Origin of the sequence: Streptomyces sp. D2-8, from assembly GCF_023184515.1 — a bacterium.
Lineage (GTDB): Bacteria > Actinomycetota > Actinomycetes > Streptomycetales > Streptomycetaceae > Streptomyces.
Window position 1 is genome coordinate 55,684 of sequence record NZ_JAAHBP010000009.1, and the last position, 57,203, is coordinate 112,886.

49 protein-coding genes and 2 pseudogenes (2 of these 51 only partly in view) are annotated in these 57,203 nt (G+C 72.3%); 30 read left to right on the forward strand and 21 right to left on the reverse strand.

Annotated elements, in window-relative coordinates:
• The 8 genes from G3I77_RS18285 to G3I77_RS18320 all read left to right on the forward strand — a co-directional run.
• Positions 1–204: the 3' portion of an MlaD family protein gene (locus G3I77_RS18285; RefSeq protein ID WP_248505076.1), read on the forward strand. It extends 1,074 nt beyond the left edge of the window; the window shows 204 of its 1,278 coding nt (coding positions 1,075–1,278); the start codon falls outside the window, past its left edge; its stop codon occupies positions 202–204.
• A gap of 155 nt (positions 205–359) precedes the next feature.
• The gene (locus G3I77_RS18290) at positions 360–794 is read left to right on the forward strand and encodes a hypothetical protein (RefSeq protein WP_248505591.1); all 435 of its coding nucleotides are present in this window, start codon (positions 360–362) and stop codon (positions 792–794) included.
• 42 nt (positions 795–836) lie between these two features.
• The gene (locus tag G3I77_RS18295; RefSeq protein ID WP_248505078.1) at positions 837–1,631 is read left to right on the forward strand and encodes a hypothetical protein; all 795 of its coding nucleotides are present in this window, start codon (positions 837–839) and stop codon (positions 1,629–1,631) included.
• A 150-nt stretch (positions 1,632–1,781) separates the two neighbouring features.
• Positions 1,782–2,603, forward strand: a complete 822-nt coding sequence (locus tag G3I77_RS18300) for a TIM barrel protein (protein WP_248505080.1) — start codon at positions 1,782–1,784, stop codon at positions 2,601–2,603.
• Between the two features lie 25 nt (positions 2,604–2,628).
• Positions 2,629–3,522 (forward strand): 2-hydroxy-3-oxopropionate reductase, encoded by an 894-nt coding sequence (locus G3I77_RS18305; protein ID WP_248505082.1) that lies wholly within the window; start codon positions 2,629–2,631, stop codon positions 3,520–3,522.
• A gap of 208 nt (positions 3,523–3,730) precedes the next feature.
• A complete protein-coding gene (locus G3I77_RS18310; RefSeq protein ID WP_248505084.1) occupies positions 3,731–5,188 on the forward strand; it encodes a catalase in 1,458 nt (485 codons plus the stop codon).
• A gap of 304 nt (positions 5,189–5,492) precedes the next feature.
• Positions 5,493–5,729, forward strand: coding sequence for a hypothetical protein (locus G3I77_RS18315; RefSeq protein ID WP_031134159.1), 237 nt, complete (start codon positions 5,493–5,495; stop codon positions 5,727–5,729).
• 158 nt (positions 5,730–5,887) lie between these two features.
• On the forward strand, positions 5,888–6,505 hold the full coding sequence (locus tag G3I77_RS18320; RefSeq protein ID WP_248505086.1) for a TIGR04222 domain-containing membrane protein: 618 nt from the start codon (positions 5,888–5,890) through the stop codon (positions 6,503–6,505).
• 86 nt (positions 6,506–6,591) lie between these two features.
• On the opposite strand, the gene gcl is transcribed toward G3I77_RS18320, so the two are convergent.
• Entirely contained in the window at positions 6,592–8,376 is a 1,785-nt protein-coding gene (gcl, locus tag G3I77_RS18325) for a glyoxylate carboligase (protein WP_248505088.1), read from the reverse strand.
• Between the two features lie 921 nt (positions 8,377–9,297).
• Between gcl and G3I77_RS18335 the strand changes: the two are divergent.
• Both G3I77_RS18335 and G3I77_RS18340 read left to right on the forward strand, forming a co-directional pair.
• Positions 9,298–9,750 (forward strand): annotated as a pseudogene (locus G3I77_RS18335) (hypothetical protein); the annotation flags it as partial.
• A 32-nt stretch (positions 9,751–9,782) separates the two neighbouring features.
• Positions 9,783–10,289 (forward strand): GNAT family N-acetyltransferase, encoded by a 507-nt coding sequence (locus G3I77_RS18340; RefSeq protein ID WP_248505090.1) that lies wholly within the window; start codon positions 9,783–9,785, stop codon positions 10,287–10,289.
• Positions 10,290–10,306: 17 nt separating this feature from the next.
• Here the strand turns inward: G3I77_RS18340 and G3I77_RS18345 are convergent, their stop codons facing one another.
• On the reverse strand, positions 10,307–11,893 hold the full coding sequence (locus tag G3I77_RS18345) for an AMP-binding protein (RefSeq protein ID WP_248505092.1): 1,587 nt from the start codon (positions 11,891–11,893) through the stop codon (positions 10,307–10,309).
• The gene (locus G3I77_RS18350) at positions 11,890–13,569 is read right to left on the reverse strand and encodes an AMP-binding protein (protein WP_248505094.1); all 1,680 of its coding nucleotides are present in this window, start codon (positions 13,567–13,569) and stop codon (positions 11,890–11,892) included. The genes G3I77_RS18345 and G3I77_RS18350 overlap by 4 nt, the downstream gene beginning before the upstream one ends.
• Before the next feature lie 125 nt (positions 13,570–13,694).
• Here G3I77_RS18350 and G3I77_RS18355 point away from each other — a divergent pair, with 125 nt between their 5' ends.
• From G3I77_RS18355 to G3I77_RS18365, 3 genes are all read left to right on the forward strand, one after another.
• Positions 13,695–14,510 (forward strand): helix-turn-helix transcriptional regulator, encoded by an 816-nt coding sequence (locus G3I77_RS18355; RefSeq protein ID WP_248505096.1) that lies wholly within the window; start codon positions 13,695–13,697, stop codon positions 14,508–14,510.
• 201 nt (positions 14,511–14,711) lie between these two features.
• Entirely contained in the window at positions 14,712–17,564 is a 2,853-nt protein-coding gene (locus tag G3I77_RS18360; RefSeq protein WP_248505098.1) for a LuxR family transcriptional regulator, read from the forward strand.
• Positions 17,565–17,766: 202 nt separating this feature from the next.
• Entirely contained in the window at positions 17,767–18,555 is a 789-nt protein-coding gene (locus G3I77_RS18365) for a trypsin-like serine protease (RefSeq protein WP_248505100.1), read from the forward strand.
• Between the two features lie 114 nt (positions 18,556–18,669).
• On the opposite strand, the gene G3I77_RS18370 is transcribed toward G3I77_RS18365, so the two are convergent.
• On the reverse strand, positions 18,670–19,785 hold the full coding sequence (locus tag G3I77_RS18370; RefSeq protein WP_248505102.1) for a winged helix DNA-binding domain-containing protein: 1,116 nt from the start codon (positions 19,783–19,785) through the stop codon (positions 18,670–18,672).
• A 232-nt stretch (positions 19,786–20,017) separates the two neighbouring features.
• Here G3I77_RS18370 and G3I77_RS18375 point away from each other — a divergent pair, with 232 nt between their 5' ends.
• Entirely contained in the window at positions 20,018–20,584 is a 567-nt protein-coding gene (locus G3I77_RS18375; protein WP_248505104.1) for a cysteine hydrolase family protein, read from the forward strand.
• Positions 20,585–20,636: 52 nt separating this feature from the next.
• Here the strand turns inward: G3I77_RS18375 and G3I77_RS18380 are convergent, their stop codons facing one another.
• Entirely contained in the window at positions 20,637–21,368 is a 732-nt protein-coding gene (locus tag G3I77_RS18380; RefSeq protein ID WP_248505107.1) for a flavodoxin family protein, read from the reverse strand.
• Between the two features lie 124 nt (positions 21,369–21,492).
• Between G3I77_RS18380 and G3I77_RS18385 the strand changes: the two genes are divergently transcribed.
• Complete coding sequence (locus tag G3I77_RS18385) at positions 21,493–22,494, forward strand: NAD(P)-dependent oxidoreductase (RefSeq protein WP_248505110.1); 1,002 nt, start codon at positions 21,493–21,495, stop codon at positions 22,492–22,494.
• Between the two features lie 55 nt (positions 22,495–22,549).
• Here G3I77_RS18385 and G3I77_RS18390 read toward each other — a convergent pair whose 3' ends face one another.
• Together G3I77_RS18390 and G3I77_RS18395 are read right to left on the reverse strand one after the other, a co-directional pair.
• The gene (locus tag G3I77_RS18390; protein ID WP_248505112.1) at positions 22,550–23,662 is read right to left on the reverse strand and encodes a HAMP domain-containing sensor histidine kinase; all 1,113 of its coding nucleotides are present in this window, start codon (positions 23,660–23,662) and stop codon (positions 22,550–22,552) included.
• Entirely contained in the window at positions 23,659–24,390 is a 732-nt protein-coding gene (locus G3I77_RS18395; protein ID WP_248505114.1) for a response regulator transcription factor, read from the reverse strand. Before G3I77_RS18395 ends, G3I77_RS18390 begins: the two co-directional genes overlap by 4 nt.
• Positions 24,391–24,512: 122 nt before the next feature.
• Between G3I77_RS18395 and G3I77_RS18400 the strand changes: the two genes are divergently transcribed.
• Genes G3I77_RS18400 through G3I77_RS18410 form a run of 3 tightly spaced genes read left to right on the forward strand, consistent with a single transcriptional unit; the run spans position 24,513 to position 26,607 of the window.
• Positions 24,513–25,208: a glycosyltransferase family 2 protein gene (locus tag G3I77_RS18400; protein WP_248505116.1), complete on the forward strand. Its 696-nt coding sequence runs from the start codon at positions 24,513–24,515 to the stop codon at positions 25,206–25,208.
• Positions 25,205–25,858, forward strand: a complete 654-nt coding sequence (locus tag G3I77_RS18405) for a DUF2064 domain-containing protein (protein ID WP_248505118.1) — start codon at positions 25,205–25,207, stop codon at positions 25,856–25,858. Before G3I77_RS18400 ends, G3I77_RS18405 begins: the two co-directional genes overlap by 4 nt.
• Entirely contained in the window at positions 25,855–26,607 is a 753-nt protein-coding gene (locus G3I77_RS18410; protein WP_248505119.1) for a bifunctional 2-polyprenyl-6-hydroxyphenol methylase/3-demethylubiquinol 3-O-methyltransferase UbiG, read from the forward strand. The genes G3I77_RS18405 and G3I77_RS18410 overlap by 4 nt, the downstream gene beginning before the upstream one ends.
• Before the next feature lie 313 nt (positions 26,608–26,920).
• Here G3I77_RS18410 and G3I77_RS18415 read toward each other — a convergent pair whose 3' ends face one another.
• Positions 26,921–28,162: a molybdopterin-dependent oxidoreductase gene (locus G3I77_RS18415; RefSeq protein WP_248505120.1), complete on the reverse strand. Its 1,242-nt coding sequence runs from the start codon at positions 28,160–28,162 to the stop codon at positions 26,921–26,923.
• Positions 28,163–28,278: 116 nt separating this feature from the next.
• Here G3I77_RS18415 and G3I77_RS18420 point away from each other — a divergent pair, with 116 nt between their 5' ends.
• Positions 28,279–29,652: a hypothetical protein gene (locus G3I77_RS18420; RefSeq protein WP_248505593.1), complete on the forward strand. Its 1,374-nt coding sequence runs from the start codon at positions 28,279–28,281 to the stop codon at positions 29,650–29,652.
• 31 nt (positions 29,653–29,683) lie between these two features.
• Here G3I77_RS18420 and G3I77_RS18425 read toward each other — a convergent pair whose 3' ends face one another.
• The gene (locus tag G3I77_RS18425) at positions 29,684–30,139 is read right to left on the reverse strand and encodes an ATP-binding protein (RefSeq protein WP_248505121.1); all 456 of its coding nucleotides are present in this window, start codon (positions 30,137–30,139) and stop codon (positions 29,684–29,686) included.
• A 467-nt stretch (positions 30,140–30,606) separates the two neighbouring features.
• Positions 30,607–30,912 (reverse strand): annotated as a pseudogene (locus G3I77_RS18435) (hypothetical protein); the annotation flags it as partial.
• 141 nt (positions 30,913–31,053) lie between these two features.
• On the opposite strand from G3I77_RS18435, the gene G3I77_RS18440 reads away from it, so the two are divergent.
• The 4 genes from G3I77_RS18440 (at position 31,054) to argG (ending at position 37,575) form a co-directional block, all read left to right on the forward strand.
• Positions 31,054–32,862 carry a methylmalonyl-CoA mutase family protein gene (locus G3I77_RS18440; RefSeq protein ID WP_248505122.1) on the forward strand — a complete coding sequence of 603 codons (1,809 nt, stop codon included), beginning with the start codon at positions 31,054–31,056 and terminating at the stop codon, positions 32,860–32,862.
• Positions 32,862–35,054 carry a methylmalonyl-CoA mutase gene (gene scpA / locus G3I77_RS18445; protein ID WP_248505123.1) on the forward strand — a complete coding sequence of 731 codons (2,193 nt, stop codon included), beginning with the start codon at positions 32,862–32,864 and terminating at the stop codon, positions 35,052–35,054. Before G3I77_RS18440 ends, scpA begins: the two co-directional genes overlap by 1 nt.
• Positions 35,051–36,046 (forward strand): methylmalonyl Co-A mutase-associated GTPase MeaB, encoded by a 996-nt coding sequence (gene meaB, locus G3I77_RS18450; protein WP_248505124.1) that lies wholly within the window; start codon positions 35,051–35,053, stop codon positions 36,044–36,046. Before scpA ends, meaB begins: the two co-directional genes overlap by 4 nt.
• A 74-nt stretch (positions 36,047–36,120) precedes the next feature.
• Positions 36,121–37,575 (forward strand): argininosuccinate synthase, encoded by a 1,455-nt coding sequence (argG, locus tag G3I77_RS18455; RefSeq protein WP_248505125.1) that lies wholly within the window; start codon positions 36,121–36,123, stop codon positions 37,573–37,575.
• A gap of 90 nt (positions 37,576–37,665) precedes the next feature.
• Here the strand turns inward: argG and pntB are convergent, their stop codons facing one another.
• On the reverse strand, positions 37,666–39,099 hold the full coding sequence (gene pntB / locus G3I77_RS18460) for a Re/Si-specific NAD(P)(+) transhydrogenase subunit beta (RefSeq protein WP_248505127.1): 1,434 nt from the start codon (positions 39,097–39,099) through the stop codon (positions 37,666–37,668).
• A gap of 6 nt (positions 39,100–39,105) precedes the next feature.
• Positions 39,106–40,659, reverse strand: a complete 1,554-nt coding sequence (locus G3I77_RS18465; RefSeq protein ID WP_248505128.1) for a Re/Si-specific NAD(P)(+) transhydrogenase subunit alpha — start codon at positions 40,657–40,659, stop codon at positions 39,106–39,108.
• A 299-nt stretch (positions 40,660–40,958) separates the two neighbouring features.
• On the opposite strand from G3I77_RS18465, the gene G3I77_RS18470 reads away from it, so the two are divergent.
• Positions 40,959–42,488 (forward strand): MFS transporter, encoded by a 1,530-nt coding sequence (locus G3I77_RS18470; protein WP_248505595.1) that lies wholly within the window; start codon positions 40,959–40,961, stop codon positions 42,486–42,488.
• 9 nt (positions 42,489–42,497) lie between these two features.
• Here G3I77_RS18470 and G3I77_RS18475 read toward each other — a convergent pair whose 3' ends face one another.
• Entirely contained in the window at positions 42,498–42,950 is a 453-nt protein-coding gene (locus G3I77_RS18475; protein WP_248505131.1) for a VOC family protein, read from the reverse strand.
• A 64-nt stretch (positions 42,951–43,014) separates the two neighbouring features.
• Positions 43,015–43,860 carry an AraC family transcriptional regulator gene (locus tag G3I77_RS18480; protein WP_248505133.1) on the reverse strand — a complete coding sequence of 282 codons (846 nt, stop codon included), beginning with the start codon at positions 43,858–43,860 and terminating at the stop codon, positions 43,015–43,017.
• A gap of 204 nt (positions 43,861–44,064) precedes the next feature.
• Between G3I77_RS18480 and G3I77_RS18485 the strand changes: the two genes are divergently transcribed.
• The 3 genes from G3I77_RS18485 (at position 44,065) to G3I77_RS18495 (ending at position 46,923) form a co-directional block, all read left to right on the forward strand.
• Positions 44,065–45,507 (forward strand): family 43 glycosylhydrolase, encoded by a 1,443-nt coding sequence (locus G3I77_RS18485; RefSeq protein WP_248505135.1) that lies wholly within the window; start codon positions 44,065–44,067, stop codon positions 45,505–45,507.
• Between the two features lie 41 nt (positions 45,508–45,548).
• Positions 45,549–46,496: a polysaccharide pyruvyl transferase family protein gene (locus G3I77_RS18490; RefSeq protein WP_248505136.1), complete on the forward strand. Its 948-nt coding sequence runs from the start codon at positions 45,549–45,551 to the stop codon at positions 46,494–46,496.
• 106 nt (positions 46,497–46,602) lie between these two features.
• Positions 46,603–46,923 (forward strand): DUF3040 domain-containing protein, encoded by a 321-nt coding sequence (locus G3I77_RS18495; protein WP_248505137.1) that lies wholly within the window; start codon positions 46,603–46,605, stop codon positions 46,921–46,923.
• A gap of 15 nt (positions 46,924–46,938) precedes the next feature.
• On the opposite strand, the gene G3I77_RS18500 is transcribed toward G3I77_RS18495, so the two are convergent.
• Together G3I77_RS18500 and G3I77_RS18505 are read right to left on the reverse strand one after the other, a co-directional pair.
• On the reverse strand, positions 46,939–47,553 hold the full coding sequence (locus G3I77_RS18500; RefSeq protein ID WP_248505138.1) for an HAD-IIIA family hydrolase: 615 nt from the start codon (positions 47,551–47,553) through the stop codon (positions 46,939–46,941).
• Positions 47,550–48,551 carry a glycosyltransferase gene (locus tag G3I77_RS18505; RefSeq protein WP_248505139.1) on the reverse strand — a complete coding sequence of 334 codons (1,002 nt, stop codon included), beginning with the start codon at positions 48,549–48,551 and terminating at the stop codon, positions 47,550–47,552. The genes G3I77_RS18500 and G3I77_RS18505 overlap by 4 nt, the downstream gene beginning before the upstream one ends.
• A gap of 166 nt (positions 48,552–48,717) precedes the next feature.
• Between G3I77_RS18505 and G3I77_RS18510 the strand changes: the two genes are divergently transcribed.
• Positions 48,718–49,485, forward strand: coding sequence for a polysaccharide deacetylase family protein (locus tag G3I77_RS18510; protein WP_248505597.1), 768 nt, complete (start codon positions 48,718–48,720; stop codon positions 49,483–49,485).
• Positions 49,486–49,559: 74 nt separating this feature from the next.
• A complete protein-coding gene (locus G3I77_RS18515) occupies positions 49,560–50,000 on the forward strand; it encodes an SRPBCC family protein (RefSeq protein ID WP_248505140.1) in 441 nt (146 codons plus the stop codon).
• 200 nt (positions 50,001–50,200) lie between these two features.
• Here G3I77_RS18515 and G3I77_RS18520 read toward each other — a convergent pair whose 3' ends face one another.
• The 5 genes from G3I77_RS18520 to G3I77_RS18540 form a co-directional block, all read right to left on the reverse strand.
• Complete coding sequence (locus G3I77_RS18520; RefSeq protein WP_248505141.1) at positions 50,201–51,352, reverse strand: XdhC/CoxI family protein; 1,152 nt, start codon at positions 51,350–51,352, stop codon at positions 50,201–50,203.
• A 47-nt stretch (positions 51,353–51,399) separates the two neighbouring features.
• Positions 51,400–52,857: an NCS2 family permease gene (locus G3I77_RS18525; protein WP_248505142.1), complete on the reverse strand. Its 1,458-nt coding sequence runs from the start codon at positions 52,855–52,857 to the stop codon at positions 51,400–51,402.
• A gap of 111 nt (positions 52,858–52,968) precedes the next feature.
• Positions 52,969–55,368: a molybdopterin cofactor-binding domain-containing protein gene (locus G3I77_RS18530; RefSeq protein ID WP_248505144.1), complete on the reverse strand. Its 2,400-nt coding sequence runs from the start codon at positions 55,366–55,368 to the stop codon at positions 52,969–52,971.
• Positions 55,369–55,370: 2 nt separating this feature from the next.
• Positions 55,371–55,952: a (2Fe-2S)-binding protein gene (locus G3I77_RS18535; protein WP_248505146.1), complete on the reverse strand. Its 582-nt coding sequence runs from the start codon at positions 55,950–55,952 to the stop codon at positions 55,371–55,373.
• Positions 55,952–56,842: a xanthine dehydrogenase family protein subunit M gene (locus G3I77_RS18540; protein WP_248505148.1), complete on the reverse strand. Its 891-nt coding sequence runs from the start codon at positions 56,840–56,842 to the stop codon at positions 55,952–55,954. The genes G3I77_RS18535 and G3I77_RS18540 overlap by 1 nt, the downstream gene beginning before the upstream one ends.
• A 307-nt stretch (positions 56,843–57,149) precedes the next feature.
• On the opposite strand from G3I77_RS18540, the gene G3I77_RS18545 reads away from it, so the two are divergent.
• Positions 57,150–57,203, forward strand: the 5' portion of a protein-coding gene (locus G3I77_RS18545; RefSeq protein WP_248505151.1) for a PucR family transcriptional regulator ligand-binding domain-containing protein. It continues 1,617 nt past the right edge of the window; only the first 54 of its 1,671 coding nucleotides appear in the window; it begins with the start codon at positions 57,150–57,152; its stop codon lies off the right edge, out of view.

A 57,203-nucleotide genomic window follows, 5' to 3' on the forward strand; every position in this document is an offset into this window, starting at 1 on the left:
GTGCGCGGTGCGCAGAACGCCCCCGGCGCGTCCGGCCGTTCCGGCGGTGCCGGCCCGGCCGCGTTCGTCGCCCCGTACGACCCGGAGACCGGTACGGCAACCGGCCCGGACGGAACGCCCGTCGAGATCGGCTCGACGGGCGGCGAACAGAGCGTGTTCGGAAAGGACTCGTGGCAATGGCTGCTCGTCGGACCGATGGCATGAGCGGGGGCCTCCTCCCGCTGATAGGCGGCTCCCTCACCTCGGCGCTGCGACCGCTGCGGCGGCTGGCCGCCGGACGGGCGGACAGCGGCCGCCGCACCGGGCGGTCCGCCGGGCGCCGCAGGGCCCGGTCGGCGGGACTCGTCGCCGCGACGGCCCTGACGACGGTGCTCGCGGTCTGGCTCGGCTTCCAGACGATCGAGCAGCGCGCGGCGGAGCAGCGGCGCCAGGAGATCCTGGCGGCGGCCCGGCAGTCGGCGCTGAACTTCACCTCGCTCGACTACCGGCACTACGACCGGGACAGCGAGAACGTGCTGAAGGGCGCGACCGGCGACTTCAAGAAGCAGTTCGCCGCGCAGACCGCGCAGTTGACCAAGCTCGTCGCCGGGAACAAGTCGGTGTCCGAGGGGCAGGTCCTCGAAGCGGGCATCGTGCGGTCCGACGCGCGTTCGGCGCGGGTGCTGGTCGTCGCCGACAGCAAGGTGACCAACACCGCCGTGCCGGACGGGGAGGCGCGCACCTACCGGCTGCAACTCGACCTCGTGCACCAGGGCGGCCGCTGGCTGACCTCCGACGTCGAGTTCGTCGGCTGACCACCCGTACCACCCCCCGTACCGCCTGTGAGGAGAAAGACCGTGGCGAACCCGACCTCCCGCGTCCGCGGCGCCGGTTCCCCCGCCCGCCGCACCATGACCGCGGCGGCCCGCGCGGCGGCCAAGCGCGCCCGGCACCCGGAACATCCCGAGCACGGCGGGAGTGCCGTCTCGTCCCCGGCGGACGAGGCACCGCCGCTTCGGACGGAGGAGCCCGACTCCGGGCGCACGGTGCTCGTCGACGCGCCGGACGGCGCCTGGGACGACCCGCCGGAGCCGTCGCCCGAGGCCGCCGAGGAGGAGCCGCGGGAGAGCACGCGCGTGCGGCGGTTCCCGCGCGGGAGGCTGCTCACCGCCGTGTCGGCCGTCCTGCTCGTGGCGGGTCTGGTCGGCGCCGCCGTGCTCGGCTGGCAGTACCGGGAGGGGCAGCGCGCGGACCGGGCCCGGGGGGAGGCGCTCACCGCCGCTCGGAAGGCGGCGCCGGTCGTGCTGTCGTACGACTACCGGCGCCTGGACCGCGACTTCGCCCGGGCGCGCACGCATCTGACCGGCGACTTCCGCGACGAGTACGGCAGGACCACGAAGACGGTGGTCGGGCCGACGGCCCGTAAGTACCACGGGGTGGTGAAGGCGGCGGTCGTGGAGCCGGCGGGCGGTGGCGCCCCGGCGGCCTCCGTCGTGTCGGCCTCCCCGGACCGGGCGGTCGTGCTGCTCTTCGTCAACCAGGTCACCAGGAGTACCCAGGTCACGGGGTCCCGGGTGGACCTGAACCGGGTGCGGATGACGCTCACCCGTGCCTCCGGGGGCTGGAAGGTGAGCGGCGTCGACGCGCTCTGAACCTCCTCCGCCCCAGCGCCCCCGCGCCTCCGCGCGGGGGCGCTTTTTCGCGGTCGCTCTTGACAGTCCTTCCCGGCCACAGGCAATCTTCCAGTAAGCAGAAAGCAACTTCCGTATTACGGAAAATCCAGGAAGGGAGCGCCGAGCCCGATGGGATTCGCAGACCAGCGCTTCAACGTCAACCTGTCGATCCTCTTCACGGAGCTCCCGCTCCTGGAGCGCCCCGCGGCCGCCGCCTCGGCGGGCTTCACCGCGGTCGAGCTGTGGTGGCCCTGGGTCGACTCTCCCGCCCCTGAGCGGTCCGAGCTCGACGCCCTGAAGCGCGCGATCGAGGACGCCGGCGTCCGGCTCACCGGCCTGAACTTCTACGCCGGGCAGCTCCCGGGCCCGGACCGCGGCGCCCTGTCGATTCCCGGCGAGGAGTCGGAGCGGTTCCGCGCCAACATCGACGTGGCCGCCGACTTCGCCGCCTCGCTGGGCTGCACGGCGCTCAACGCGCTGTACGGCAACCGCGTCGAGGGCGTGGACCCGGCCGAGCAGGACGCGCTCGCCCTGGAGAACCTGACCCTCGCGGCCCGGGCCGCCGACCGGATCGGCGCGATCCTGCTGATCGAGGCGCTGAACCGGCCCGAGTCCCCGCTGTACCCGCTGGTGTCGGCCCCGGCGGCCGTGGCCGTCGTCGACCGGGTGAACGAGGCGACGGGGCTGGGCAACGCCCGCTTCCTCATGGACCTCTACCACCTGTCCATGAACGGCGAGGACCTCCCGTCGGTGATCGAACGGTTCGCCTCGAAGACGGGCCACGTGCAGATCGCCGACAACCCGGGCCGCGGCGCCCCCGGGACGGGCTCGCTGCCCCTCGAAGACCTCCTCGACCAGCTGAACAAGGCGGGTTACGACGGCTGGGTCGGCCTCGAGTACAAGCCGGGCGACCGCCCGAGCACCGAGGCCTTCGACTGGCTGCCCCGCTGACCCCCGCACCGAAAGGCACCCCATCATGAGCAACGCACTTCCCAAGGTCGCGTGGATCGGCCTCGGCATCATGGGCTCCCCCATGTCCGAGAACCTGATCAAGGCGGGTTACCCGGTCACCGGTTACACGCTGGAGCAGGACAAGCTGGACCGCCTGGCCGCCGCCGGTGGCACCGCGGCCGGTTCGATCGCCGAGGCCGTGAAGGACGCCGACGTCGTCATCACGATGGTCCCGGCCTCCCCGCAGGTCGAGGCCATCGCCTACGGCCCGGACGGCATCCTGGAGAACGCCAAGTCCGGCGCGCTGCTGATCGACATGTCCTCCATCACCCCGCAGACCTCCGTCGACCTGGCGAAGGCGGCGAAGGACAAGTGCATCCGCGTCCTGGACGCCCCGGTGTCCGGCGGCGAGGCCGGTGCCATCGAGGCCGTACTGTCGATCATGGTCGGCGGCGAGCAGGCCGACTTCGACACCGCGAAGCCGATCCTCGACGCGCTCGGCAAGACCATCGTGCTGTGCGGCCCGCACGGCTCGGGCCAGACCGTGAAGGCCGCCAACCAGCTGATCGTCGCCGTGAACATCCAGGCGTGCGCCGAGGCCGTGGTCTTCCTGGAGAAGTCCGGCGTCGACCTGAAGGCCGCCCTGGACGTCCTCAACGGCGGGCTCGCCGGCTCGACCGTGCTGACCCGCAAGAAGGACAACTTCCTCGGCCGGGACTTCAAGCCGGGCTTCCGGATCGACCTGCACCACAAGGACATGGGCATCGTCACGGACGCCGCCCGCAGTGTCGGCGCGGCCCTGCCCGTCGGTGCCGTGGTCGCCCAGCTGGTCGCGAGCCTGTGTGCGCAGGGTGACGGCGGCCTGGACCACTCGGCGCTGCTGCGGGCCGTGGAGCGGCTCTCCGGCGCGCGGCTCTGACGCCGTCCCGACCCTCGTAACCCCGGGGGTCCACAGACCCCGGGCGGCGCCGCCGCTGACACCTGTCCTGTCGCGCCCAAAGCGGCGGCGCCGCCCGGAACCAGTCATGCCCACCGCTTCAACAAACTGTTGACGCTTCGATCACCCCGACCCTAGGCTCCACAAAGCGGAAAGATATTTCCGCTGCCCTCTCGTACGGAAGGTCACGATGTCGCAGCGCGTGCTCACCACCGAGTCCGGCGCCCCCGTCGCCGACAACCAGAACTCCGCCACCGCCGGCGTCGGCGGCCCGCTCCTGCTCCAGGACCAGCATCTGCTGGAGAAGCTGGCGCGCTTCAACCGCGAGCGCATCCCGGAGCGGGTGGTGCACGCCCGCGGCTCGGGCGCGTACGGCCACTTCGAAGTGACCGACGACGTCACGGACTTCACCCACGCCGACTTCCTCAGCGCGGTCGGCAAGCGCACCGAGGTGTTCCTGCGCTTCTCGACCGTCGCCGACTCGCTCGGCGGCGCGGACGCGGTGCGCGACCCGCGCGGTTTCGCGGTGAAGTTCTACACCGAGGAGGGCAATTACGACCTCGTCGGGAACAACACCCCGGTGTTCTTCATCAAGGACCCGATCAAGTTCCCGGACTTCATCCACTCGCAGAAGCGCGACCCGTTCACCGGCCGTCAGGAGCCGGACAACGTCTGGGACTTCTGGGCGCACTCCCCCGAGGCCACGCACCAGGTGACCTGGCTGATGGGCGACCGCGGCATCCCGGCCTCCTACCGGCACATGAACGGCTACGGCTCGCACACCTACCAGTGGACGAACAGCCGGGGCGAGGCCTTCTTCGTCAAGTACCACTTCAAGACAAACCAGGGCGTCCGCTCCCTGAGCAGCGAGCAGGCCGCCGAGATCGCCGGCAAGGACCCCAACTCGCACCAGACGGACCTGCTCCAGGCCATCGAGCGGGGCGTGCACCCGTCCTGGACCCTCTACGTCCAGCTGATGCCGGCGGCCGAGGCGGCGGAGTACCGCTTCAACCCGTTCGACCTGACCAAGGTGTGGCCGCACCAGGACTACCCGCTCAAGCGCGTGGGCCGGCTGGTGCTGGACCGCAACCCGGACAACGTCTTCGCCGAGGTCGAGCAGGCCGCGTTCTCCCCGAACAACTTCGTGCCGGGCATCGGCCCCTCCCCGGACAAGATGCTCCAGGGCCGCCTGTTCGCCTACGCGGACGCCCACCGCTACCGCCTGGGCGTCAACCACACGCTGCTGGCCGTCAACGCGCCGAGGGCCACGACCGCGCGGAACTACGGCCGGGACGGTCTCATGGCGTCCAACGCCCAGGGCCGGCACGCGAAGAACTACGAGCCGAACTCCTACGACGGCCCGGCCGAGACCGGCCGCCCGCTGTCGGCGCCGCTGGCGGTGAACGGCCACACGGGCACCCACGAGGCGCCCCCGCACGCCAAGGACGACGACTTCTTCCAGGCCGGTGAGCTGTTCCGGCTGATGTCCGCCGAGGAGAAGTCCCGCCTGGTCGCGAACATCGCCGGGGGCCTGTCCCAGGTCTCCCGCGACGACGTGATCGAGAAGAACCTCGCGCACTTCCACGCCGCCGACCCCGAGTACGGGCGGCGCGTGGAGGAGGCGGTCCGCGCCCTGCGCGAGGACTGAACTCCCTGATCGTGTCCGACCGCCCGGGGCGACCCGGATGAGGGGTGGTCCCCCGGGCACGGACACGGTCAGGGCGCGGACCGCGGCGGCTGCGAGCCAGTGCGGTGGTGAAGGGCCCGGGCCGGTTTCTCGACCTGAGGGAAGCCCGCCCGGGGCCCGTCGCACCCGCCGCGGTCCCAGTACCACCTGCCCCGCAAGGACCCCGTCCGGCGGCGCGAACGTCCTGTCGCGCCCAGCCTCGCGCCGTCGGACGGCCAGCCCTTCTCAGGGTGCGGAACCGTCCCGTTCGCAGCAGCCTGAAGGCATGGCACCTCCCACCGAACATCCGCATGTCGTGGTCCACGCCCCCGCCCTGGACGGCTCCCGCCGGGTCACCCTGGGCGAGGAGCCGCTGGGCGTCGCCACCCACACCGACGACGTCGCCGAGATCCTGCGCCTGGCCGACCTGTACGTCACCGACGTCGCGGAGAGCGACCTGGTCGAGTGGCAGGGCGGCGGCCCGGACGACTGGCCGGGGCTGTCGGAGCACCACGAGGCGTGAGCGCGCCTACGGCACCGGTCGCACACCCCGTACGGAACCCTCAAATCGACCTCTGAACCCGGCCCCGGGGGCTTCAACCGCCCCCGGGGCCGGGCACATTCTCGGCACACGGGGCCCGTCGGCACGGGGGCGGCGGGCCCCGTCACGGGGGTGAAGCCATGGGCGACGGTACGGCGGTCCGGCTGGAGCCGCACGAGATCGCACTGCTGGGGGAAGGCCCGCGGGCCGCCGTCACCGTCGCCGTGGTGGATCTGCATCTGCGGGGCCTGGTGGAGGCGGACCGGCCCGGGACGATCCGGGCCGGTGTTCTGGACGCCGCACGGGCGGAGCAGCCGCCCTCCGGCCTCGCGTCCGCGGTGCTCGCCGCCCTGCGCGCGCCCGCCGCTCCCAGGGCCTTGGTGAAGGATCCGGACATCCGGCTCGCGGTGGCCGTCATGCGCATTCCGCTCGCGGAGGCGGGACTGCTGCGTTGCCCCCTGCTCGGCGCCACCCGCGCCGCCCGCCGCCACGTCCGCGACCTGCGGCACGTCCACCCTCTGCCGACGAGCAGGCACGGCCTGACCGACCAGGAACGGCTGCTGCTGGTCGCCCTGCACAGCGAGGCGGCCCTGCGGCTGCTGGTGCCGCGCTTCGCCCTGCGGGCGGGTCTGGTCCGCCGGGCCGAGGTGGGCGGCGCGGGCCTCCTCAAGCACTCGCCGCGCGGGACGGGCAGCGGCGGTGGCGGCGTCTTCTCCTGTGGTGGAGGCGGTGGAAGCGGTGGAGGCGGCGGGGAGTGAGGTGTTCAGGGCTCCATGGGGGCGCCGGAAACGCGACAGGGGCGGCCCGTCCTCCCGGACGGGCCGCCCCTGCTGCTGCGCGGGTGTCAGACCTTCAGCGTCTTGATCGAGGTCGGCGCGTGGCCGGGCTCGGTGGCGAGTTCCTCGAACTCCACGACGTTGCCGATGTCGTTGGTCGTCGACATGGAGATGTTGGTGACGCGCTCCAGGATCGCCTCGACGACGACCGGGACCCGGTACTCCGCGGCCAGCTTCTTGGCCTGCTCGAAGGCGTCACCCAGCTCGGCGGGGTCGGTGACGCGGATCGCCTTGCAGCCGAGCCCTTCGGCGACCTTGACGTGGTCGACGCCGTAGACACCGAGCTCCGGGGAGTTGAGGTTCTCGAACTCCAGGTTGACCTGGAAGTCGATCTCGAACGCCCGCTGCGCCTGGCGGATCAGGCCCAGGTAGGAGTTGTTCACCAGGACGTGGACGTACGGGATCCTGTGCTGCGCGCCGACGGCGAGTTCCTCCAGCATGAACTGGAAGTCGTAGTCGCCCGAGAGCGCGACGACGGACGCCTCCGGGTCGGCCTTGGCGACGCCGAGCGCGGCCGGGATGGTCCAGCCGAGCGGGCCGGCCTGGCCGCAGTTGATCCAGTGACGGGGCCGGTAGACGTGCAGCATCTGCGCGCCGGCGATCTGCGAGAGGCCGATGGTGGAGACGTACCGGGTCTCCGGGCCGAAGGCCTTGTTCATCTCCTCGTAGACGCGCTGCGGCTTGATCGGGATGTCGTCGAAGTGGGTACGGCGCTGGAGGGTCGCCTTGCGCTCCTGCGCCGCCTGGGCCCACTCGGAGCGGTCGGGCAGCCCGCCGGTCGCCTTCAGCTCACGGGCGACCTCGACGAGCAGCTCCAGGGCGGCCTTGGCGTCGGAGGCGATGCCGTAGTCCGGGGCGAAGATCTTGCCGATCTGGGTGGGCTCGACGTCGACGTGGACGAACGTCCGGCCGGCCGTGTAGACGTCGAGCTTGCCGGTGTGGCGGTTGGCCCAGCGGTTGCCGATGCCGAGGACGAAGTCGGACTCCAGGAACGTGGCGTTGCCGTAGCGGTGCGAGGTCTGGAGGCCGACCATGCCGGCGTTCAGCTCGTGGTCGTCGGGCAGCAGGCCCCAGCCCATCAGGGTCGGCACGACGGGGGTGCCGGTCAGTTCGGCGAACTCGACGAGGAGTTCGGCGGCGTCGGCGTTGATGACACCGCCGCCCGCGACGATCAGCGGCCGGTCGGCCGCGTTCAGCATCCCGATCGCCTTCTCGATCTGGGCGCGGGACGCGGCGGGCTTGTAGACCGGGAGCGGCTCGTACGTCTCCGGGTCGAACTCGATCTCCGTCAGCTGCACGTCGATCGGCAGGTCGATGAGGACCGGGCCGGGGCGGCCGGAGCGCATCAGGTGGAAGGCCTGCTGGAAGACGCCCGGGACCTGCGCGGCCTCCAGCACCGTGACGGCCATCTTCGTGACCGGCTTGGCTATGGAGGCGATGTCGACGGCCTGGAAGTCCTCCTTGTGGATCACGGCGGTCGGGGCCTGGCCGGTGATGCACAGGATCGGGATGGAGTCGCCGATCGCGGAGTACAGGCCCGTGATCATGTCGGTGCCGGCCGGACCCGAGGTGCCGATGCAGACACCGATGTTGCCCGGGTGGGTCCGGGTGTAGCCCTCGGCCATGTGCGAGGCGCCCTCGACGTGCCGGGCGAGGGTGTGGGCGATGCCGCCGGAAGCTTTGAGCGCCGCGTAGAACGGGTTGATCGCCGCGCCGGGGACACCGAACGCGTCGGCGACGCCCTCACGCTTGAGGATCTCAACTGCCGCGCGGGCAGCGGTCATTCGAGCCATCGAGTACTCCTGCTTCGGCTGTCGGATTCGCACTCCCGTCGCGCCCTGCGGTGAGTCTCTTCCGTATTGCGGAAATTATTTTCTACGATCTGGAATTAATGTAGGTGGGGTGGGCGAAGGGCGTCAAGAGACGGCAAGCGCCGGACAGGGCGGGGCCCGAGGGAGCACGATGGGCTCGCTGTCCCGATGCGACACGGTTCTGGAGTGGCCATGGCCGAGACCGTTCCGGTGCGCTGCCCGGCCTGCCGCCGCGAGCACCGCTACACGGCTCCGGCGTATCCCTGCGTGTGCGGCGCGCCGGTCGCCCCGCGCCTGGACCGCGACGGCCCGGCGACGCCCGTCTCGCACCGGGTCTGGCAGGACGACTGGGTGACGGTGCGGTGCGGGTCCTGCGGGCGACGCGGCGAGTGGCCACGCCCGGAGGTGGGGTGCACGTGCGGGGTGGTGCTGCGGGTGGCGGTGGTGGAGCGACAGGGCGCGACCGGGCGGACCGCCAGGGGTGACGGGGAGGCCGGGGGCGGCGTGGATGCCGAGACCGACCTGGGCGGCGGGACCGAACTGGACGGCGGGGCCGGACGGGGCTCGGCGCCCGGCGGGACGGCGGCCGGCCAAGGCCCGGAGGTCGGCTGGGAGTGTGCGGCCCACTCGGACCGCACAGCCGACCGGCACTCGGCGCCCGGCGAGAGGGCAGACGGCCAAGCCCCGGAAACCGACCAGAACGGCGCGGCCGAATCGGACCGCACAGCCGACCAGGGGTCGACAACCGGCGAGACGGCAACCGGCCAAGCCCCGGAAACCTGCCAGAACGGCGCGGCCGAATCGCGCCGCGCAGCCGACCAGGGGTCGACAACCGGCGAGAGGGCAGACGGCCAAGCCCCGGAGGCACACTCGCAGAGTGCGGCCGACCAGGACGGCGCGACCGGGACGCACGACAGGGTCCCCGGTCGGCGTGATGCTGTTGCCGCGGCCGGCGCCGCCCGGCCCCCCTTCCTCTCCGTCACGATCCGCACTGCGCGCGATGCCGTCACGGCCACCGCCCTGTATCTGCGCTGGCTCGGCTACCCGGGCGTACGCAGAGCGGACCAGCGTCCGCCCTCCGGCATAGGTCTCGCCGCCCGCGGCGTCGTCGCGCAGGTGGACCCGGCCGTACGCCCGGCGACGCTGCGGGACGTGGAGTGCCTGTGGCTGACGGCCATGACGGAGTCCGCGGACTGCCTCTACTTCTCCCTGGCCGGGTACGCGGACGACGCCCGGACCCGGGCCGACGCGCTGGGCGTCCCGCTGTTCGTCCTGGACCTCACCGGCACCCCCAGGCCGGTGAACGCCCCGGCCGAGACCCTGGCCGCCGGCGGCCTGGGACACCGGGCGCCCTGACCCCGGACGTCACCGCACCCCATACTCACCGCATGCGCATCCGACCCGCCGCACCCGCCGAACTCCCCGCCCTCCAGGACATCGAACGTGCCGCCGGCGCCCCCTTCCGCGACCTCGGCATGCCGGAGATCGCGGACGACGAACCGCCCGCGCTCGACGTACTCGAACGCTACCGCCGGGCGGGCCGCTGCTGGGTCGCGACGGACGAGGGGGACCGGCCGGACGCCTATCTCCTCGCCGAACCCGTGGACGGCGCCCTGCACATCGAGCAGGTCTCGGTCCACCCGCGCGCCGCACGCCGGGGTGTGGGCCGGGCTCTCCTGGCCCACGCCGCCGACCGCGCCCGCGAGGAGGGCCTGACGGCCCTGACCCTGACCACCTTCACGGACGTCCCCTGGAACGCCCCCTACTACGCCCGGCTCGGCTTCCGCCCGCTCCCCGAGGCGGACCTCACGCCCGGCCTCCGCGCCATCCGCGCGACGGAGGCCGCCCACGGCCTCGACCGCCGGCCTCGGGTGTGCATGCGCGCACCGCTGTGACTCGCCGAACCACACCCCTAACCGCCGGCGAACCTCTCCCGCAGCTCCACCTTGCGCACCTTCCCGGACACCGTCATCGGGAAGGAGTCGAGGATCCGCACCCGGCTCGGGACCTTGTAGTGCGCCAACCGCCCCTCACAGAAGGCCCGGAGCTCCTCCAGGGTCGGCGGGTCGGCGGGGTCGCGGGCGATGACGCAGGCCAGGACCTCCTCGCCGTAGCGCTCGTGCGGGACGCCGACGACCTGGACGTCCTGGATCTTCGGGTGGCCGTAGAGGAACTCCTCGATCTCGCGGGGGTAGATGTTCTCCCCGCCCCGGATGATCATGTCCTTGATGCGGCCGACGATCTCGACGTAGCCGTCCTCCCGCATCACGGCGAGGTCGCCCGTGTGCATCCAGCGGCCGGCGTCGATGGACTCGGCGGTCTTCTCCGGCTCGTTCCAGTAGCCGAGCATCACGCTGTAGCCGCGGGTGCACAACTCCCCTGCCGTGCCACGCGGTTGGGTGACACCCGTCGCCGGGTCGACGACCTTGACCTCGATGTGCGGCAGGACCCGGCCGACCGTGCCGGTGCGGTGCTCCAGGTCGTCGTCCCTCCGGGTCTGCAGGGACACCGGGGACGTCTCGGTCATGCCGTAGCAGATGGAGACCTCCGCCATGTGCATCTCGGCGACCACCCGCTTCATCACCTCCACCGGGCAGGGCGAGCCGGCCATGATGCCGGTGCGCAGGGAGGAGAGGTCGTAGGAGGCGAAGTCGGGGAGGTTCAGCTCCGCGATGAACATGGTCGGGACGCCGTAGAGCGAGGTGCAGCGCTCCTGCTGGACCGCGTCCAGGGTGGCCTTCGGGTCGAAGGACGGGGCGGGGATGACCATGCAGGCGCCGTGCGAGGTGGCGGCCAGATTCCCCATGACCATGCCGAAACAGTGATAGAAGGGGACGGGAATGCAGATTCTGTCCCGCTCGGTGTAGGCGATCGACTCACCCACGAAGTAGCCGTTGTTGAGGATGTTGTGGTGGGAGAGGGTCGCGCCCTTCGGGAAGCCCGTCGTGCCCGACGTGTACTGGATGTTGATCGGGTCGTCGCAGGAGAGTTCGTCGTACGTCGCGCCGGGGGCCGCCCGTCCCAGCAGTGACTCCCAGCTCGGGTCGCCGAAGTAGACCACTTCCCGCAACTCGCCGCAGCCGCCCCGCACTTGCTCGACCATCGCCCGGTAGTCGCTCGTCTTGTGGCTGAGGGAGGCGAACAGCAGGGACACGCCGGCCTGCTTCAGGACGTACTCCACCTCGTGGGTGCGGTACGCCGGGTTGATGTTCACCATGATCGCGCCGATGCGGGCGGTGGCGTACTGGACGAGCACCCACTCGGGGCAGTTGACCGCCCAGACGCCCACCCGGTCGCCCCTGGTGACGCCGGAGGCGTGCAGGGCGGCGGCGAGCTCGTCGACCGCCGCGCCGAACCGGGCGTACGTCCAGCGCCGGCCGGACGGGACGTCGACCAGTGCCTCGCGGTCCGGCCACGTGGCCACCGCCCGGTCCAGGTTGGCCCCGATGGTGTCGCCGAGCAGCGCCGTCCGGCCGGTGCCGTGGCTGTAGGAACTCACCGGAAGTCCTCCTCGCGGTACTCGGCGTCCGACCCGGCCGCCGTGGCCTCGCGCAGCTCGATGCGGCGGATCTTGCCGGAGACGGTCTTGGGCAGGTCGCCGAACTCCAGGCGGCGGATGCGCTTGTAGGGGGCCAGGGCCTCGCGGGAGTGCTCGAACAGGACCTTGGCGGTGTCGGGGCCGGGCTCCCAGCCCTCGGCCAGGACGACGTACGCCTTGGGGACGGCGAGCCGCAGCTCGTCCGGGGCGGGGACGACCGCCGCCTCGGCGACCGCCTCGTGCTCCAGCAGCGCGCTCTCCAGCTCGAACGGGCTGATCTTGTAGTCGGAGGCCTTGAAGACGTCGTCGCTCCGCCCGATGTACGTCAGATACTCCTCGTCGTCCCTGGAGGCGACGTCTCCCGTGCGGTAGTAGCCGCCCGCCATCGCCTCCGCCGTGCGGTCCGCGTCGCCGTGGTAGCCGGTCATCAGGCCGACGGGGCGGTGCGACAGGTCGAGCGCGATCTCGCCCTCCGTCGCGCCCGGTGCGCCGGAGACGGGGTCGAGGAGTTCGACGCGGTAGCCGGGGCTCGGCCGGCCCATCGAGCCGGTCTTGAGCGGCTGGCCGGGGCTGTTGGCGACCTGGACGGCCGTCTCGGTCTGGCCGAAGCCGTCCCGGATGGTGATGTTCCAGGCCCGGCGGACCTGCTCGATGACCTCCGGGTTGAGGGGCTCGCCGGCCGCGACGACCTCCCGGGGCGGCGTGCGCAGCTGCGTCAGGTCGGCCTGGATGAGCATGCGCCACACGGTCGGCGGGGCGCAGAAGGTGGTGACGCCCGCCCGGTCCATCTCGGTCATGAGCCGGGCGGCGTCGAAACGCGTGTAGTTGTGCAGGAAGACGGTCGCCTCGGCGTTCCACGGGGCGAAGAGATTGGACCAGGCGTGCTTGGCCCAGCCGGGAGAGGAGATGTTCAGGTGCACGTCGCCGGGTTGCAGGCCGATCCAGTACATGGTCGACAGATGGCCGATCGGGTACGACGTGTGGGTGTGCTCGACGAGCTTGGGCCGGGCGGTGGTGCCCGAGGTGAAGTAGAGCATCAGCGGGTCGTCGGCCCGGGTCGGGCTGTCGGGGGTGAAGTCGGCGGAGGCGCCGTAGGCGTCGTCCAGGGGCAGCCAGCCGTCGGGCACGGCACCGGCGGCGTCCGCGGCGATGCGCGTGTAGTCGCCGGGGACCTCGGCGAACTTGCCGGTGTCCGCCACGCGTGCGATGACGTGCCGGACCCGGCCGCGCTCGACGCGATCGCGCAGGTCGGCGGGGCCGAGCAGCGGGGTGGCCGGGATGACCACGGCGCGCAGTTTCATCGCGGCGAGGGCGGTGATCCACAGTTCGGCCTGGTTGCCGAGCATGACGAGGATCCGGTCCTCGGCGCGCACGCCCCGGGCGCGCAGCCAGGTGGCGAACTGGGCCGACCGTACCGACATCTCCGCGAAGGACAGCCGGGTCTCGCGGCCGTCCTCCTCGACGAGGTGCAGGGCGGTGCGGGCGTTGCCGTCGGCGATCTCGTCGAACCAGTCGAGCGCCCAGTTGAAGTACTCGGGACGGGGCCAGCGGAAGCCCTCGTAGGCCGTCGGGTAGTCCTCGCGGTGTTCCAGCAGGAAATCCCGCGCGTCGCGGAACAGCTCCGTCGCCGATGTCATCTGTCCTCCTGGGTGCCGGACCATTGCCGGGCGGCTCTGAGCCATCGTGTAATCCGTGATGCAGGTCTCACTACCCCCGAACGGGGGGTGCGCCCGCAGGGGAGCCGTAGTGAAGGGGCGATCAGGTGACGACAGACGCGTCCGACGCGGTCGAGATACGGAACGCGCTGCTGCGGATGCGGCGGGGCACCGGCCTTCCGATCGCCTTCGGCGGCCTGATGGAGGCCGGGCAGCAGATGCGCATCAGCGAACTGAGCGGCACGGCGACGCACGCCCTGCGTTCGCTGGTGGTGACGTCCGGCACCGGTCTCGGCGGCAAGACGGTGGCGCTGTCCCGGCCGTGCGTGGTGACGGACTACTCGGCGTCGCGGCAGATCAGCCACGAGTACGACGCCCCGGTGGCCGCGGAGGGGCTGCGCTCGGTGCTGGCCGTGCCGGTGGTGGTGCGGCACCGGGTGCGCGGGGTGCTGTACGGGGCGCTGCGCACGGCCCTGCCGCTGGGCGGGCGGATGCTGGACGTGGCCGTGGAGGCGGCGCGGGACGTGGAGCGGGCGCTGGTCGTCCGGGACGAGGCCCGCACGCTCGCCGTCGGGGCCGGTGCCGGGGCGGGCCAGGGGTGGGAGCAGGTGCGGGAGGCGCACGCGGCCCTGCGGGCGCTGGCCCCGCGGATCGCGGACCCGGAGCTGCGCGCGGAGCTGCTCGGGGCCTGTGCGCTGCTGACGGCCGGGTCCGCCGGGTCGCCCCGGGTGCGGCTCGCGCCGCGCGAGGTGGACGTGCTGGCGTGTGTGGCGGCGGGCGCGACGAACGCGGTCACGGCGGAGCGGCTGGGCGTGACGCCGGAGACCGTCAAGGGGTACCTGAGGTCGGCCATGCGGAAGCTGCGGGCCCGTACCCGTGGCGAGGCCGTGGTCGCCGCGCGCCGGGCGGGGTGGTTGCCGTAGTTTTGTGGTGCTTTCTGTGTTGCCCACTCGTTCGATCCGCCGAGTTCCCGACGGGGTGCCGGCCTCGCGTTCCGCCGCATTCGGGAGACCGATGAATTCGCCCGCCGGCACCCGTTGTTATTTCCCTCACGACGCCGTCCCTCCGAAATTCAAACTTCCGTTGCCTAATATTGGCCAGGACACGACACACGGAGGGGATCGGTGACCGTGCGACGGGACTACCAGGAGCCTCCCAGGAGCCGCCCCGACCTGGTCATCGGCCGGGATGACCTGTTCACGTCGGCGCGTGACCAGCTCGGCCGAGGGGGCAGTGTGCTGCTCCACGGCCCCGCGGGAATTGGAAAGTCGACGATCCTGCGGGCGCTGGCCGCGGATTACGGCGGTGCGGACCGGACGGTGTTGCGCTGCTCGGCGACCGAGTCCGAATCCCATCTGCCCTTCCTGGCGCTGGCCGACCTGTTCGGGCTGGTCCTCGACGACGTGTCCGGTGCGCTGCCCGGCGCCCAGCGCACCGCCCTGGAGTCGGCGCTCACCGGCCGCGGCGAGTCCACGCTCCAGCGGGACGGGCTCGCGCTGCGCCTGGCGGTGCTGTCGGCGCTGCGCGTCCTCGCCGCGAAGCGCCCGGTGCTCGTGGTCGCCGACGATCTCCAGTGGCTGGATGCCGCCAGTGCGGAACTGCTCGGCTTCGCGGCCCGCCGGCTGGGCGACACGCCCGTGCAGATGCTGTGCGCGGTGCGCACCGAGGGCCAGGAGTACGACCGCCACCTCCCCGCGTCTCCGCCCGACACGCTCGCCGTCCGGCTGGGCCCGCTGACCCGCACGCAGGTCTCGGCGCTGCTCGACCACCGCGGCTACACGACGCTGTCCCGCTCCACGGTCCGCGACATCCACCGCACCAGCGGCGGCAACCCGCTCTTCGCGCTGGAGCTGGGCCGGGCCCTGGCCGAGAGCCCGACCCGGCCCCGGCCGGGTGAGCCGCTGCCCGTGCCCACCTCGCTGCGGGCCCTGGTGCTGAGCCGGCTGGAGATGCTGTCGGACGAGGCGCGCCGCACCCTCCTCGTCGCCAGCGCCGGTGCCCGTCCCACGCTGGCGCTGCTGCACGCGGCCGGGCGGCAGCACGCCGAGGCCGAGACGGCCCAGGCGGCGGCGCTGGGCCTGCTGGCCACGGACCCCGAGGCGCCGGCCCTGCGGTTCGCGCATCCGCTGATCTCGGCCGCGCTCTATGCGGAGGCCCCGGCGCAGGAACGGCGGGCCGTGCACGCGGCGCTGTCCACGGCGGCCTCCGACCCGATCGAGCGGGCCCGGCACCTGGCCCTGGCGACCACCGGCACCGACCCGGACGTGGCGGCCCGGCTCGCCGAGGCCGGGGCGCTGGCCCGGGACCGCGGGGCCCCCTCGGTGGCCGCCTCGCTCGGGCTGCTCGCCGCCCGGCACACCCCGGCGGACAGCACCCCCGGTTCCGACGAGCGGCGCCTTCAGGCCGCGGAGGACGCGATCACCGCCGGCGAGGCCGATCTCGCCCGGGACATCGCACGCGACGTACTGACGCGTGCCACCGTGCCCGCCGAGCGGGTCCGGGCCTGGATGGTGGTCATCGAGGCGGCCGGGCAGGCGCTCGGCGAGGTCGACGCCGTCTTCCCGCAGGTGCTGGCCGACGCGGGCGACGACCCGCGCCTGCTCGCCCAGGTCCACTACCAGCTGGCCTGGCGCGGCCTGGTCGTCGAGGGCGACTTCGCCGAGGCCCGCCAGGAGGCCGCGCACGCGGCGGAGCTGGCCGCCCGGGGCGAGGACCGGCGCACCGAACTGATGGCGCTGTCCTTCCAGGCCTCCACCGAGACGCTGATGGGCCACCCGGACGCCCCGGTGACCGTCAAGCGGGCGCTGAAGGAACCCCAGGACCCCTACGTGGCCTGCCACCACAACGGCGCCGGGTCGGCCCGGTTCCGCTGGCTGATCATGAGCGACCAGCTGCCCGAGGCACGGGCGACCATCACCGCGCTGCTGCGCGAGGTGCGCCGGCGCGGCATGGTCGAGAGCGAGGTGCACTTCCTGCGCTTCCTCGCCGACACGGAACTGCGCTCCGGGCACTGCGGCCGGGCCCTGGACCTGGCCCGCGAGAGTCTGCGGCTGGCCCGGGACGCCGGGATCGGCGAGGGCGCCTCGGCCATGCTCGCCTCCCTCGCGGAGGCCTCGGCCGGGGACGTCGACCGGGCCCTGGCCCTCGCCCGGGAGGCGGCGGACCACGCCGAGGTCGACGGCGACCAGATGTACCTGTCCCGGGCCCTGGCGGCGCTGGGCTACGCCCAGTTGGTGGCCGGCGACCCGGCCGCCACCGTCCGTTCGCTGCGCCGGGTGCGGGAGCTGGAGCAGGGCCTCGGCATCAACGACCCCGGGCGCGGCCGCTGGCACGGCGACCTCGCCGAGGCCCTGGTCCGCATCGGCGAACCGGGCGAGGCCCAGGACGTCATCGACACGACCCGGGCGCACGCGCTGCGGCTGGGCCGGCAGAGCGTGCTGGCCGTCCTCGACCGGGCCGAGGCGCTGGTCCGGGCGGCACGCGGCGAACACGAGGCCGCCGTCGTCCGGTTGACGTCCGTGCAGGACCGGCTCGGGCGGCTCGGGTACGGCCTGGAGGAGGCCCGGGCCGCCTTCGCGCTGGCCCGCCTGCGCGCCCAGGCCGCCGCCGCGCCCCGCACCGGTGCCAGGCCCCTGCCGGGTGCGGCGTCGTACGACGAGGCCGCCCGGTTGTTCCGGCGCTGCCGGGCGCTGCCCTGGCTGCGGCAGGTCGACGCGGCCGCCACGGCCGGGCCCGCGGCGGTGGAACCGGCCGCCGCGGCGCCCGCCGTCGCCCTCGACGCGCTGGAGGGTCTGGCCGCGATGGAGCGTCAGGTCGCCTCGCTGGTGATGGAGGGCGCGACCAACCGGGAGATCGCGGCGCGCCTGTTCATCAGTGTCAAGACCGTCGAGGCGACCCTCACCCGGGTCTACCGCAAGCTGGGGATCCGTTCCCGGGTGGACATCGTCCGGCTGGCCGCGGGCCGCCGCACGACCTGACCCACCTGGGTTTACGGGGCCGGACCGAGGGTTTTCCCTGCCCAACTCCCTTAGGGGGTTCCCTCATTGGGGGCGGTCCCTGCCGGGCTCTAGCTTTGGGGCGTGCCGCTCGCCGGGCACACGGAGATCCGAACAACGGCGTCAGGGTCCCCGTGCACCACCACCCGCGCGACCCCCCACCGGCAACTCCCCAAGGAGACCCATGTTCGGGCTCAACGCTGCCAAGAAGGCCGCCGTCGTCGCCGCGGCGACCGCCGCCGCCACGACCGCGCTGCTCGCCGCCCCCACGGCCGTCGCCGCGCCCCAGCCGATCGTCGGCGGCACCACGACCACGACGTCCGCGTACCCGTTCGTCATGCAGATCACGGACGCCTCGCAGAACCAGTTTTGCGGCGGCACCCTGGTCTCGCCCACCAAGGTCGTCACCGCCGCGCACTGCATGGTCGGCGAGACCACCGGCAGTGTGCGCGTCGTCGGTGGCCGCACCTACCTCAACGGCACCAACGGCACGGTCAGCAGAGTCAGCAGGATATGGATCCACCCGAGCTACACCGACGTCTCCAACGGCGACGACGTGGCCGTGCTGACGCTGTCGACGTCGATGCCGTACACCCCGGCGAAGTACGTCTCCTCCTCCCAGACCTCGGTGTACGCGGCCGGCACCACCGCCCGCATCCTCGGCTGGGGCGACACCTCCGAGAACGGCAGCGCCTCCAACCAGCTGCGCACCGCGACCGTACCGACCATGTCCGACTCCGGTTGCGCGAGCTCCTACGGCTCCGACTTCGTCAAGAGCGACATGGTGTGCGCCGGAAAGACCTCCGGCGGCGTGGACACCTGCCAGGGCGACAGCGGCGGCCCCCTGCTCATCGGGGGCGTCCTGGCAGGCATCACTTCCTGGGGCGAAGGCTGCGCCCAGGCCGGCCACCCGGGTGTCTACACCCGGCTGACCACCTTCTCCAACCTGGTCACGACGCAGCTCAACTCGTGACCGCGCACTAGCTCCTGAGTACCCCTCAGGTGAAATACCAGGGGGCGTTGCGGGCCTCCACGAGCGGCCCGCAACGCCCCCTCTCCACTGCCCGGCCCCCGCACGCCGCCCTGGTCAGGTGCGTACGGCACCGAACCGGATGTCGTACGACGACCCCGGGTGCATGACGCGCAGCATCCGCTCCCCCTCGGCGGTGACCTCGTCCCGCCGGGCCCGGGTGAGGCGGTCGAAGGGCTCGATCACGAGCGCGTCCTCCCCGAGCCGCCACAGTCCCGCGAGGAAGCCGTCGACGAGGAGCGTGCGGTAGGCCACGTTCCCGTTCCACGAGCGGCCCCGGTGCTCGGGCGGGACGACGCGGGTGCGGTCGGCGTGCGAGAGCAGCAGGTTGTCGAACTCGGGGAGGAAGCGCGGCGGCGCCGGGGTCCCCGGGTCGGGGCGTGGGGCGTCCGGGAGGTCGAAGAGTTCGACGCCGCCGGCGTCCCGGAAGGTCACGAGCTGCGGGCGGAGGCGTTCGAAGGCGTCGCGCAGGCGGGTCATTCCGGCCCAGGTCTGCATGTCCTTCACGGAGGCCGGGCCGAAGGCGGCGAGGTAGCGCAGGACGACCGCGTCGGGTGTGGGGGCCGGCTGCGCCGGCCGGCCGAGCCAGTGCTCGGCGGTGGTGAGACTGACCTGCCCGCTCTGCCCCCACAGACCGCGCGGCGTCACCTGCACGAGCGGGAGCCGGCAGCGTGCGGCGACGGCCAGCGCCTGCGGATCGGCGTCGGGCCACTCCTGGAGCAGGGCCTCGCGCAGTTGCTTCATGGTGCGGGGCTCGGCCTCGACGAGGTCGCGGGCGAGCCCGGCGAGCCGGTCCAGGTCGACACCGGCGAGTCCCCTGCGGAAGGTGACGAGCTCCCGGTCCCGGGCGGGCTGCACCAGCGGCCGCAGGGTGAGGCAGTCGTCCGCGGTGTGGGTGTGGATGGTGGAGCGCATCGTGACGATCCGAACGGCCTCGCGGTCCGCCATCGGCCGGGACAGCGCCTCGGGGGTGAACCCGTCGAGCCGGGCGGCGAGCGCGTAGTACGGGGGCTTGACGTTCTGCGCCTGGAGCCCGAGCAGGTGCTCGACGGCCGCCGTGGCGGAGAGCCGGGCGGGGCGCAGGAGCAGCTGCCGGTCGAGGGTCGCGCGGCTGAGGGCACGCGTGCCGAGCAGGGGTGCCGTGCCGGTGACGCTCCGCTTGGTGTTCGTCATGTGCAGCACGGTATCCGGGCTTGCGGACAGGTTCTGGCCGCGACTCCGGGCGTGGTCGGCATGCGCGGCGTACGAGCAGGTTCGTTAGGCCTGCCGCGCCGCCGGGTACTCAGCGGACATTCCCGGAACCCGCACCACACGCCCCACTCGGGAGATCCGATGCTCCGACGTCCACCGCGACCAGATCCCGCCGCACCCGATGAGTGACAGCACCGGACGGACGGCTCAGGTCATGGAACGACGGGCAGACCCGTCGCGGTCGGCTCTGATCGTGATCGACATGATCAACACCTATGACCACGAGGACGCCGAGCTCCTCGTGCCGTCCGTCGAGCAGGTCGTACCCCACCTGACGGAGCTGCTCGGCCGGGCCCGCGAGGCGGACGCTCCCGTGATCTACGTGAACGACAACTTCGGGCTGTGGCGCTCGCACCACGGAGAGCTGCTGGACGCGGCGCTGAACCGGCCGCACGCCCGTCTGATCGAGCCGATCCGGCCCGACGAGCAGTCGCTCTTCGTGCTGAAGGCCCGCCATTCGGTCTTCTTCGAGACGCCGCTGTCCTACCTCCTGTGGAGTCTGGACGTCGGACACGTGGTCCTGACCGGCCAGGTCACCGAGCAGTGCGTCCTCTATTCCGCCCTGGACGCGCACATCCGCCACCTGGAGGTGACGGTGCCGAAGGACGCCGTCGCCTCCATTCATCCCCATCTGGCGTCCGCGGCTCTGGAAATGATGGAGCGCAACATGGGCGCCCGGATCGTCTCGGCGAAGGAGACCGACTTCGGCGCCATCACGTGACTCCGGCTATGTGAGCAGGCTGGCCACTGGCACGTCGCGTCGGCCCCGCCGGTCAGCGGTGCTCGGGGTTGTCCGCGCCCGGACGGCAGCCGGCGTCCCACTGCGAGCGCTGGTTGCCGTGGGCGGGGACCCCTCCGGCGCGCTTCAGCAGGGCTGCGAGATGCATCAGGTTCCAGGTCATGAAACTGGTGTTGCGGTTGGTGAAGTCGTTCTCCGGGCCGCCCGAGTCCGGGTCCAGATACGACGGTCCGGGGCCGGCCGCGCCGATCCAGCCGGCGTCGGCCTGGGGCGGGATCGTGTAGCCGAGGTGCTGGAGGCTGTAGAGGACGTTCATCGCGCAGTGCTTGACGCCGTCCTCGTTGCCGGTGATGAGACAGCCGCCGACGCGGCCGTAGTAGGCGTACTGCCCCTGGGAGTTGAGCAGCGAGGAGCAGGCGTAGAGGCGCTCGATGACCTGCTTGGTGACGGAGCTGTTGTCACCCAGCCAGATGGGGCCGGCCAGGACCAGGATGTCCGCCGCCATGACCTTCTCGTACAGCGCCGGCCAGGCGTCCGTGGCGAAGCCGTGCTCGGTCATGTCCGGGTAGACGCCGGGTGCGATGTCCTGGTCGACGGCGCGGATCAGCTCCGTCGTCACGCCGGCGGAGTCCATGATCGACCGGCTCTTGTCGATCAGGCCCTGGGTGTGGCTGCGCTGCGGGGACGGTTTGAGGGTGCAGTTGATGTAGAGGGCGGTCAGGTCGTCGAAGCGGTGGGCCGCGTCAGGTGCGGAGGGGGCTGTCATGGGGGCAGCATCTCGCGCCGGGCCCGGTCTGTTGCGGTTCGGCGCACCCGCGCCCGTCTTACGGAGTCATGACGTACGGCCGCGTCCCCGTGAGGCGGCGCCAGTGGGCGCCTAGCGTGGCCGTATGCGCGTACTGGTCACCGGCGGTGCCGGGTTCATCGGGTCCCATGTGGTCGCCGCCCTGCGGGAGCGGGGGCACGAGGCGATCGTGTTCGACGTGCGGGAGGATCCCGCGGATGACGTGCGGGACCCCGCGGCGGTAGGCCGTGCCCTGGCCGGTGCGGACGCCGTGTGCCATCAGGCCGCGATGGTCGGGCTCGGCAACGGGGTCGCCGACGCGGCGGACTACGTCGCGCACAACGACCTGGGGACGGCCGTGCTGCTCGCCGCCATGGCGGAGGCGGGTGTACGGCGTCTCGTGCTGGCCGGGTCGATGGTGGTCTACGGGGAGGGGCGGTACGGGTGCCCCCGGCACGGGGTCGTGCGGCCCGGGCCGCGTACCGTCACCGACCTCGACGCCGGCCGGTTCGAGCCGCCGTGTCCGGCGTGCGGGGCGGACCTCGTCCCCGATCTGGTCGGCGAGGACGCTCCGGCCGATCCACGGAACGTGTACGCGACGACCAAGCTGGCCCAGGAGCACCTGTCCGCCGCCTGGGCCCGCTGCACCGGCGGGTCGGCGGTGTCGCTGCGCTACCACAACGTGTACGGGCCGGGCATGCCCCGCGACACCCCCTACGCCGGTGTCGCCTCCTTCTTCCGCTCGGCGCTCGCCCGGGGCGAGGCACCGCGCGTGTTCGAGGACGGGCGGCAGCGCAGGGACTTCGTGCACGTCCGGGACGTGGCCGAGGCCAATGCGGTGGCGCTGGAGGCGGCGGCCGCACCGGGTGTGCTCACGGCGTACAACACCGGCAGCGGCGACCCGCACACCGTCGGGGAGATGGCCCGTGCGCTGGCCGCCGCGTACGGCGGGCCCGAGCCCGTCGTCACCGGCGAGTACCGGCTCGGGGACGTACGGCACATCACCGCCGACTCCGCGCGGCTGCGGGACGGGCTGGGCTGGAAGCCGGCCGTCGGGTTCCAGGAGGGCATGACGGAGTTCGCGCGAGCCGGGATGCGGGACGCGTAGGAGCTGTCCCCCCTGCCTGGGGTCCGCTCGCGAAAGACCGGTGGTGCTGCCCGTGTTACGAAGCGGCCGCGGGCAGCACCACCTCGAAACGGCAGCCGCCGGGGATGTTCCGCACGGTGGCCCGGCCCTGGTGCGCCTCCACGATCCCCCGGACGATGGCGAGGCCGAGACCCGCGCCGGCCGGGGGCGTCCGGGCGTGCGTGCCGCGCCAGCCGGTGTCGAAGACGCGCGGCAGGTCCTCGGCCGGGATGCCGCCGCAGCCGTCCGTCACCGACAGCACCACGCCCTCGGTGGAGCGTTCCGCGGTGACGGCGACCGTGCCGTCGGCCGGGGTCCGGCGGATGGCGTTGACCAGCAGGTTGCCCAGCACCCGGCTCATCTCCTTGCCGTCCACCTCCACCGGCACCGGCTCGATACGGCCGCCCACCAGCCGCACCCCGTGCTCCCGGGCGAGCGGGTCGGCTCCCGCCAGCGCGTCGCCGACCAGGTCGTACAGCGAGATCCGGCTGGGGGCGAGGGCGAGCGCTCCGGCGTGGATGCGGGAGAGCTCGAAGAGGTCGCCGACCATGTCGTTGAGGCGCTCGACCTCGGTGCGGATCTGCCTCAGATAGCGGCCGGGGTCGGCGGCGACACCGTCCTCCAGGGCCTCGGACATGGCGCGCAGACCGGCCAGCGGGGTGCGCAGGTCGTGGGAGATCCAGGCGACGAGTTCACGCCGGGAGGTCTCCAACGCGCGTTCCCGCTCCCGGGATTCGGCGAGTCTGGCGCTGGTGGCGGCCAGTTCGCGGCTCAGGTGGTCCAGTTCGGCGGTCGTCGGGCCGACGGGGGCGGCGAAATTGCCGCCGTCGCCGAAGGAGCGTGCGGCCACGGCGAGTTCGCGGCTGCGGGCGACGACCCAGCGGCCCAGCAGCAGCGCGGTGGCCAGGGAGACGACGGCCGCCATGGCGACGACGGTCGTGACGACGGTCAGGTCGTGCGGCGACAGGAACATCGCCCAGGCGACGGCGAGCGTGCCCGCGAGCATCGCGACGACGCCGACCGTCGCGACCACGGCGATCGAGGCGGTGAGCGAGCGGCGCCGGATCAGGCGCAGCGCGGCGGCTCCGGCCAGGCCGGTGGCCGCGGCACCCGCGAAGGCGTACAGGGCGATGAGGAGGGTGTCGTTCACGATCCGGCGTCCTCTCCCGTGGGTTCGAAGCGGTAGCCCACGCCCCACACGGTCTGGATCAGCCGGGGCCGGGCCGGGTCGTCCTCGACCTTGCCGCGCAGGCGGCGGACGTGGACCGTGACGGTGGACAGGTCACCGAAGTCCCATCCCCACACCTCGCGCATCAGGTCCTCGCGGTCGAAGGCCCGCCCCGGGTGCCGCAGGAAGAAGGACAGCAGGTCGAACTCGCGGAGAGTGAGGGCGAGTTCGGTGCCGTTCTTGGTGGCCCGGCGGGCTGCCGGGTCGACGGTCAGACCGGCCGCACCCAGTCGGCGCCCGGGGACGGCCGGCCGGCTGCGGCGCAACACCGACTCCACGCGCAGCACCAGCTCGCGGGGGCTGAAGGGCTTGGTGACGTAGTCGTCGGCGCCGACCTCCAGGCCCAGGATGCGGTCGTCCTCGTCGCCGCGCGCGGTGAGCATGATGACGGGCACGGGGCCGTCGCCGCGGATCCGGCGACACACCTCCAGACCGTCCATGCCGGGCAGCATCAGGTCGAGCACGACCAGGTCCGGCCGGCGCGCGGCGGCGCGGGTGAGGGCGGTCGGGCCGTCGTCGGCGCGGTCGACGGCGTAACCTGCGCGGTCCAGATATCCGGCGACGACCTCGGCGACGGTCGGATCGTCGTCGACGACCAGGATCCTGGGAGGCCCGTCCGCGGTCCTTGGGGGCTCGTACGGCTGCTGCATGCCTCCAGACTGGCACCGCGCCGCCACCGCCGGGGACCCGAGCACCACTCCGGCCTCCGACGTCCGCGTTTCGTAAGGAGCGATGGCCCGGTATGTCCGGTTCGCGTTCGTAGGGTGAGACCGTGACGACGACACCTTCGGACGTCGACGTGGTGCTGCCCTGCCTGAACGAGGCCGAGGCCCTTCCCTGGGTGCTCGAACGGATTCCGCCGGGCTGGCGCGCACTCGTCGTCGACAACGGTTCCACTGATGGCTCGGCTCAAGTCGCCCGCGCATGGGGCGCGACCGTGGTGCACGAGCCGCGACGGGGCTTCGGCGCGGCCTGCCACGCCGGGCTGACCGCGGCCACCGCCGACGTGGTGTGCTTCTGCGACTGCGACGCCTCCCTCGACCCGGGGCTCCTGATCCCCTTCGTGCACGAGGTGCGCGACGGGACGGCCGACCTGGTGCTCGGACGGCGGCGTCCGCAGGGACGAGGCGCCTGGCCGCCCCATGCACGGGCCGGCAATCTCGCGCTCGCGCGGATGCTGCGCCGCCGCACCGGGCTGCGCCTGCACGACCTCGGTCCGCTGCGCGCCGCGCGCCGGGAGCCACTGCTCGCCCTCGGCCTCAGCGACCGGCGCAGCGGCTATCCGCTCCAGATGGTCGTCCGCGCGGCCGACGCGGGGTGGCGGATCGCCGAGCACGACGTGCCGTATCTGCCGCGCACCGGGGCCTCGAAGGTGACCGGCACCTGGCGCGGTACCTGGCAGGCCGTACGGGACATGAGCCGCGTGCTGGCCGAAACGCCCGCACATGAAGGGGGAACCCTCCGTTGACCACACTCCTCGTCATCGCCAAGGAACCGCGACCGGGCCGGGTGAAGACGCGGCTCACGCCACCGTTCACGCCCGGGCAGGCGGCCGAACTGGCCGAAGCCGCCCTCGCGGACACGCTGCACGCCGTCGCCGCCACGCCCGCCACCCGGCGCGTCCTCGTGCTCGACGGCGCCCCCGGCCCCTGGTTGCCGCCCGGTTTCGACGTCGTGGCGCAGTGCGCGGGTGGTCTGGCCGAGCGGCTGGCGGAGGCCTTCGCGTGCTGCGCCGGCCCGGCCCTGCTCATCGGCATGGACACCCCGCAGGTGACCCCGGAGCTGCTCACCGTGGACTTCACCGACTGCGACGCCTGGTTCGGCCCGGCGGAGGACGGCGGTTTCTGGGCCCTCGGCCTGGCCTGTCCCGACCCCGCTCTGCTGCGGGGTGTACCCATGTCGACGCCGGTGACGGGTGCCGTGCAGCGGGAGCGGTTGGTCGCCGCGGGACTGCGCGTGCGCGACCTGCCGCTGCTGCGGGACGTCGACACCGCCGCCGACGCCCACGCGGTCGCCGCGCTCGCCCCGCGAGGGCGCTTCGCGGCCCGGCTGGCCCGCCGTACGGCGGCCGGGGGGCCGGTCGCCGAGCCGGTCTCGCGCCCGGCCGGTCCCCGATGAGCGCCCCGCCGGCCACCGCCCTGGCCTGGGCCGCCGCCGACCCCTACGACGCCGCCCTGCGCGCCGGCCGCGGCCCCCTGTTCCTGCGGCGCACCGACGGCTGGCTGCTGCCGCTGGAGGTGGAACGCTGGTGCGCCCGGGCCGACGCGGTCGACCGGGACGTGCTCGACCGGTGCGAGGGGACCGTGCTGGACGTGGGGTGCGGGCCCGGGCGGCTCGTGGCGGAACTGGCCGCCCGGGGACGGGCCGCCCTCGGGATCGACGTCAGCGAGGCCGCCGTGGAGCACACCGCCCGGCTCGGGGGCCAGGCACTGCGGCGGTCCGTCTTCGAGCAACTGCCCGGCGAGGGCCGCTGGGACACCGTCCTGCTCATGGACGGCAACATCGGCATCGGCGGCGACCCGCGTGCCCTGCTGGAGCGCGTCGCCGCGCTCCTGCACCCCGGCGGTCTGCTGATCACCGAGACCGCCCCCGGGGACGTCGACGAACGCGTGCGCGTCCACATCACCGATGCCCACGCCACCGCCGGTGCCCCCTTCCCCTGGGCCCGGCTCGGCACCCGCGCACTGTTCAGGTACGCACAGGACCACTGGGAGCAGGCCGGTCAGTGGACGGCCGGCGGACGGCGCTTCGCCGCCCTGCGCAGCCGCAGCGCCAGCAGCAGCGCCGAGCCTCCGAAGAGGACCGCGGTGATCAGCAGCCAGCGCGCGAGGAACACGTCCGCCGGCAGGCCGGTGGCGGACCGGTAGCGCTCCTCCACCATGCCGCTGATCAGCGGGAACCACACGAGGAGCAGCAGCCCGGAGAGGGCGGCCGGTACGCGCGCGTACATCGTCCACTCCCGGCGGCGGACCGCGCCGAGCCCCCGTACCAGCGCCCGGTCCGCCGCCGCGTACAGCGGCAGCAGCACGAGGTCGTGCAGCAGTGCCGCGCCCACGACCCACAGCGCCACGCCGAACCAGTCGCCGGCGAGCAGGCGCACCCCCGCGTAGGCCGCGAGGGCGAACGAGCACGACAGCAGCAGGAGTTGCAGAGGGCTGCCGATGGCGAAACGTCCTCGCATCACAGGTCTCCGAACGTCATCCGGGCCACCCACTTGGTGTTCAGCACACCGGGCGCCGCGGGCACGATGATCCGCGCCGGGTAGCCGTGGTCGGGGGAGAGCTCCTCGCCGTTGACGTACAGGGCGAGCAGGGAACGCGGGTCGGCCACCTGGTTGGCGCGCAGGGCGGCCTTCCGGAAGGCGCCCTGCCGCTGGAGGGACTCGACGAACACGTCCGGTGGATCGTCCTCGTACCCGACGAGGGCCGCGAGGTCACGCAGCCGCACCCCGCGCCACCACTGGTCCGGCGTGGACCAGCCCTCCACGCAGGCGATGGGCAACGCCGAGCTGTACAAGGGCAGTTCGGCGAGCTGGGTGCGGCTGAGACGGACCGTGCCCGTGCGCCCCGTCACGACGAGCCGCCACGCGTCCTCGGCCGCTTCCGCCGGGTCGATCCGCGCGTACGCGGCGGTCTTGTTGATCTGGAAGCCGTTCGGGCCGCTGCCGGGTTCCGCGCCGCCGTGCGGGGCGAGGAGGGCGGTGCGCCGCAGCGGGCCGCCGAAGTTCTGCCCCACGGTCGTCGCGAACAGCAGCAGCGAGCCGCCCCCGACGAACCACAGGGCGCCCCGTCGGGAGACGGTCGGCTCGGCGGGACGCGGGGACACCAGGTCGTTCTTCTCCTCCCGCAGCTGCCGCAGATTGCGCAGTGCCGTGGGCGTCTTCAGCAGCGCGTGGGCCACGAAGGCGGCGAAGAACACCCAGGCGCCGTAGAAGTGCAGGGGGTAGAACGAGCCCGGGAAGACGTAGTCGAGCTGGACGTTGAGGACGCCGGTCACGAACTCGAACAGCCCGCCGCCGACCAGCAGCAGCAGCGAGATCCGCTCCAGGGCGTGCGCGAGGGAGCGGGCCGGCGGCAGGGTGAACAGCCTCGGCACCACGGACCACAGCTTGGCGAGCAGGACGGGGATCAGGGTGATGCCGAGGGTGACGTGGACGCCCTGGTTCAGCCGGTACAGCCAGTGCGGGTTCGTCGGCCAGGCGAAGAGGTAGAAGCCGAGGATCCCCTTGTCCGGGGTCTTGTCGTTGACCGGCGACAGGTCCGGGTTGTAGGCGGCGTACGAGACCAGTCCCGTCACGAACAGCACGGTGATGCCGACGAGCAGGACGAGGCCCAGCACCGAGGTGAACCGGGGGCCGCGCAGGGGACTGCGCCAGAAGCCGGGGGACGTGGGGAGCCGCGGATCGCGTGGATGGTCTCGCATGAGCCGACGGTAGGCCGCGAGCACCCCGCGAAAGGGTGCGCGACCCATGACGAAACGCTGACATCGGGCCCGGTCGGCAGTCCACGACCGGCCGCGCGGCCTAGCGTGCCGGTGTGATCCGCACCCTGCCCTCCCCCGAACGGACCCGTGAGTCCGAGCCCTCCGGCCGTCGGCGCCGCGACCTCTACGCCGCCGGGGGCGCCGCGCTGCTCGTGACGGCGTCCGTCCTGGCCGGCCGCCACATCCAGGAGACCAGCCGCACCCTGTTCGTCGACTGGCCGCCGCTGCTGGCGTCCTGGGGACCGCATCTGGGCCCCGGCACCCCGGCCGCCGTCCTGGTGGCGATCGTCATCGTCACCCACGGCCCCGCCCTGGCGGCCCGGCTCCCGTGGCGTGCCCTGCTCACGGCCGCCTGGGGCGCGGCGATGGCGTGGATCTTCTCCCTCGCCCTGGTCGACGGCTGGGACCGGGGCATCGCGCGCAAACTCACCACCCGCTACGAGTACCTCCAGGTCATCGACCGCTTCCACGACATCCCGGCGGCGCTGCGGGGCTTCACCGGGCACATCCTGCTGGACTCCCCGGACAACTGGCCCGCCCACGTCGCCGGGCACCCGCCCGCCGCCACTCTCACGTTCGTGCTGCTCGACCGGATCGGGCTGCGCGGCGGGGGGTGGGCGGGAGTGTGGTGCATCATCGTCGGGGCAACCGCCTGTGTGGCGGTGCTGGTCACGATCCGTGCCCTGGCCGACGAGGCGCTCGCCCGCCGGGCGGCCCCCTTCCTGGTCCTGGCCCCGGCGGCCGTGTGGATGGGCACCTCGGCGGACGCGTACTTCGCTGCGGTGGCGGCGTGGGCGGTCGCACTGCTCGCTCTGGCGGTCACCCGGGGGTCCTTGGGGTGGGCGGGCGCGTCCGGGCTGCTGTTCGGCCTGACCTGCTATCTGTCGTACGGCCTCACGCTCGTCGCGCTGATCGCGGCGGCCGTCCTGGTGCTCGGCCGCCACGGGTTCCGGGAGCGCCCGGCCCTGTCGGCGGCGCTGCTCGCCGGACTGGTCGTGGTCCCCACGGCGTTCACGCTCGCGGGCTTCAACTGGTGGGAGGCCTATCACCTGCTGGTCACGCGCTACGCCCAGGGTGCGGGCGGTATCCGGCCCTACGGCTACTGGGTGTGGGCCAACCTGGCCTGCACGGTGCTCATCACGGGACTCGCGACGGCGGCGGGACTGCGGCGGACCGGAGCCGTACTGGTCCGGCGTCGCACCGAGCCCCGGGCCGGCGTCCGTCTCGCGTTCCTCGTGTCCGCCGCGCTCCTCGCCCTGCTGGTCGCCGACCTGTCCGGCATGAGCAAGGCGGAGACGGAACGCATCTGGCTCCCCTTCGCCCTGTGGCTGCTCCCGGCGTGCGCGTTCCTCGCCAGCCCCCGCGCCTGGCTCACCGCCCAGGCGCTGCTCGCGCTGCTCCTCAACCATCTGCTGTCCACCGGGTGGTGAACACTGCCGGGAGAAATCCGGGTCGTCGGTGTCAAGCGGCAGGGGTGGCCGTGAGCGCGGGGCGCAGATAGGCGGTGATCTGCTTGCCGTTGCCGAGGGACACGACGGCGACTTCGCTGCTGACCGTGTGCACCACGTGCATGCCGTGGCCGCCGAAGCGCCGCCCGTCGCGCTTCCTGACCACCGGCTGCGTGGTGGAGGTGTCCCACACGGTGATGGCCAGTCCGTCGCCGGACAGCCGCAGGATCATCCCGCAGGGGCCGGGTGCGTGCCGGATGGCGTTGGTGACGAGTTCGCTGACGACCAGTTCGGCGTCGATCGCCAGCGGGGCCGGCACGGGTGTGCGGCCGGTACACGGTACGTGCGCCAGGAGAGCGCGCAGCGCCCGGCGCGCCTCGACGGCACACGCTGCGCCATCGGCCCAGACCGCGCCGCAGTGCAGGGTGGCCTGCTCGTCCGCGCCCGGCTCATCTTCCGCCTGCTTCATAAGCGGGATGACCATATGTGGGGCTCTTCCGTTGTTGTTCGTGTTGCTCAGTGACCTTTCGGTCGTTCGTCTACCCAGGCACCGAGCACGCATACTGCCGGCGGCCGTCTGTCGTGGAGTGTTGTGCGCCGCACGGCCCGCGGTCGGGTCGACCACGGGCCGTCCGCGCATACGAACCGTCAAGCTCTGTTGATCCGGGCGGCGATTCCGTGACCGATCAGCACATAGATGACCACGGGAAGACCAGAGCCAGTCCGCCGTTCCGTGCACGAACTCGACGAAGGCATTTCCTTGATTGGCGTCGAGGAGATGGAGCACGATCCACAGCCCCAGAAGACCGGCCGCGATGTCGGCGACCGTGCAGATCGTGAGTGCCGTCCGCCGCGCGGTCGCCTGGTGGCGGGCGGTGCGGTCGGGCGCCGGGGGCTGGTCGTACGGCTGACATGCGGAGGCCGGGTCTGTGCTGTTCACGAGAGATCCCATCTGACGCATTCCTTCGCCGGCCTGTCGCCCACGCGCATGACATCGAGAGCGGGATTCGGTTTCGGCCGGCCTTTTCTGCCCCACTTTTCGGGCCGCCGAGCGGTGGCGACGGCCAAGGCCGACAGGAGCGTCGCGGTGGCGAGGGTGCCCCAGAGGGCGGCCGGGCCGAGGGGGGCGAGGGTGTGCCCCGGGGCGGGGGCGGGGGCGAGGTGGGTGACGAGCGCGGTGGCGCTGCCGGCGTAGACGATCTCGCCGAGGGCGCAGACCACGGACACCGCGGCGACGCCGGGCCCCCGCGGGCGGATCGATCGCTAGCATGGGCGGCGATCCCGGCCGAACGGGCGGGGAGAGCGAGGTCACAGCCAGGGCGAGGGCAAGGTCACAGCCGTTCCCTCTGCTGCTCGTTCGTGTCCGTGACCTAGCATCCGAGCATGACGGTCCTGCCTGACGACGGGCTTGAGCTGGCCGGCGAGTTCCCTGACGTGCCCCATGAGCAGTGGCAGCGCCTTGTGGCGGGTGTGCTGCGCAAATCGGGCAAGGACGTCGAGGGGGCCGAGGCCGAGGAAGCCCTGTCCACCGCGTTGGAGGACGGGTTGCGCACCCGCCCTCTCTACACCGCCCACGAGTCCGCGCCCGAGCCGGGTTTTCCCGGTTTCGCCCCCTTTGTACGCGGCGGCCGCGCCGAGGGGAACACGGTCGGCGGCTGGGACGTACGGCAACGGCACACGGCGGCCGACCGTGACGCGGTGCTCGGGGACCTGGAGAACGGCGTCACCTCCCTCTGGCTGACGGTGGGGGACGGCGGCATCGCGGTGCCGGACCTCGGCCGGGTCCTCGACGGCGTGTACCTCGACCTGGCGCCCGTCGTCCTCGACGCGGGGCGCGAGGCCGAGCCCGCCGCGCGGGAGTTGCTGCGGGTCTACGAGGAGCGGGGGGTCCCCCGGGACGCGGCGCGCGGCAACCTGGGCGCGGATCCGCTCGGGCACGAGGCCCGTACCGGGGAGCGGTGCGACACCGCACCGGCTGCGGAGCTCGCGCGGCTGTGCGCCGGGGAGTACCCGGGGCTGCGGGCGCTGACCGTGGACGCGCTGCCGTATCACGAGGCCGGTGGCTCGGCCGCCCAGGAGCTGGGCAGCTCGCTGGCCACCGGGGTGGCGTACCTGCGTGAGCTGACCGGGGCCGGGCTGGACGTCGACCAGGCCTGTGCGCAGCTGGAGTTCCGGTATGCGGCGACGGCCGACCAGTTCCTGACGATCGCCAAGCTGCGGGCGGCGCGCCGGCTGTGGGCCCGGGTGTCCGAGGTCTGCGGGGCGCCGCGCGCGGGGGCGCAGCTCCAGCACGTCGTGACGTCGCCGGTGATGATGACGCGCCGCGACCCGTGGGTGAACATGCTGCGCTCGACGATCGCCACGCTGGCCGCCGGAGCGGGCGGGGCCGACGCGGTCACCGTGCTGCCCTTCGACCACGCTCTCGGCCTGCCGGACGCGTTCGCGCGCCGCATCGCCCGCAACACCTCCACGATCCTCATCGAGGAGTCGCACCTGTCCCGGGTGATCGACCCGGCGGGCGGCTCCTGGTACGTGGAGCGGCTCACCGACGAACTCGCCCACGCGGGCTGGGAGTTCTTCCAGCGGATCGAGCGGCTCGGCGGCATGGCGGCCGCCCTGCGGTCGGGAGACCTCGAGCGGGATCTCGCCGAGACCTGGCAGGCCCGCACGAGCAGGCTGGCCAAGCGGCGCGAACCCATCACCGGTGTCAGCGAGTTCCCGTTCCTCGCGGAGAAGCCGGTGGTCCGCGAGAGCGCACCCGAGCCGCCCTCCGGCGGGCTGCCCCGCGTACGCCGTGACGAGGGGTACGAGGCGCTGCGCGCCCGCTCCGACCGCCACCTCGCCGCGACCGGCTCCCGGCCCCGGATCTACCTCGCCGCGCTGGGCCCGGCCGCCGCCCACACGGCCCGCCTCACCTTCGCCTCGAACCTCTTCCAGGCCGGCGGCATCGAGCCCGTCACCGAGGGCGCCTTCGAGGAGAGCGGTGCGACGGAGGCCGTGCTGTGCTCCAGCGACGCGCTGTACGCGGAGCAGGCCGAGGCCACCGTCCGGACGCTGAAGGCCGCCGGTGCACGGCATGTGTTCCTCGCGGGCCGCCCCGGGGAGTACCCCGGTGTCGACGCGTACGTCTTCGCGGGCTGCGACGCCGTGGCCGTGCTGTCCGCGACCCTCGACCGCATGGGAGTGTCCTGATGTCCGCCCCTTCCGGCCCGTCCGTTCCCGACTTCTCCGGGATCGAGCTGGGCACCCCGGCCCCCGACGGCGGCGCCGACGAGTGGCGTACGGCGGTCAAGAACGCGTCCGGCGGGGACGACCTGCTCTGGGAGACCCCGGAGGGCATCGCCGTCAAGCCGCTCTACACCGGCCGTGACCTGGAGGGCCTGGACTTCCTGGACACGTACCCGGGCGCGGCGCCGTTCCTGCGCGGCCCGTACCCGACGATGTACGCCAACCAGCCCTGGACCATCCGCCAGTACGCCGGCTTCTCGACGGCCGAGGAGTCCAACGCCTTCTACCGCCGCAACCTCGCGGCCGGCCAGAAGGGACTGTCGGTCGCCTTCGACCTGCCCACGCACCGCGGTTACGACAGCGACCACCCCCGGGTGACCGGTGACGTCGGCATGGCGGGCGTGGCGATCGACTCGATCTACGACATGCGGCAGCTGTTCGACGGGATCCCGCTGGACAGGATGACCGTGTCGATGACGATGAACGGTGCCGTGCTGCCGGTGCTGGCGCTGTACATCGTCGCCGCCGAGGAACAGGGTGTGCCGCCGGAGAAGCTGGCCGGGACCATCCAGAACGACATCCTCAAGGAGTTCATGGTCCGCAACACCTACATCTATCCGCCGAAGCCGTCGATGCGGATCATCTCCGACATCTTCGCCTTCACCTCGCAGCGGATGCCGCGCTACAACTCCATCTCCATCTCCGGCTACCACATCCAGGAGGCGGGTGCGACGGCCGACCTGGAGCTGGCGTACACGCTCGCGGACGGCGTGGAGTACATCCGGGCGGGTCGTGAAGCCGGCCTGGACGTGGACGCGTTCGCGCCGCGGCTGTCGTTCTTCTGGGCCATCGGCATGAACTTCTTCATGGAGGTCGCCAAGCTGCGGGCGGCGCGCCTGCTGTGGGCGAAGCTGGTGAGGCAGTTCGACCCGCAGAACGCCAAGTCCCTGTCCCTGCGCACCCATTCGCAGACCTCGGGCTGGTCGCTGACCGCGCAGGACGTGTTCAACAACGTGACGCGCACCTGCGTGGAGGCGATGGCGGCGACGCAGGGGCACACGCAGTCGCTGCACACCAACGCCCTCGACGAGGCGCTCGCGCTGCCCACCGACTTCTCGGCGCGCATCGCCCGCAACACGCAGCTGCTGCTCCAGCAGGAGTCCGGCACGACCCGCGTGATCGACCCGTGGGGCGGCAGCGCGTACGTGGAGAAGCTGACGTACGACCTGGCCCGGCGAGCCTGGCAGCACATCGAGGAGGTCGAGGCCGCGGGCGGCATGGCCAAGGCCATCGACGCGGGCATCCCGAAGCTGCGCATCGAGGAGGCCGCGGCCCGCACGCAGGCCAGGATCGACTCGGGCCGGCAGCCGGTCATCGGCGTGAACAAGTACCGGGTGGAGACCGACGAGCAGATCGACGTCCTGAAGGTCGACAACTCCTCCGTGCGGGCGCAGCAGATCGAGAAGCTGCGGCGGCTGCGCGCGGAGCGGGACGAGCGGGCCTGCCAGGACGCGCTGGACGCGCTGACCCGGGCCGCCGGCGGCGAGGGCAATCTGCTGGAGCTGGCCGTGCACGCGGCCCGCGCCAAGGCCACGGTCGGGGAGATCTCCGACGCCCTGGAGAAGGTGTACGGCCGGCACGCGGGGCAGATCCGTACGATCTCCGGCGTGTACCGCAACGAAACCGGAGAGTCCCCGAGCGTGGACCGCACCCGCACCCTGGTGTCCGCCTTCGAGGAGGCCGAGGGCCGCCGCCCGCGCATCCTGGTCGCGAAGATGGGCCAGGACGGCCACGACCGCGGCCAGAAGGTGATCGCCACCGCCTTCGCCGACCTCGGCTTCGACGTGGACGTCGGCCCGCTGTTCCAGACGCCCGCCGAGGTGGCCCGGCAGGCCGTCGAGGCGGATGTGCACATCGTCGGCGTCTCCTCGCTGGCGGCCGGTCACCTCACCCTCGTCCCGGCGCTGCGCGAGGCGCTGGCCGAGGAGGGGCGCGAGGACATCATGGTCGTGGTCGGCGGGGTGATCCCGCCGCAGGACGTTCCGACGCTGCTTCAGATGGGCGCGGCGGCCGTCTTCCCGCCCGGGACGGTGATCCCGGACGCGGCGTACGACCTGGTCAAGCGACTGTCGGACGGCCTCGGGCACGAGCTGTGATCGATGTTGACGCGTATGTGAAGGGCGTGCTCGACGGGAAGCGGGCGATCATCGCGCGCGCCATCACGCTCGTCGAGTCGACCCGGCCCCAGCACCGGGCGCTGGCGCAGGAGCTGCTGACCGCGTTGCTGCCGCACAGCGGCCGGGCCCGGCGGATCGGCGTCAGCGGGGTGCCGGGCGTGGGCAAGTCGACGTTCATCGACGCGTTCGGCACGCTGCTGACCTCGCTCGGGCACCGGGTGGCGGTCCTGGCCGTCGACCCGTCCTCCAGCCGCACGGGCGGTTCGATCCTGGGCGACAAGACCCGGATGGAGCGCCTGGCCGTGGACCCGGCGGCGTTCGTGCGCCCCTCCCCCACGGCGGGCACCCTGGGCGGGGTCGCCAAGGCCACCCGCGAGTCGATCGTGGTGATGGAGGCGGCCGGCTACGACGTGATCCTGGTGGAGACGGTCGGCGTCGGCCAGTCCGAGACGGCCGTCGCGAACATGGTCGACACATTCCTGCTGCTTACCCTGGCCCGCACGGGCGACCAGCTCCAGGGCATCAAGAAGGGCGTCCTGGAACTCGCCGACGTGATCGCCGTCAACAAGGCGGACGGCCCGCACGAGCGTGACGCCCGTGCCGCCGCGCGGGAACTGTCGGGCGCGCTGCGGCTGATGCACGGCAAGGACGCGTTCTGGACGCCGCCGGTGCTGCACTGCAGCGCCCGCGAGTCGACCGGTCTTGACACCGTGTGGGAGCGCCTCGAACAGCACCGCACCCTGCTGGACTCCACCGGCCGCCTCACCGCCAAGCGCCGCGACCAGCAGGTCGACTGGACCTGGACCATGGTCCGCGACGAACTCCTGGGCCGCCTCACCGCCGACCCCGCGGTACGGGCGCTGGCGCCGGTGCTCGAACAGCGCGTCAGGGAGGGCGAGCTGACCCCGACGCTGGCCGCCGAGCGGATCCTCGGCGCGCTCGGGGGCGGCTCCGAGGCGGCGGATTCCTGAACCGGAGGACAACCGGAACGGCGATTTCGCATACCCGGCTTGCATGACTATGCAAAGTGATACATACTCTTTCTATGTCCAAGGTCCTCACCTCCCTGCCCGCCGGCGAGCGCGTCGGCATCGCCTTCTCGGGCGGTCTCGACACCTCCGTCGCGGTCGCGTGGATGCGCGACAAGGGCGCCGTCCCCTGCACCTACACCGCCGACATCGGCCAGTACGACGAGCCCGACATCGCCTCGGTGCCCGGCCGTGCCAAGACGTACGGGGCCGAGATCGCGCGCCTGGTCGACTGCCGTGCGGCGCTCGTCGAGGAGGGCCTGGCCGCGCTGACCTGCGGCGCGTTCCACATCCGCTCGGGCGGGCGGGCGTACTTCAACACCACCCCGCTCGGCCGCGCCGTCACCGGCACGCTCCTGGTCCGGGCGATGCTCGAGGACGACGTCCAGATCTGGGGCGACGGCTCGACCTTCAAGGGCAACGACATCGAGCGGTTCTACCGCTACGGTCTGCTCGCCAACCCGCACCTCAGGATCTACAAGCCCTGGCTGGACGCGGCCTTCGTGACCGAGCTCGGCGGCCGCAAGGAAATGTCGGAGTGGCTGCTGGCCCACGGCCTGCCCTACCGCGACAGCACGGAGAAGGCGTACTCCACGGACGCCAACATCTGGGGCGCCACCCACGAGGCCAAGACCCTGGAGCACCTGGACACCGGCGTCGAGACCGTCGAGCCGATCATGGGCGTCCGGTTCTGGGACCCGTCGGTCGAGATCGCCGCCGAGGACGTCACGATCGGCTTCGCCGAGGGCCGCCCGGTGTCGGTCAACGGCAAGGAGTTCGCCTCCCCCGTCGACCTGGTGATGGAGGCCAACGCCATCGGCGGCCGGCACGGCCTGGGCATGTCGGACCAGATCGAGAACCGGATCATCGAGGCCAAGAGCCGCGGCATCTACGAGGCCCCGGGCATGGCCCTGCTGCACGCCGCCTACGAGCGGCTGGTCAACGCGATCCACAACGAGGACACCCTCGCCCAGTACCACGCCGAGGGCCGGCGCCTCGGCCGGCTGATGTACGAGGGCCGCTGGCTGGACCCGCAGGCGCTGATGATCCGCGAGTCGCTCCAGCGCTGGGTCGGCGCCGCCGTCACCGGCGAGGTGACGCTGCGGCTGCGGCGCGGTGAGGACTACTCGATCCTCGACACCACGGGCCCGGCGTTCAGCTACCACCCGGACAAGCTGTCCATGGAGCGCACCGAGGACTCCGCGTTCGGCCCGGTGGACCGGATCGGCCAGCTCACCATGCGCAACCTCGACATCGCCGACTCCCGCGCCAAGCTGGAGCAGTACGCCGGCATCGGCCTGATCGGCACCGGCAGCCCCACCATCGGCGCCTCCCAGGCCGCCGCGACCGGGCTGATCGGCTCCATGCCGGAGCTGCCGCAGGGCGGCGCCGAGGCCATCGCCTCCCGGGGCGCGGTCTCGGAGGAGGACGCCTGGCTGGACCGCGCGGCGATGGAGTCCGGCACGGACTGACCAGCCGCGACGGCACCACGAAAGGCCGGCTCGACATCGTCGAGCCGGCCTTCACACTGCCGGGGCCTGCCGCGTGGCAGCCGCCCGCTGTCAGCGGGACGTGCCGGCCATCTCCCGGACCGGTGCGTCGAGGGCGTCCAGTCCGCGCAGGATGTCCTCCACCCGCTGCCTGGCGTCACCGAAGAGCATCTGCGTGTTCTCCCGGAAGAACAGCGGGTTCTGCACGCCCGCATAGCCGGCCGCCATGGACCGCTTGAAGACGACCACGTTCGCCGCCTCCCACACGTGCAGCACCGGCATGCCGGCGATGGGGCTGGACGGGTTGTCGGTGGCGGCCGGGTTGACCGTGTCGTTGGCGCCGATGACCAGGACGACCGAGGTGGCGTCGAAGTCGTCGTTGATCTCGTCCATCTCCAGGACGATGTCGTACGGCACGTTGGCCTCGGCGAGCAGCACGTTCATGTGCCCGGGCAGCCGGCCGGCCACGGGGTGGATGCCGAACCGCACCTCCACGCCCCGGTCGCGCAGCTTGCGCGCCAGTTCGGCGACCGGGTACTGGGCCTGGGCGACGGCCATGCCGTAACCCGGCGTGATGATCACCGAGGTGGCGTCGCGGAGCAGCTCGGCGGTCTCCTCGGCGTTGATCTCCCGGTGCTCGCCCTGCTCGCCGTCGTCGGCGGCCGCCGCCGGGGTCCCGAAGCCGCCCGCGATCACCGAGATGAAGGAGCGGTTCATCGCCTTGCACATGATGTACGACAGGTAGGCACCGGAGGAGCCGACCAGCGCGCCGGTGACGATGAGCAGGTTGTTGGCGAGCAGGAAGCCCGAAGCGGCGGCGGCCCAGCCCGAGTAGCTGTTCAGCATGGAGACGACGACCGGCATGTCACCGCCGCCGATGGAGGCGACGAGGTGCGCGCCGAGGGCGAGCGCGATCACGGTGACGGCGATGAGCAGGCCCATGTTCGGGCGTACGACGAACGCCACCGTCAGCCCCACGAACGCGACGAGCGCCCCGACGTTGAGGACGTGCTTGCCCGGCAGCGTGAGCGGGCGGGAGTTGATGCGTGCCGAGAGCTTCAGGTACGCGACGACGGAACCCGTGAAGGTGACGGCGCCGATGAACACCCCGATGAACACCTCGGCGTGATGGATGGCCAGCAGCGAACCGGAGAGTGCGGCGTCGACGTCGAGGTAGCCGTTCCAGCCGACGAACGCGGCGGCGAGGCCGACGAGGCTGTGCATGATGGCGATCAGCTCCGGCATGCCGGTCATCTCGACCACCCGGGCCCGCCACAGGCCGATGCCCGCGCCGAGGGCCGTGGCGACGGCGATCAGCACGAGCCCGGTCGCGGTGATGCTGCGGGAGGCGAGCCCGACCGTGGCGGCCAGGGCGACGACCATGCCCGCGATGCCCCAGACGACTCCCGAACGGGACGTCTTGTGCTGGGAGAGGCCGGCGAGGCTGAGGATGAACAGCAGCGCGGCGACGACGTAGGCGGCCTGGGCGGCCGTGTCTGTGGTCATCCCTGATCAGCCCTTCGAGAACATGCCGAGCATGCGGCGGGTGACGGCGAATCCGCCGAAGATGTTGATGCTCGCCAGCAGGATCGCGGCGAACGACAGCACGGTGACGGCGGTGTCCCCGTGCCCGATCTGCAGCAGCGCGCCGACCACGACGATGCCGGAGATGGCGTTGGTGACCGACATCAGCGGGGTGTGGAGCGCGTGGTGCACATTGCCGATGACGTAGAAGCCGATGACGATCGCCAGGACGAACACCGTGAAGTGGCCGAGGAGTTCGCTCGGTGAGAAGGCCGTCCCGAGGAACAGCGCGAGGGCCCCGGCAGCGACCAGCGCGTACGAGGACCAGGCGGGGCGTGCGGGCTTCGCCGGGGCCTCGGACGGGGCCGCGGCTTCCGGGGCCGGTGGGGCGGCGGGCGCGGCGGACACCTGGACCGGGGGCGGCGGCCAGGTCTTCTCGCCCTCGCGGACCACGGTCATCGACCGCTGCACGACGTCGTCGAAGTCGAGGACGAGCCGCCCGTCCTTGCCGGGGGTGAGCAGCTTCAACAGGTTGACGATGTTTGTGCCGTACAGCTGCGAGGCCTGGGCGGGGAGCCGTCCGGGAAGGTCGGTGTAGCCGATGATCGTCACGTCGTTGTCGGTGACGACGGCCTTCCCGGCGACCGTGCCCTCGACGTTGCCGCCCTGGGCCGCGGCCATGTCGACGATCACGCTGCCGGGCTTCATGCGCGCGACGTCCTCGGCGGTGATCAGCCGCGGCGCCGGGCGGCCCGGGATGAGCGCGGTGGTGATGATGATGTCGACGTCGGCGGCCTGCTCGGCGTACAACTGCGCGGCGAGCCGGTTGTAGTCGTCCGAGGTGGCCTTGGCGTAGCCGTCGGTGCTGACCTCCTGCTGGGCGCTCACCGTGAGGAACTCCCCGCCCAGGGAGTGCACTTGCTCGGCGACCTCGGGCCGGGGGTCGGTGGCGCGGACCACGGCGCCGAGGCTGCGGGCCGCGCCGACCGCCGCGAGTCCGGCCACTCCGGCCCCGGCCACCAGCACCTTGGCGGGCGGCACCTTGCCGGCGGCGGTGACCTGGCCGGTGAAGAAGCGGCCGAAGGCGTGCGCGGCCTCGACCACCGCCCGGTAGCCGGCGATGTTCGCCATCGAGCTGAGGACGTCCAGGGACTGGGCGCGCGAGATGCGCGGCACGGCGTCCATGGCGAGCACGGTGATCGGACGCCGTGCCAGTTCCTCGACCAGTTCCGGGTTGAGGGCGGGGCTGATCAGCGCGATCAGTGTCGCCCCGTCGGGCAGCCGGCCGATCTCCTCGCTCGAGGGGGCGTTGACCTTCAGCAGGATCTCCGCCTGCCACGGGTCGCCGAGCCGGGCTCCCGCCTCCTCGTAGGCCGCGTCGGAGAAGCGGGACGAGGCTCCCGCTCCCGGTTCGACCACCACGTCGTACCCGAGCGCGACGAGTCTCCCCACGGTGGCCGGCGTGGCCGCCACCCTGGTCTCGCCCGCAGTGGATTCGGCCGGTATGCCGATCCGCTGGGGTTGCGGTTCCGCTGGGACCATCGTCTGCCTCTCCCGTCGTTCGACTGCCTGTCTGTACGGTCCCCGCATCCTGCACGTTCGACGCGGCATCCGTGGCGGACCGTGGTCACATGGCCGAGGAGGTCGTCCTCACACCGCCGAGGGGTTGCCGTGAGGCGGGTTCGGGGGTATCGGTGTGACGCCCGGGGCGGAAAGTGTCCTGTGATGCGACGCGACACGGCCGGGCGCAGACTGTTGGCGTGAGCAGCACGCGCCCGGGGCGCGGCGAGGCCGCGGCCCCCTCCCGTTCCGCACCGCAGCAGACTGTCGCGCTGGCGGCGATGATGTTCGCCGTCGCCATGACCTTCATCGACCAGACCATCGTGTCGATCGCGGCCCCCGACATCGTCCGCGAACTGGGTCTGTCGTCCTCCGGCATGCAGTGGGTGGTCAACGCCTATCTGCTGTCCCTCGCGGCGTTCTTCGCCCTCGGCGGCCGTCTCGCGGACCTCTACGGGCCGCGCCGGGTCGTGGTGATCGGCACGCTGGTGTTCGTCGTCTCGTCGGTGCTGTGCGGCTGCGTCCCCGAGGGCGGCGCCGCGCAGACCTGGCTGATCGTCTTCCGCGCCACCCAGGGACTCGGGGCGGCGCTGCTGTTCCCCGCGGCGCTGGCCGTGGTGGTGGCGGTGTTCCCGGTCGAGCGGCGCGGGCGCGCCCTCGCCCTGTTCTTCGGCGTCACCGGCGCGCTGACCGCCATCGGCCCGCTGCTGGGCGGCTGGCTCACGAACTGGACCTGGCGGGCCGTGTTCTGGGTCAACGTGCCCGTGGCGATCGTGGCGCTGGTCCTCACGGCGATGGCGCACATCTCCGACCGGCGGCGGTCCGGCACCCTGGACGTCCCGGGCGCCGCCCTGATCGCGGCCGGCATGGGACTGAGCGTCCTCGGCTTCCAGCAGGCCTGGTCCTGGGGCTGGGACAGCTGGGCGACCTGGGTGTGCATCGCGGGCGGCCTCGCCATCCTCGCCGGGTTCGTCCGCTACGAACAGCAGGTGGAGCATCCGCTGATCGACCTGCGGGTCTTCCGGGACAAGGCGTTCACCGTGGACGCGGCGGTGCTGTTCTTCTCGATGCTCGCCTTCGTCCCGCTGTTCTTCTTCACCTCCGTGTACGCCCAGGTGTCCCTGAGCGCCTCGCCGAACCAGGCGGCCCTGTTCCTGCTGTACTTCTTCGTCGGCTTCGCCATCGCCTCGCAGTGGGGCGGCCGGATCCTCGACAAGCAGGGCGCGCGCCCGGCGCTGAAGCTGGGCACGGCCGTGGGCTGTGTCGGCTTCGCCCTGTGGGCGGGCAAGCTCACCGACCTGTCCATGCACGACCAGTGGCCCTACGCGGCGCTGGCCGGGGCCGGCATCGGCTTCGTCCTGGCGCCGGCCTCCACGGACGCCGTCAACCGGGCCATCGGCGCCTCGTACGGCGAGGTCACCGGCATCACCCAGACCGTGCGCAACTACGCGGCGAGCGTGGGCCTGGCCGTCTACGGCACGATCCTGACCCACGTGACGACCGACAAGGTGGTGGGCACCCTGACGTCCAAGGGCATGTCCGCCGGGGACGCGAACACCGTGGCCCGCGACGTCACCGAGTCGATCACCGGCAGCGGCGACTCCCAGCCGCCCACCGGCACCGGCCCTGCCGCCGAGGCGACCCGGGAGTCGATGTCCGCGATCCGCATGGACTTCGCCGAAGCCAACCAGTGGGTGTTCTACGGCATGGCCATCGCCCTGGGCATCGGCTTCCTGTGCGCCCTGCGGCATCCGGGCGGCAAGGTGGACGCGAACGCGGCGGTGGAGGAACCGGCCACGCGGTCCCACTGACGCCGCCGGTCAGGTGAACAACTCATCGGTGCGCCGCTGGATCTCCTCGGGCGTCAGGTCCTCGATCGTCTGGGAGATCATCCACAGATGGCCGAACGGGTCGGCGAGGCGGCCGCCCCGCTGCCCGTAGTGCTGGTCGGCGACGGGGTGGATGACGGTCGCCCCGCCCCGCAACATGGCCTCGGCCACGGCGTCGGCGTCGGACACGTCGAGCGCCATGATCACCGGACTGCCGCCGAGGGACGTGGGCGCCGGGTCCCCGTCGTCGGCGTCCTTGACCGCGATCGCGGCGTCGCCGAGACGCAGCATCGCGTGCACGATCTTCCCGTCGGGGCCGGTGTACCGCTCGGTCTCCTCGGCGCCGAGCGCATCCCGGTAGAAGTCGATGGCCCTGGCTCCGTCAAAGACCACGAGCCGGGCGTAGAGGCGGGTGACGGCGGGTTCGCCGGTTGCGTTCGTCATGCCTTCACGATCGCGGGTTCCGGGGAGCGTGGATTGTAGAAAACGGCCGGCCGGGCGGAGCCCGTCACCCGCCGAGCGGAACGTGGTTGCGTTCGAGGGGCGAGCGCGGCGTATACGCGGTCGGGGTGATCCCGGCGAGCGCGCGGAACTCGTGGATCAGATGCGCCTGGTCGTGGTAGCCGCAGTCCGCGGCGAGGACCGCCCACTCCGGCGGCCCGTGCCCGGCGTTCACGCGGCGCAGCAGCCGCTGGAGGCGCCGGATCCGCGCATAGCGCTTGGGCGGGAGCCCCAGCTGTTCGGTGCAGCTGCGGGCCAGCCGCCTGGCGGTCCAGCCGAGCCGGTCGGCGACCTCGCCCACGGGTGCGCCGCGACCGAGCAGGGCTGCGGCGAGGCGGACCGCCGGGTCGGGCTCCAAGGGGTGTTCCGCCCGCCCCAGCAGGGCCGCCTCCAGTGCCCGCAGCACGGCCCGCGGGCCCCCGGCGGCCACGGCCTCCAGCAGCCGCTCGCGCAGCACCGCACCGTCCGTGCCCCACAGTTCGTCGAGGCCCACGAGTTCGTCGCGGACGGCGGAGACCGGGGCGGCGAGGAAGGGGCGGGCGCCCGCGGGCCGGAACGCCACCCACAGGACGGCCCGCTGCTGCGCCGGGTCGATCACGGCCGGCTCCGAGAACGGCCCGTGCACGGCCGCGCCCCGGGTCCGCCGGTCCGCGCCGCGCCTCAGCGGGGACGAGGACAGGGCGTCCACGTCGAGGTTGACCAGCAGTTGCGCCGCCCCCGTCGGCAGGGCCAGCTCGGCGGAGTGCGCGAACCGCCCCTCGGCGTAGCCCATCGCGCCGATCAGCGGCACGAGCGGGGGCGCCGACGGCCGGACCGTGAGCGCGACGGGTGACTCCTCCGCCGTACGAGCCATGTGTCCACCTTACGGCCGGGCACGGACACGGCACCGCGTCTGGCTCCGCCCGAGGGCTCATCTGCTGTCACGCCTGTCCGAACCGTTGACGAGGGTGAGAGCCCCACTTATCTTCTGACCGCATTCATGGCCGAATTCACGAACTGCGTTCGAAATGACGGACAGAGGGCTCGTACCCACCACCTGATCCCCCGGAGAACTCCCTTGAGACGTAGAGCCGTACGGCTGCTCCTGGCCGCCCTCGTCGCCCTCGCGACCTGTCTGGCGGGCGCGCCCGCGCGGGCCGCCGTGCCCGACTCCCCCGCCGTCACCTACACCAACCCGATCGCGGAGCGGCGGGCCGACCCGCACATCTTCAAACACACCGACGGCTTCTACTACTTCACCGCGACCGTCCCCGAGTACGACCGCATCGTGCTGCGCCGGGCGACCACCATCCAGGGCCTGAAGACGGCACCCGAGACCACGATCTGGACCAAGCACACCAGCGGTGTGATGGGCGCTCACATCTGGGCGCCGGAGATCCACTTCATCGACGGCAAGTGGTACGTGTACTTCGCCGCCGGCGCCACCCACGACGTGTGGGCGATCCGGATGTACGTCCTGGAGGGCACCGGCACCAATCCGCTCACCGCTTCCTGGACGGAGAAGGGCCAGATCAGGACCCAGTGGGAGAGCTTCTCGCTCGACGCCACGACGTTCGTCGTGGGCGGCGTGCGCTACCTGGCCTGGGCTCAGCGCGACCCGTCCGTGAACAACAACACCGACCTCTACCTCGCGAAGATGGCCAACCCCTGGACGATCACCGGCACTCCGGTGATGCTGTCGCGGCCCACCCACTCCTGGGAGACCGTCGGCTACAAGGTCAACGAGGGCCCGGCCGTGATCCAGCGCGGCGGCAAGGTCTTCATGACGTACTCCGCGAGCGCCACCGACGCCAACTACTGCCTGGGCATGCTCACCGCGTCCGCGAGCGCGAACCTGCTCAGCCGGGCGTCCTGGAGCAAGAGCCCCACCCCGGTGTTCGCGAGCAGCGCCGCGACCAGCCAGTACGGCCCGGGCCACAACTCGTTCACGGTCTCCGAGGACGGCAGGAGCGACGTCCTCGTCTACCACGACCGCAGCTACAAGGACATCAGCGGCGACCCCCTCGACGACCCCAACCGCCGCACCCGCGTGCAGAAGGTGTACTGGAACGCCGACGGCACGCCCGACTTCGGCATCCCCGTGGCCGACGGGGTCACCCCGCAGCGCTTCTCCTCGTACAACTTCCCGGACCGGTTCGTCCGGCACTACGACTACCGGGCCCGGATCGAGGCGAACGTCACCAAGCTCGCCGACTCGCAGTTCCGCGTCGTGCCGGGCCTCGCCGGCAGCGGCACGGTCTCGCTGGAATCGGCCAACTTCCCCGGCTACTACCTGCGGCACGAGAACTTCGAGGTGTGGCTGCGCAAGAACGACGGCAGTGCGCAGTTCGCGTCCGACGCGACCTTCCGGCAGCGCGCCGGACTTGCGGACCCGGCGGGTGTGTCGTACGAGTCCCATAACTACCCGGGGCGATACGTCCGCCACTGGGAGTACCTGCTGAACGTGCAGGCGGTGAGCACCGCCACCGACCGGGCGGACGCGACCTTCTACACCCAGTGACGGGCACGGTAAATGCGCGTAATGCCCTGAATGTCTTCCCGATGGACGGGCACTCAGGGCATGTGCACACACAACAGGGCAAACGACCGCGCAGGGTGCTGCTCACCGGCTGGTTCAGCTTCCGGGACAGTGAGGCGACCGCCGGGGACGTGCTGGCCCTGCGCCGGGTGGAGGACGTGCTGCGGGGGACGGGCATCCCCTACGACGTCGCCTGGAGTCCCCGCTTCCGTCCGGAGGCGCTGCATCTGGACCGGCTGTGGCCCGAGGACTACACCCACCTGGTCTTCGTGTCCGGCCCGCTGCACGGGCCGCAGGTAGAGGGGCTGCACCGGAGGTTCGCGCACTGCGTGCGGATCGCCGTCGGCACCTCGGTGATCGACCCCGCGAGCGCGGCCGTGACCGGCTTCGACCGGGTGCTGCCCCGGGACGGGCCGGACAGCGAGCCGGTGGAGGACCTCGCGGCCCGCGCCCCTGACGTGCCGGCACGGCCCGTCGTCGGGGTGATCCTCGCCCACGGACAGCACGAGTACGGGCAGCTGCGGCGGCACGGACAGGTCGCCGAGGAGGTGACCCGCTGGCTGACCGCGAAGGACTGCGGCAGGCTGGAACTGGAGACCCGGCTGGACACGCACGACTGGCATCTGAGCGCGACACCGGCGCAGCTGCAGTCCGTGCTGGCCCGGCTGGACCTCGTCGTCACCGACCGGCTGCACGGGCTGGTGATCGCGCTGCGGGTCGGCACGCCGGTGCTGGCCGTCGACCCGGTCGCGGGCGGCGCCAAGCTGACCGCGCAGGCCCGTGCCTGCGGCTGGCCCGCGCTGGTGCCCGCCGAGCGGCTGGACGTGCGGCAGTTGGACCGCTGGTGGGACTGGTGCCTGACCGGCGGCCGGGTGACCGCGCGGCAGATCCGCGACGGGTTCCGCGAAGGCACCGTGCCGGACAGCGCGGACCGGCTCGTGGAGGCGCTGGCACGGCCGGTGCCCGGTTAGCGCGGGCGCACCACGGGGCACCCGCTTGTACGTCCCCCCGCTGTACTTCCCCCGCCGCACGTCCCCCCGGGAGGAGAGACGGTCCGGCCGCCCGGAAGGAGAGAGCGTGTCCCTCGGCCGACTTCCCGAGAACGAGCAGCGCATCCTCGACGAGATGGAACGCGCCCTGCGCCGTGACCGTCGCCTCGACCGCAAGCTGCGCACGCACCGAGTGAGCCGTCGCCCCGGCCTCGGCCGCATCCTGGCCCGTCTGGCGTCCTACCGCCCCCGGGTCTGGACCGTGGCGGTCCTGGTCGCGGTGTCGGCCGGGCTGATGGTGGCCGGCATCGTCACATCCGATCCGGGGGTGATCTGGGCGTTCGCCGCGATATGGCCCCTGACGATGTTCGCCGCGTTCCGGCTGACGCACCGGTGGTGCGGGAGCTGACCACGACCCCTCCCGCTACGGCCGCGGGGCGCCGGGCGGTTCGCCGACGGCGGGGTCGGCCGTGAACGCCTCCTGGATAGGGCGTTCGTCGGCGAGGACACGGCCCTTCGGCGGTCCGTCCAGCACCGCGCGGACGGCGGTGAGGAGATCCGGGGCGACGTGGTCGGCCTCGGTGGTCTCCTCGGGGCGGGTCCGCCCGTTCGGGACGAGGATGCCGTGGGCTCCCGCCCGGCGCGCGGCCTCGGCGTCGGCGCCCAGGCCGCCGATGACGACGAGCTCGGTGGGCCTGGTGCAGATCCGCCCGGCCGCCCACAGCAGCATCCCGGGCTGCGGCTTGCGGCAGTGGCAGCCGTCGTCGGGGCCGTGCGGGCAGACGGCGAACACGTCGAAGGGGCCGAGGAGTTCGTCTATGCGGTGGTTGACGCGGCGGACGTCGGCGTCGGTGAGCAGTCCGCGGGCGACACCGGGCTGGTCGGTGACGACGCCGGTGCGGATGCCGTGCCGGCGCAGCAGGGCGAGCGCCTCGCGGGCGCCCTCGACCGGGCGTACGCGGTCGGGGTCGGCGTTGTTCGGGACGTCCTCGACGAGCGTGCCGTCGCGGTCGAACAGCACGGTCTTCACCGGGCTCACGGGGTGGCCTCCTCCTGCCAGGCGGGGGTGTGGCGGTGGCGCCAGGCACCTGCCAGCCGGTGCCAGGTCGCGGTGGGCGGGATGAGCACGCTGGTCGCCAGCACCGTCGTCACCTCGTGGCGGGTGCGCGGGCCGGGGACGATGCGGGCGCGGGCGAACTCCGCCGTGCCGGCCGCCCAGCCGAGCGCGCAGGCCGTAGCGGCCCGGCCGTGCCCGGTGGCGGCGAGGGCGCAGGCGGCGACCCCGGCGGTCGTGATGGCCGCGTGGGTGCGGATCCGGTCGCGCGGTGCGACGGCCTTGGCCCACCAGTCGGGGCCGTGCAGATGCCGCATGAGGGCGTCGTCGGCGTTGCCGCGCTGCTGGCGCACGGACGCCCATCGGGAGGCGGAGCGCACGGGGTGGCGGGTGGTGCGGCAGCCCTGCCGGATGCGCCAGCCCGAGTCGAGGACGCGCAGCGCGAGGTCGGCGTCCTCGCGGAAGGCGCGCTGGAAGCGTTCGTCGAAGCCGCCGACCTCCTCGAGGACCTCCGTGCGGTAGGCCATGTCGGCGGTGACCCAGTGGGCCCGGACGAGTCCCGCGGTGCCGCGTTCCCAGTCGGTGGGGCGGCGTTCGCCGGGCAGGGGCACGGCCAGGACGCCCTTGACGCCCGCGGTGTCGTGGGACGCCTCGGCGAGGTCCTCGGCCAGCTGGTCGCACCAGCGGGCCCCCACCTGGACGTCGTCGTCGAGGAACACGGTCCACGGGGTGTGCACGGCGCGCAGCCCGGTGTTGCGGGCGGCGGCGGGCCCACGACCGCCGCCGCCCAGCACGGTGGTCCGCTCCCGCAGGTCGCCGAGGACGCTCAACGGGTGGTGCAGCGGCCCGGGTTCGGGCTCGGTCCGGTCGTCGACGAGGACGATCTCCTCGGGGCGCGGCCCGGTCGCGGCGGCGAGCGCGGCGAGACAGTCGGCGAGGGTGTCCGGGACGAGGGTGGGGATCACGACGGCGTACGAGGTCATGCGGGCGGCCCTCCCTCCGGCGGCGTGCGCGGACTACCGTGCTGGCGAGTGCCGCGGTACGGCTTCCTCAAACACCAGGTCAGGCCGTCAGGGCAGGCCTCGGCGACTGTACATCGCGCGTATACACGCGATGTACAGTCCCGGCATGCCTTCTCCGACCAAGAAGATGAAGAAAACGGGGACCACGTTCCGAACGGCCGGGACGCTCGCGGCGACCGCCGCCCTCACCCTCGCCCTGAGCGGCTGCACGGGGGCCGACACCACGGCCCCCAGCGCCGTCCGGGCCCGCCCGGCCACGGACGTGCAGGCGGTCCGCTTCGGCACCGTCGACTGCCGCGAGGCCAAGTGCATCGCACTCACCTTCGACGCCGGACCGAGCGAGAACTCCGCGCGGCTGCTGGACATCCTGAAGGAGAAACAGGTCCCCGCGACCTTCTTCCTCCTCGGCGAGCGGCACATCGAGAAGTACCCGGAGCTGGTGCGGCGCATGGCCGACGAGGGCCACGAGGTGGCCAGCCACACCTGGGACCACAAGATCCTGACCCGGCTCAGACCCGAGGAGATACGCGAGGAACTGGAGCGCCCCAACGAGGAGATAGAACGCCTCACCGGCCGGCGCCCGACCCTGATGCGCCCGCCGCAGGGCCGCACCGACGACACCGTGCACGCCATCTGCCGCGAACTGGGCCTCGCCGAGGTGCTGTGGAGCGTCACGGCCAAGGATTACCGGACGACCGACTCCGACTTGATCACCCGCCGCGTCCTCGCCCAGTCCTCCCGGGACGGGATCATCCTCCTCCACGACATCTACGACGGCACGGTGCCGGCGGTACCGGGGATCATCGACGCGCTGAAGGAACGCGGCTACGTCTTCGTGACGGTGCCTCAACTCCTGGCACCGGGAAAGGCGGAGCCGGGGAAGGTGTACCGGTAGTCCCCACCCCCGCGCCCCGCCGCGCCCCGCACCGGCTCCTCGGCAGCCGACCAGCGCAGCCCTACGATCGTGCCGTGGCGAACATCCTGCTCAACCGCACGGTCCCGCTCTCCCTCGACGAGGCGTGGCGGCGCATCACACAGTGGCCGCGGCACGGTGAGGCGGTGCCGTTGACGGTGGTCAGGGTGGTGCCGCCCGGGCCGACGCGCGAGGGCACCGTCGTCGTGGCCCGCTCGGGCGCAGGGCCGCTGGGCTTCGACGACCCGATGGAGGTCACGGTGTGGCAGCCGCCGGAGGGCGGGGCTGCGGGGTTGTGCCGGCTGGAGAAGCGGGGCCGTGTGGTGCTGGGGTGGGCCGAACTCGAAGTGCGGCCGGGGCCGGGGGGCCGTACGCGGGTGATCTGGCGGGAGGAGATCCGGGTCCGGTTCCTGCCGTCGCTCTTCGACGGCGTGGTGCGGCGCTCCTCGCGGTACGTGTTCGGGCGGGCCCTGAACCGCCTGCTCAGACAGCCCTGACGCACCGGCCGCCGACACGCGTTCCCGGCAGGGCCTCAGGGGTCCTTTCACTATGCCCGCCCGGGTCGCGTGGTCTGGCACCGCACCTCGCCGCGTTGCCAAAAGGCCCTGGTAGCTCCGCTACGAGGACCTTCCGGCGCCTTGCGATGCACGGCACCAGACCACGCGACCTGATCGGACGCTCATAGCGAAAGGACCCCTCAGGCCACCGACCCGATCCGCCCCACGGATCGCGACTCCGGCTCGTGGTGGATCGGCGTGTGCGCCCCGGTCAGCGAGCGGCCGCTGCCGCCACGCCGGCCGGCGACGATCTCCGACGCGATCGACAGGGCCGTCTCCTCGGGCGTACGGGCCCCGAGGTCCAGGCCGATCGGCGAGTGGAGCCGGCTCAACTCCAGGTCGGTGACGCCGACTTCCCGCAGGCGCGCGGTGCGGTCCAGGTGGGTGCGCCGGGAGCCCATGGCGCCGACGTACGCCACCGGAAGGCGCAGCGCCCGCTTCAGCAGGGGCACGTCGAACTTGGCGTCGTGGGTCAGCACGCACAGGACCGTGCGGGCGTCGACGTCGGTGCGCTCGAGGTAGCGGTGGGGCCACTCGACGACGATCTCGTCGGCCTCCGGGAAGCGCGTCCGGGTCGCGAAGACGGGGCGCGCGTCGCACACGGTGACGTGGTAGCCGAGGAATTTGCCCATGCGGACCAGGGCGGCGGCGAAGTCGATCGCGCCGAACACGATCATGCGGGGTGCGGGGACCGAGGACTCGACGAGGACCGTGAGGGGCGCTCCGCAGCGGGAGCCCTGCTCGCCGATCTCCAGGGTGCCGGTGCGGCCGGCGTCCAGGAAGGCGCCGGCCTCGGCGGCGACCGTACGGTCCAGTTCCGGATGGGCGCCGAAGCCGCCCTCGCGGGAGCCGTCGGGCCGGACGACCAGGGCCCGGCCCGTCAGTTCGTCCGGGCCCGAGACGATCCGCGCCACCGCCGCCGCCTCCCCTCGGGCGGCGGCGGCGAGCGCGGCCCTGACCACTGGGCGGACCGGATCGGCGGCCCGTACCGGGGTGACCAGGATGTCGATGTCGCCGCCGCAGGTCAGGCCCACGGCGAAGGCGTCGTCGTCGCTGTATCCGAAGCGCTCCAGGACGGTTTCGCCGTCCCGCAGCGCCTGCTCGCACAGTTCGTAGACCGCTCCCTCCACGCAGCCGCCGGAGACCGAGCCGATCGCCGTGCCCTCGGTGTCCACCGCGAGCGCGGCGCCGGGCCGGCGGGGCGCGCTGCCGCCGACGGCCACCACGGTGGCGACGGCGAAGTCACGGCCCTGCTCGACCCACCGGTTCAGCTCCTCGGCGATGTCCAGCATCTGTCTCGGTCTCCTTAAGGCTGCGGCGACAAGGCTGCGACGGGGCGTCAGTGGACGCCCAGCCAGCTCTCGATCGGGTTGAGGGCGAAGTAGACGAGGAACACCGCCGTGAGGACCCACATGAAGGCGCCGATCTCGCGCACCTTGCCCTGGGCGGTCTTGATGGCGGCGTAGGAGATGACGCCCGCGGCGACACCGGTGGTGATGGTGTACGTGAACGGCATCAGCACGACCGTGAGGAACACCGGGACGGCGGTGGCCCGGTCGGCCCAGTCCACGTGCCGGGCGTTCATCAGCATCATGGCGCCGATGACGACGAGGGCGGCGGACGCGACCTCCGACGGCACGATCGCCGTGAGCGGGGTGAAGAACAGGCAGGCCGCGAAGAACGCGCCCGTGACCACGGAGGCCAGGCCGGTGCGGGCGCCCTCGCCGACACCCGTGGCCGACTCGATGAACACCGTCTGGCCGGAGCCGCCGGACACGCCTCCGATCGCGCCGCCGGCCCCGTCGATGAACAGCGCCTTGGACAGACCCGGCATCCGGCCCTTGTCGTCGGCGAGCTTGGCCTCGGTACCGACGCCGATGATGGTGGCCATCGCGTCGAAGAACCCGGCGAGCACCAGCGTGAAGACGATCATGCCGACCGTCATCGCGCCGACCTCGCCCCAGCCGCCGAACCGCACGTCCCCGAAGAGCGAGAAGTCGGGCATGGAGACGGCGCTGCCGTGCAGTTCGGGTGCGCCGCCCGCCCACTGCTTGGGGTCGACGACGCCGGCGGCGTTCAGGACCGCCGCGACGACCGTGCCGCTGACGATGCCGATGAGGATGGCGCCCGGGATGTTCCGGGCCTGGAGCATGAAGATCAGCAGCAGGGTCCCGGCGAAGAGCAGAACGGGCCAGCCGGCCAGTTCGCCCGCGGGGCCGAGGGTGACCGGGGTGGCCTCGCCCTGGTGCACGAAACCGGACTTGTAGAAACCGATGAGGGCGATGAACAGGCCGATGCCCATGGTGATGCCGTGCTTGAGCGCGAGCGGGATCGCGTTCATGATCATCTCGCGGAGGCCGGTGACGACCAGCAGCATGATGACCACGCCGTACATCACGCACATGCCCATCGCCTGCGGCCAGGTCATCTCGGGCGCGACCTGGGAGGCGAGGACTCCGGAGACGGAGAGGCCGGCGGCGAGGGCCAGGGGCACCTTGCCGACGAAGCCCATCAGCAGGGTGGTGACGGCCGCCGCGAACGCGGTGGCCGTGATCAGGGCCGGCTGGGCGAGCGTGGCCCCGGCCGCGTCCTTGCCGGACAGGATCAGGGGGTTGAGCAGGAGGATGTACGCCATCGCCATGAAGGTCGTGATGCCGCCGCGCACTTCACGGGCGACGCTGGACCCTCTGTGGGATATGTGGAAGTACCGGTCGAGCCAGGACCGTCCGGCCGGGACGCGGGTGCCTTCACCCGCGTCGTCGGCTGTGGTCCTCGGCTCTGTTGACTGCTGGGTCATGGGTGCCGTCTCCCAAGTTTCAAAGGGGGTTGGGATGTTCACGACCCGGGGGACGGCCCGAGACGAACAAGGGACCTGGGGGGACGAAGCCCCCCAGGGGATCGCGACTGCTCAGCCCTCGGGGAGCTGGGTACCCGTCAGGTGCTCGGGCCTCACCGGGGTCCGGTTCAGCTCGAGCCCGGTCGCGTTCCGGATCGCCGCGAGGACGGCCGGGGTCGACGACAGGGTGGGTGCCTCGCCGATGCCGCGCAGCCCGTACGGGGCGTGCTCGTCGGCGAGTTCGAGCACGTCGACGGGAATGGTCGGCGTGTCGAGGATGGTCGGGATCAGGTAGTCGGTGAAGGAGGGGTTCTTGACCTTCGCCGTCTTCGGGTCGACGACGATCTCCTCCATGACCGCCACGCCCAGGCCCTGCGTGGTGCCGCCCTGGATCTGGCCGAGCACCGACAGCGGGTTGAGCGCCTTGCCGACGTCCTGGGCGCAGGCCAGTTCGATGACCTTGACCAGGCCCAGTTCGGTGTCGACCTCGACGACGGCGCGGTGCGCGGCGAAGGAGTACTGGACGTGCCCGTTGCCCTGGCCGGTGCGCAGGTCGAAGGCCTCGGTCGGCCGGTGCCGCCACTCCGCCTCGACCTCCACGGCCTCGTCCTCCAGGACGTCGGCCAGGTCGCCGAGGACCTCGCCGCCGTCGGTGACGACCTTGCCGCCCTCCAGGAGCAGTTCGGCGGTGGCCCAGGCGGGGTGGTAGGAGCCGAACTTGCGGCGCCCGATCTCCAGGACCTTCTCGCGGACCAGCTCGCAGGAGTTCTTCACCGCGCCGCCGGTGACGTACGTCTGCCGGGAGGCCGACGTCGAACCGGCGCTGCCCACCTGGGTGTCGGCCGGGTGGATGGTCACCTGCGCGACGCCCAGCTCGGTGCGGGCGATCTGCGCGTGGACGGTGACGCCGCCCTGGCCGACCTCCGCCATGGCGGTGTGCACGGTCGCGACGGGCTCGCCGCCGACGACCTCCATGCGCACCTTGGCGGTGGAGTAGTCGTCGAAGCCCTCGGAGAAGCCCACGTTCTTGATGCCGACCGCGTAGCCGATTCCGCGTACGACGCCTTCGCCGTGCGTGGTGTTGGACAGGCCGCCGGGCAGCTGCCGTACGTCGGCGCCCTCGCTGGACTCCCACTGGCGCTCCGGCGGCATCGGCATCGCCTTGACGCGGCGCAGCAGTTCGGCGACGGGGGCCGGGGAGTCGACGGGCTGCCCGGTCGGCAGGAGCGTGCCCTGCTCCATGGCGTTGAGCCGGCGGAACTCCACCGGGTCCATGCCGAGCTTCGCGGCGAGCTTGTCCATCTGCGCCTCGTAGGCGAAGCACGCCTGCACCGCTCCGAAACCGCGCATCGCGCCGCAGGGCGGGTTGTTGGTGTAGAGGGCGATGGCCTCGATGTCCACGTCCTCGACCACGTACGGGCCGACGGACAGGGAGGAGGCGTTGCCGACGACCGCCGGGGAGGCGGAGGCGTAGGCGCCGCCGTCCAGGACGATCCGGCACTTCATGTGGGTGAGCTTGCCGTCCTTGGTGGCCCCGTGCTCGTAGTGGAGCTTCGCGGGGTGGCGGTGGACGTGCCCGAAGAAGGACTCGAAGCGGTTGTAGACGATCTTGACGGGCTTGCCCGTGCGCAGGGCCAGCAGGCAGGCGTGGATCTGCATCGACAGGTCCTCGCGACCGCCGAACGCGCCGCCGACGCCGGACAGTGTCATCCGCACCTTGTCCTCGGGCAGGCCGAGCACGGGCGCGATCTGGCGCAGGTCGCTGTGCAGCCACTGGGTGGCGATGTAGAGGTGGACACCGCCGTCCTCCTCCGGCACGGCGAGGCCGGACTCGGGGCCGAGGAAGGCCTGGTCCTGCATGCCGAAGGTGTAATCGCCCTCGACGATGACGTCGGCGCGCTCACGGGCGGCGGCGACGTCACCGCGGATGATCGGCTGGCGGTGCACGATGTTGGGGTGCGGGACGTGGCCGGCGTGGTGGTCGTCGCGGTCTTCGTGGACGAGGATCGCGTCGGGAGCGGTGGCGGAGGCCTCGTCGGTGATGACGGGCAGCTCGCGGTAGTCGACCTTGATCTTCGCGGCGGCCCGGCGGGCGGTCTCCGGGTGGTCGGCGGCGACGATGGCGACCGGCTCGCCGTGGTGGCGGACCTTGCCGTGGGCGAGGACCGGGGTGTCCTGGATCTCCAGCCCGTAGTTCTTCACGTCGGTGGGCAGGTCGTCGTAGGTCAGCACGGCGTAGACGCCCGGCGTGGCCAGTGCCTCGCTCGTGTCGATGGACACGATCTCGGCGTGGGCGACGGTCGAGCGGAGGATCTGCCCCCACAGCATGTCCTCGTGCCACATGTCGGACGAGTAGGCGAACTCGCCGGTGACCTTGAGGGTCCCGTCGGGGCGCAGCGTGCTCTCGCCGATGCCGCCCTTGGTCTGGGACCCCTGGGTGATCTTGGTCGGGGTTCCGTTCGGGGAAGACACGATCAGACCGCCTCTCCCTGCCGGGCGGCCGCGAGGCGGACCGCGTCCATGATCTTCTCGTAGCCGGTGCAGCGGCACAGGTTGCCCGACAGGGCCTCGCGGATGTCCGCGTCGGTCGGGGTCGGGTTGCGCTCCAGCATCTCGTCGGCGGCGACCAGCAGACCGGGGGTGCAGAAACCGCACTGGACGGCGCCGGCGTCGATGAACGCCTGCTGGATCGGCGAGAGCTCGGTGCCCTCGCCGGTGTGCGAGTCGCTGCCCTTGGCCTCCCACTGTTGGGCGTTCTGCAGCGTCGTACCGCAGGCGCCGGTCGCGCAGCCGCCCTCGGCGCGCTGCTTGGCGAAGTCGGCGAGCCCCTCGACGGTGACGACCTCGCGGCCCTCCACCTGTCCGGCGGCGACCAGGCACGAGCACACCGGCACCCCGTCCAGACGGACCGTGCACGAGCCGCACTCACCCTGCTCGCAGGCGTTCTTCGAACCCGGCAGGCCGAGCCGCTCCCTCAGCACGTACAGCAGGGACTCGCCCTCCCACACGTCGTCGGCTTCCTGCGGACGGCCGTTGACCGTGAAGTTGACGCGCATCACGCAGCTCCCTCGGTGAGGCGGCGGGTGCCGCGGTAGGACTCCCAGGTCCAGGTCAGCGTGCGGCGGGCCATGACGCCGACCGCGTGGCGGCGGTAGCTCGCGGTGCCCCGGACGTCGTCGATCGGGTTGCAGGCGGCGGAGCACAGGTCCGCGAACTGCTTGGCGACCGACGGGGTGATGATCTTGCCGTTGTCCCAGAAGCCGCCCTCCTCCAGCGCGGCGTTCAGGAACTCCTCGGCGGCCTTGGCCCGAACGGGTGTCGGCGCGGCCGAGCCGATGCCCGTCCGCACGGTCCGGGTCCGCGGGTGCAGGGCCAGCCCGAAGGCGCACACGGCGATGACCATGGCGTTGCGGGTGCCGACCTTGGAGAACTGCTGGGGCCCGTCGGCCTTCTTCACATGCACGGCGCGGATCAGCTCGTCGGCCGCCAGCGCGTTGCGCTTCACGCCCGTGTAGAACTCGTCGATCGGGATCCGGCGTGAGCCGCGCACCGACTCGACCTCCACCTCGGCGCCCGCGGCGAGCAGCGCGGGGTGGGCGTCGCCGGCCGGGGAGGCGGTGCCGAGGTTGCCGCCGACGCCGCCGCGGTTGCGGATCTGCGGGGAGGCGACCGTGTGCGAGGCGAGGGCCAGACCCGGCAGCTCGGCGCGCAGGTTCTCCATGATCTTCGTGTACGGCACGGAGGCACCGACCCGTACGCTCTCCTCGCCGACCTCCCACTCGGAGAGGTCGCCGATGCGGTTCAGGTCCAAGAGGTACTCGGGCCGGCGGTGGTCGAAGTTGATCTCGACCATCACGTCGGTGCCACCCGCAATCGGCACAGCTGCGGGGTGCTCGGCTTTCGCGGCGAGCGCCTCCTCCCAGCTGGCGGGGCGAAGGAAGTCCATGACCGGCTCTCTTCTTCGTCTTCTCGTGGGGCGTTCAGATTGAGCCAATCCGTGTGCGGCGGTCCCGGCTCGTTTCATGTGCTGTTAACGCGTAGTGGTCTCAGTACACAGCGCGTTGCGCCGAGCGAGTCAGTCACGGAAACCATGAAGGAGTTGGCTGGCCAGGACAGGCATCTTGTAGATTCGTATGAACGGAGGCCCTCAGAAACCTCCTCGTTTTCCTGTGGAAACGCGCGACACGGTCGCGTGACCTGGGACACAGCCCGGGCAGGGTTTGATTTCGAGACAAAGAACGGCGGCGACGAGAATGCGGCTGCGCGCACTGCTGGACACCGACGCGCTGGGCCTCAAGCTGCTCGGC

Coding starts and splice junctions, on each gene's coding strand:
- G3I77_RS18300 (WP_248505080.1), top strand. CDS start 1,782: ATGGGATTCGCAGACCAGCGCTTCAACGTCAACCTGTCGATCCTCTTC.
- G3I77_RS18305 (WP_248505082.1), top strand. CDS start 2,629: ATGAGCAACGCACTTCCCAAGGTCGCGTGGATCGGCCTCGGCATCATG.
- G3I77_RS18310 (WP_248505084.1), top strand. CDS start 3,731: ATGTCGCAGCGCGTGCTCACCACCGAGTCCGGCGCCCCCGTCGCCGAC.
- G3I77_RS18315 (WP_031134159.1), top strand. CDS start 5,493: ATGGCACCTCCCACCGAACATCCGCATGTCGTGGTCCACGCCCCCGCC.
- G3I77_RS18320 (WP_248505086.1), top strand. CDS start 5,888: ATGGGCGACGGTACGGCGGTCCGGCTGGAGCCGCACGAGATCGCACTG.
- gcl (WP_248505088.1), bottom strand. CDS start 8,376: ATGGCTCGAATGACCGCTGCCCGCGCGGCAGTTGAGATCCTCAAGCGT.
- G3I77_RS18340 (WP_248505090.1), top strand. CDS start 9,783: ATGCGCATCCGACCCGCCGCACCCGCCGAACTCCCCGCCCTCCAGGAC.
- G3I77_RS18350 (WP_248505094.1), bottom strand. CDS start 13,569: ATGACATCGGCGACGGAGCTGTTCCGCGACGCGCGGGATTTCCTGCTG.
- G3I77_RS18365 (WP_248505100.1), top strand. CDS start 17,767: ATGTTCGGGCTCAACGCTGCCAAGAAGGCCGCCGTCGTCGCCGCGGCG.
- G3I77_RS18370 (WP_248505102.1), bottom strand. CDS start 19,785: ATGACGAACACCAAGCGGAGCGTCACCGGCACGGCACCCCTGCTCGGC.
- G3I77_RS18375 (WP_248505104.1), top strand. CDS start 20,018: ATGGAACGACGGGCAGACCCGTCGCGGTCGGCTCTGATCGTGATCGAC.
- G3I77_RS18380 (WP_248505107.1), bottom strand. CDS start 21,368: ATGACAGCCCCCTCCGCACCTGACGCGGCCCACCGCTTCGACGACCTG.
- G3I77_RS18385 (WP_248505110.1), top strand. CDS start 21,493: ATGCGCGTACTGGTCACCGGCGGTGCCGGGTTCATCGGGTCCCATGTG.
- G3I77_RS18395 (WP_248505114.1), bottom strand. CDS start 24,390: ATGCAGCAGCCGTACGAGCCCCCAAGGACCGCGGACGGGCCTCCCAGG.
- G3I77_RS18410 (WP_248505119.1), top strand. CDS start 25,855: ATGAGCGCCCCGCCGGCCACCGCCCTGGCCTGGGCCGCCGCCGACCCC.
- G3I77_RS18415 (WP_248505120.1), bottom strand. CDS start 28,162: ATGCGAGACCATCCACGCGATCCGCGGCTCCCCACGTCCCCCGGCTTC.
- G3I77_RS18425 (WP_248505121.1), bottom strand. CDS start 30,139: ATGAAGCAGGCGGAAGATGAGCCGGGCGCGGACGAGCAGGCCACCCTG.
- G3I77_RS18440 (WP_248505122.1), top strand. CDS start 31,054: ATGACGGTCCTGCCTGACGACGGGCTTGAGCTGGCCGGCGAGTTCCCT.
- scpA (WP_248505123.1), top strand. CDS start 32,862: ATGTCCGCCCCTTCCGGCCCGTCCGTTCCCGACTTCTCCGGGATCGAG.
- argG (WP_248505125.1), top strand. CDS start 36,121: ATGTCCAAGGTCCTCACCTCCCTGCCCGCCGGCGAGCGCGTCGGCATC.
- pntB (WP_248505127.1), bottom strand. CDS start 39,099: ATGACCACAGACACGGCCGCCCAGGCCGCCTACGTCGTCGCCGCGCTG.
- G3I77_RS18465 (WP_248505128.1), bottom strand. CDS start 40,659: ATGGTCCCAGCGGAACCGCAACCCCAGCGGATCGGCATACCGGCCGAA.
- G3I77_RS18470 (WP_248505595.1), top strand. CDS start 40,959: ATGATGTTCGCCGTCGCCATGACCTTCATCGACCAGACCATCGTGTCG.
- G3I77_RS18475 (WP_248505131.1), bottom strand. CDS start 42,950: ATGACGAACGCAACCGGCGAACCCGCCGTCACCCGCCTCTACGCCCGG.
- G3I77_RS18480 (WP_248505133.1), bottom strand. CDS start 43,860: ATGGCTCGTACGGCGGAGGAGTCACCCGTCGCGCTCACGGTCCGGCCG.
- G3I77_RS18490 (WP_248505136.1), top strand. CDS start 45,549: ATGGACGGGCACTCAGGGCATGTGCACACACAACAGGGCAAACGACCG.
- G3I77_RS18505 (WP_248505139.1), bottom strand. CDS start 48,551: ATGACCTCGTACGCCGTCGTGATCCCCACCCTCGTCCCGGACACCCTC.
- G3I77_RS18510 (WP_248505597.1), top strand. CDS start 48,718: ATGAAGAAAACGGGGACCACGTTCCGAACGGCCGGGACGCTCGCGGCG.
- G3I77_RS18520 (WP_248505141.1), bottom strand. CDS start 51,352: ATGCTGGACATCGCCGAGGAGCTGAACCGGTGGGTCGAGCAGGGCCGT.
- G3I77_RS18525 (WP_248505142.1), bottom strand. CDS start 52,857: ATGACCCAGCAGTCAACAGAGCCGAGGACCACAGCCGACGACGCGGGT.
- G3I77_RS18535 (WP_248505146.1), bottom strand. CDS start 55,952: ATGCGCGTCAACTTCACGGTCAACGGCCGTCCGCAGGAAGCCGACGAC.
- G3I77_RS18540 (WP_248505148.1), bottom strand. CDS start 56,842: ATGGACTTCCTTCGCCCCGCCAGCTGGGAGGAGGCGCTCGCCGCGAAA.